The organism is Arhodomonas sp. AD133 (genome assembly GCF_051195215.1).
Classification (GTDB): Bacteria; Pseudomonadota; Gammaproteobacteria; order Nitrococcales; family Nitrococcaceae; genus Arhodomonas.
Map to the genome: position 1 here is coordinate 1 of NZ_JBNAZM010000027.1, position 56189 is coordinate 56189.

Consider the following 56189-nt stretch of genomic DNA (forward strand, 5'->3'; position numbering starts at 1 on the left):
TGTAACATCTCCATCGGCAAACAATTGCCGATCACGTCAAAGCTTCCTTCCTGCCGCGCAGCGGCTTTGTGCAACAGGTATTAGGCGGACGACGTCCGCGTTTAAACACGGACATCGTCCGCCTAATACGCGCTCCTCCATCTAGCACCAACGTCGCCTATAGCTAATGTGTAAGGCTGTTGGGTAGCGCACTTGCCTTCCTCGAAACACTGCCGCGACCGTCAGGCGATGGCTGCTCTGCACACTATTTCTGCCAACTGTTGCACAATTTTGAATGCAAAGTCGAGGGCCAGGATATCCGGCCGTCGCAACGGTTGAACGCCGTGTGACCTGCGACTCTGGAGAACGATCCGATTCGGATTGAAGTATTGGTAATGGACTGTGTTGTGTAAGCGGATTCGTGCAGCACTTCAGCACTGACGGGCCGGATGCCCGTCTTGGCGGCGGGGGCGGCCTTTTCGTATGGTATGGCGGTTGGGTCCGTCACCTGAGCATTTGAATACCCAGATGCGGTAATGGCTCGTGCCTCGCTACTACTGTCGCCGTTCATCCTTCGGCTACCGTCACGCTCTCGGCCTTCGCCAGGGCCGACGACGCAAGGTCGGCTGCCCCCTGCAGCCGACAGCCCAGGGCCGACGACGCAAGGTCGGCTGCCCCCTGCAGCCGACAGCAAGGCCGAACCTACCGTGCTCAGTTAGTCACGGTACTGGAGTTGCCCCTTTCTCGTGGACATCTGACCCTTTGAGTTGGACTTCCCCGGGTGTCGTGGACACTCCGACGCTATGATTTCGTGCTATACGGGGCCATGAACCGCCGAGACTGGCGTCAGGTGACTGCGGACGATGTTCGCACCGATCTTCGTGAGCTTCGCTATCAGCTAATCCCGGTTCTTTCTGCCGATGCGATGGGTGGCGCGGCTGCTACGGACGACTGCGTGCGGCGGTTGGCGGGCGAGTGCCGGGACGCGTTGTCCATGGTGTTGCCGTTGGCTGACGCTGAGCGGGAGTTCCTGGATAGGCTTCTGGATCACGGCGAGATGCGCGGTGATTTGCTGGGCCTGGATGAACAACTGCTACAACTCGTTCAGCGCCGTCCGGCTTTGCTCTGGAAGGCGCATCATGCCCGCGGCAGGGTTTCCTGATGGAACGGTATTTGCCAGAGCACACGTAGGTGGTACGGAAGGGCATGCCTGCCCGGAGAGAGATGTTCGATAGCAGGCCTGCCAGGGCGAGACGGGATGCCAGCGGCGCACTGTGCCCGCCCTCGAGGAGGGCGCAGTCACAAAAAAGTCACAGCGCAACGAAAAAGGGGCCAGGCCGACGGGCCTAACCCCTTGATGCGATTGGTGGGCGGTGCTGGGTTTGAACCAGCGACCCCTGCCGTGTGAAGGCAGTGCTCTCCCGCTGAGCTAACCGCCCAACGCGATGCGAAGGTTACCGCCGGGCTCGTTCGTTGTCAATCGGGACGGGGTTGGGCGCGGCGGTCTGCGGCGTGGCTTCCGGGTCCAGGCGGGCCAGTGCCTCGAAGTGGGTCAGGAACACTTCCCCGGTGAGGTGAGCGAGGAAGTCCGTACGCTCGAGGGCGTCCATCACGGGGCCTTTCACTTCGGAGAGGTGGAGGCGGACGCCGGCGTCGGAGAGCCGGCGGTTGAGCGCTTCGAGCCCTTCCAGGGCGCTTGCGTCGATCTGGTTGATCGCCGAGCAGAGCAGCACCACGTCGGTGACGCCGGGAGCGGTGACGACGCGGTCGTAGATGTAGTCTTCGAGGAAACGGATGTTCGCGAAATACAGCGATTCGTCCACGCGCACACTGAGCACCGATGCGCTGGTGATGACCTCGTGGCGTTCCACGTTGCGGAAGTGTTCGGTGCCCGGCACCCGGCCGAGTACGGCCACGTGCGGCCGGGCGGTGCGCCACAGGAACAGCGCGATGGACACGCCGATTCCGGCGAGAACGCCCGTTTCCACGCCGATGGCCAGGACCACGACGATGGTGGTGGCCATGGCGGCGAAATCGCACCTGGAATAGCGCCAGACGCGGCGCAGCGCGCCGATATCCACCAGCGAGAGCACGGCGACGATGATCGTGGCCGCCAGGGTCGCCTTGGGCAGGTAGTGGAAGGCCGGGGTGAGCAGCAGGGTGGTCAGGGCGATGCCGATGGCCGTGAACACGCCGGCGAGCGGTGTTCGGGCACCGGCGTCGAAGTTCACCACCGAGCGTGAGAACCCGCCGGTGACCGGATAGCCGCCGGAGAAGGCGGCGGCGATGTTGGCCGCCCCCAGTCCGAGCAGTTCCTTGTTCGGGTCAACGCGCTGCCGGCGCTTGGCGGCCAGGGTCTGGGCCACCGACACCGACTCCACGAACCCAATCAGGCTGATGATGGCGGCCGCGGGGGCGAGCTCCAGCCACAGGGCAGGGGAGAACGGCGGCAGGCTCACCGTGGGCAGGCCACCGGGAACGGCCCCGACGATGCGCACACCCGCGTCGTTCAACCCGAACCCCGCCACCGCGAGCGTGGTGACCACAACGGCAACCACCGGTCCCGCCTTGGTGATGACCTCGACCGCGAACGGCGGCAGACCGGTGCGCGCCAGCAGGGGACGGAGCCGGGAGCGCACCCAGAACAGGAAGGCGATGGCGGCCACGCCGAGCATGACCGTTTCCGGGTTGATGGCATCCAGCTGCCGCGCGAGGCTGCCGAGCAACGCCGGCAGGTTGTGCCCCTGAAGGTCGATGCCGAGCACGTGCTTGAGCTGACTCGCGGCGATCAGGATGCCCGAGGCGGTGATGAATCCCGAAACCACCGGGTGGCTGAGCAGGTTGGCGATCCAGCCCAGCCGCAGCGCCCCCATGGCGAACAGCAGCGCGCCCGACAGCGCGGCGAGTACGAGGGCGGCGCCGATGTACTCGGCACTGCCGGGCTCGGCGACACGGCTGACCGCCGTTGCCGTGAGCAGGGACACCACGGCCACGGGTCCGACGGCGAGGGTGCGGCTGGAGCCGAACAGGGCGTAGGCGACCAGCGGCAGAATGCTCGCGTAGAGGCCGACCTCGGGCGGCAGGCCGGCCAGCATGGCGTAGGCGAGGCTCTGCGGGATGAGCATGATGGTGACGATCACCGCCGCGACCAGGTCCGCGGCGGCCTGGTCGCGGCGATAGCCCGGCAGCCATGCTGCCGCCGGAAGGGCTCGCACGAGTTGCTTGAAGCTCACCGAAACGGTACCCCTCAACGGCGTTGGCCGGTGTAGTCGCAGGCGGCTTTCGCCTCGTGGGCGGCCGGCTCATAGGGTAGCAGGGATGGCCTGGCGAGCCATTCGCGACCCTGGAGCATCAGGTCGAAGTAGATGCGGGGCATCATGCGCTCCTTGAGCCACCACATGGAGCGACGGGGCACTCTCGGGTCGAGGGGAAAGGTGGGCAGCAGCTTGCCGCCGTAGCCGAATTCGGCGAGCACGACGCGGCCGCGCTCGACGGTGAGCGGGCAGGAGCCGTAACCGTCATAGACGGCGCGCAGGCCGTGGCCGTCGAGCGTGGCGAGTGTGTTCTCCGCGACCACCGGCGCCTGTTTGCGCACCGCCGCCGCGGTCTTGGCGTTGGGCGCGGAGCAGGCGTCGCCCAGCGCGAACACGTTGCCGTAGCGGGCGTGGCGCAGAGTCTCGGCGTCCACCTCGATCCAGCCGGCGTCGTTCGCGAGGGGGCTGTGCCGGACGAAATCGGGCGCCGCCTGCGGCGGGCAGACGTGGAGCATGTCGAAGGACTTCTCCACGGTCTTCTCGCGATCGTCCTGTTTGACGTCGAACCACGCCTTGCGTGCCGGGCCGTCGACGGCGACCAGGTTGCTGTTGAACGCGAGATCGACCCCGTATCTCTCCACGTAGCGCATCAACGGCGGTACGAACGCGGAGACGCCGAAGAGCACTGCGCCGGCGGTATCGAACTCGACGTCGACGTTGTCCAGCACGCCGCGACGTCGCCAGTGGTCGCACGCGAGATACATCGCTTTCTGCGGTGCGCCGGCGCACTTGATCGGCATCGGCGGCTGGGTGAACAGGGCCTTGCCGTGGGTCAGTCCCTGGACCAGCTCCCAGGTGTAAGCCGCCATGTCGAAGCGATAGTTGGAGGTGACGCCATTGCGGCCGAGGGTGTCGCTCAGCCCTTCGATGCGGTCCCACTCCAGCTTGATACCCGGCGCGGCGATGAGCACTCGGTAGCTGATGCGCTCTCCGTCTTCCAGGACGATCTGGTCGTGTTCGGGGTCGAATGTGGCCACCGCGGCGCGAATCCATTTCGCGCCTTCGGGGATTGCGTCGGCCATGGCACGCCGGGTGTGGCGGCGGTCGAATACACCACCGCCCACCAGGGTCCAGCCGGGCTGGTAGTAGTGGTCCTCCCGGGGTTCGATGATCGCGACCCGTAGATCCCGGCGCCGCGCCAGGAGGCTGGCGGCGGCGGCGCATCCGCCCGCGCCGCCACCGACGATGGCCACATCGTAGCGCTGTCGCGTATCGCGCCGGTGCGTGCGCTCGTCGTGTTCCGCCCTGGACCATCTGGCCTCGAGGCGCGGCAGCAGCGCGTCGAGCTCGTAACCCGCCTGACTGCATGCGGCGAGGATTGCCTGCGGCGCGAGGTGGTGCGCCTCGTGCAGCGCCCAGAGCGTGGTGGAGCGTGTGCCCGTGCGGCAGAAGGCGAGCACAGGGCCGCGCACGCCCGCCAGGATCTCGGCGAATGCGTCCACGTCCGCGTCGGTAATGCGCCCTGACTGCACCGGCAGATGATGGTAGGCGAGTCCGTGGCGTCGGGCGGCCGCTTCCAGGTCGGCGCTCGTTGGCTGATCCTCGGCTTCGCCGTCCGGACGGTTGTTGATGATCGTCCGGTAGCTGGCAGCGGCGAGCGTACCGATATCCCCGGGCTGGAGCTGGTCGGTGACGGCGTAGAAGGGCGTCAGTGCTTTGACGGTATTCATCGTGTTTCGCCTCGGTATCGCACGCGTCGCCGTTATACGGCGTTCAGCGGAATCTTGAGATAGCGGGTGCCGTTGTCTTCCGGGGGCGGGAGATCGCCGGCACGCATGTTCACCTGCACCGACGGCAGCAGCAGACGCGGCATGGCGAGCCCGGCGTCGCGCTTGGTACGCATCGCCACGAACGCGTCTTCATCGACGCCGTCGTGCACGTGGACGTTGTGCGCGCGTTCCTCGGCGACGGTGGTCTCCCAGCGGTATTCGTCGCGCCCCGGTGCCTTGTAGTCGTGGCACATGAACAGCCGTGTCTGCGGCGGCAGCGACAGCACCCGCTGGATCGAGCGGTAGAGCGTTCGCGCGTCGCCACCGGGGAAGTCCGCGCGGGCGGTGCCGAAGTCCGGCATGAACAGCGTGTCGCCGACGAATGCCGCGTCGCCGATGACGTAGGTGCAGCAGGCCGGGGTATGTCCCGGCGTGTGCAGCACACGCGCGGGGATACTGCCCACCTCGAAGGTATCGCCATCGTGGAACAGCCGGTGGAACTGGCTGCCATCGCGTGCGAATTCGGTGCCGGCGTTGAAGAGCTTGCCGAAGGTGTTCTGCACGGTGGCGATGTGCTCGCCGATGCCGAGTTGCCCGCCCAGGTGTTCGACCAGATAGGGCGCAGCGGAGAGGTGGTCGGCATGGACGTGTGTTTCCAGCACCCAGTGCACGGCCAGGTCGTTGGCGCGGACGTATTCGATGATCGCGTCCGCGCTGGCCGTGCTGGTACGTCCGGCATTTGGATCATAGTCGAGCACCGAGTCGACGATCGCGCATTGCCGCGTATGCGGGTCGCTGACGACGTAGCTGACGGTGAACGTGGCCGGGTCGAAGAAGGCCTGGACCTGGGGTTGCTGCATGGCGCTCTACCTCCAGCGGCGTTGTGGCATTGAAACATTTGGTTATATCTATATATGATAAATTCATAAAAGTCCAGTGCCCCGCGCCCCTGCTTCAGCCACATCCGGCAGGTAACGCAACGGTGGCACGCAGAGCTACGTGTCAGCGGGAGGTAGGCGGCTTGGTCAGATGGCAGGACAGACGGCTCGCACGGGAGATCGCGGCGACGCTTGGCTTCAAGCTGCTTTGCCTGGCGCTGCTGTGGTCATTGTTCTTCGGTGACGAGCACCGCACCGACGTCACCCCCGAGACCCTCGAACAGCGCCTGGTCGGCGCCGAGGTCGCGGACACACCGAATCGTTCCGTTATCGAGGAGTCCGGCGATGGAGCTTGACCCGGTTGTGCTATCGCGCATTCAGTTCGGCCTGACGGCCATGTATCACTTCCTGTTCGTCCCGCTGACACTCGGGCTGTCGTTCATCCTCGCCATCATGGAGAGCGTCTACGTAATGACGGGGCGCCGGATATGGCGGGAGATGACCCAGTTCTGGGGCAAGCTGTTCGCCATCAATTTCGCCATGGGCGTGGCCACGGGCATCACCATGGAGTTCCAGTTCGGAACGAACTGGGCCTACTACTCCCACTACGTTGGCGATATCTTCGGCGTCCCTCTCGCCATCGAGGGGCTGATGGCGTTTTTCCTGGAGTCCACGTTCGTGGGGCTGATGATCTTCGGCTGGGACCGTATCTCCCGTCTTCAGCACCTGGCGGTGACCTGGCTGGTGGCGCTCGGCTCGAATCTCTCCGCACTGTGGATCCTCATCGCCAACGGCTGGATGCAGAATCCGGTGGGGGCGCGTTTCAACTTCGAGACCATGCGCATGGAGGTGACCGACATCTTCGCGGTGATCTTCAATCCCGTCGCGCAGGCGAAGTTCGTTCATACCGTCAGTGCCGGGTATGTCACCGGCGCCATGTTCGTGCTCTCCATCAGCGCCTTTTACCTGCTGCGGCATCGTCATGGCGCCTTTGCCAGGCGCAGCTTCGCGGTCGCCGCGAGCTTCGGCCTGGCGTCGTCACTGTCGGTCGTGGTCCTGGGGGACGAGAGCGGCTACGTGACCACCGAGCACCAGCAGATGAAACTCGCCGCCATGGAGGCGATGTGGGAGACGCAGCCCGCCCCCGCCGATTTCACGCTGGTGGGATTGCCGGATGCCGAGGCCCGGGAGACGCACTATGCGGTGCACATCCCGTACGTGCTCGGCCTGATCGCGACGCGTTCCATCGACGAAGAGGTGCACGGGATCAACGAGCTCGTCGCCGGCGCGGAGCAGCGCGTGCGCTCGGGGCTGGTCGCCTACGAGGCATTGCAGCGTCTGCGTGAGGCGCCCGGCGACGCCACGGCCCGCGAGCGGTTCGAGGCCCACGGCGATGATCTGGGCCACGCGTTGCTGCTGAAGACGTTCATGGACGATCCCCTGCAGGCGGGTGAAAGGGATATCGCCCGGGCGGCGTCGCTGACCGTTCCGCCGGTCACCGCGTTGTTCTGGACCTTCCGGATCATGGTCGCGCTCGGGTTTTTCTTCATTGCGCTGTTCGCGTTCGCGTTCTACGTGTCCGCGACCCAGCGTTTCGAGCGCTACCGCTGGTTCCTGCGCACGGCCGTGTATGCGCTGCCGTTGCCGTGGCTCGCCGCGGAGCTCGGCTGGTATACGGCGGAAGGCGGCCGGCAGCCGTGGGCCATCGAGGGCATCCTTCCCACCGATATCGCTGCGTCCTCGGTGTCAGGGGGGATGGTGCTGGCGAGTCTGATCGGCTTCGTCGTCTTCTACTCGGTGCTGGCCGTGGTGGACGCCTACCTCATGGTGCGCTATGCGCGCATGGGCCCCGACCGCGCACTGCACAACACGCCCGCGGGCGCGGAGTCCGTCGCTGCAGATCTGGAACCCCAGGAGAGCTGACATGGATTACGAGCTGTTGAGACTCATCTGGTGGGCGTTCATGGCGGTGCTGGTCGTCGGCTTCGCCGTGATGGACGGCTTCGACCTGGGCGTGGCGGCGCAGCTGCCGTTCGTCGCCCGGACCGATACGCAGCGGCGCGTGGCCATCAACAGCATCGGGCCGGTGTGGGACGGCAATCAGGTCTGGCTCATTACTGCCGGTGGCGCGACGTTCGCGGCCTTTCCGCTGCTTTACGCCGCGGCGTTCTCGGGCTTTTACTTCGCAATGCTGCTGGTTCTGGTCGCGCTGATTCTCCGCCCGGTGGGCTTCGATTTCCGCAACAAGCTCAGCGACCGGCGTTGGCGTGCCACCTGGGACGCTGCGCTGTTCGTCTCCGGCGCGGTGCCCAGCGTCGTCTTCGGAGTGGCGGTGGGCAATCTGCTGCTCGGAGTCCCGTTCCACTTCGACGCCGATCTGCGCCTGTATTACGAGGGTGGGCTGATCGGACTGCTCAACCCGTTCGGTTTGTTCTGCGGCGTGCTCTCGCTGGCGATGCTGCTGATGCACGGGGCCGCATACCTGGCGCTCAAGACCGAAGGGCAGGTGGCGACTCGCGCCCGTTGGGTGCTGGTAGCCGCCGCGCTGACCGCGGTCGTGATGTTCGCGCTCGGCGGCGTATGGGTGGCCTGGGGCATGGACGGACATGTCATCACCAGTACCGTGGATACCGCCGGCCCGTCGAACCCCACCACCAAGACGGTCGTCACCCGTGCCGGCGCATGGCTGGAGAACTTCGCGCGTCATTCCTGGATGCTGGCGGCCCCGGCGGCGGGGTTCGCTGGAATGGTGCTGGCGGTGCTGCTCACTCTGCGGGGTCGGGCGGGAGCGGCGTTCATGGCATCGGCGCTCGGAGTGGCCGGCATCATCGTCACCGCCGGCCTGGCGCTGTTTCCCTTCCTCATGCCCTCCAGCACGCATCCGCGTTTCGGACTCACGCTCTGGGACGCCACCTCCAGCCGGGGAACGTTACTGACGATGACCGTCGTCACCGTGTTCTTTCTGCCCATCGTGGCCGCCTACACCAGTTGGGTGTACCGCGTCCTGCGCGGCCGGGTGACGCCGGCTTACGTCGAAGAGCACGGCAGCTCGCTTTATTGAGGAGCGTTCGCGATGTGGTATTTCACCTGGATTCTCGGCGTCCTGTTCGCCTGTGCGTTCGGCATCATCAACGCGATGTGGATCGAGCATCACCTCACCAACGGGGAAGGCGGCGGCGAGCCGAACGACGAGGGCGCGCCCGGGGGCGACTCGCAGCCGCCGCGGTAAGGTCGCTGTCGGGGTACCGGGGGGCACGGCCTGTCGGTGTTCAAGGTCTGTGTGTATACTGGCCGCCGCTTTGCGGAGGCCCTGAACGACCCCGTTCGTCGGCGTGAGTCGTAGGCGGCCTCCCGGGTGGCTCGCGCGGCATCGATCGGGGCGTTCCGGGCGTATTCCGGCTGGAAGCCGAAAGCGGTGGCCGCCTTCGGTGGTTCCTGCGCTCGTAGCGGTCGTGGTGCCGCCGCGCCGCCCATGGGCATTCATCGGGTGGCGGTGGCGCCGGCGGTATGCCGTCGGATCGCGGTGCTGCCCGCTGGTCACGCGAATGGCGCTGATAGGGACTCACAATGACCGTTAAGACGCGTTTCGCCCCCAGTCCGACCGGCTATCTCCACATCGGAGGGGCGCGCACGGCTCTGTTCTCCTGGCTCTATGCGCGCCGCCACGGCGGCCGCTTCGTGCTTCGCATCGAGGATACCGACCGGGAACGTTCCACCCCGGAGGCCATTAACGCCATCCTCGAGGGCATGGCATGGCTCGGCCTCGACTATGACGAGGGCCCCTTCTATCAGACCGAGCGTTTCGACCGGTACAAGGACGTCATCGAGCGCTTGCTCGACGAAGGCAAGGCGTACCGTTGTTATTGCTCCAAGGAGCGGCTGGAGACGCTGCGCGAGGAGCAGATGGCGCGCAAGGAGAAGCCGCGCTATGACGGCCGGTGTCGGCATCTCGACGCACCGCCGGCGGACGCGGCCGACGCACCGGTAGTGCGGTTCAGGACGCCGCTGGAAGGCGAGACCGTGATCGACGATCGCGTCAAGGGGCGGATCACGTTCAACAACCGCGAGCTCGACGATCTCATCATCGCCCGCGCCGACGGCTCGCCGACGTACAACTTCGTGGTCGTGGTGGACGACATGGATATGGGCATCAGCCATGTCATCCGCGGTGACGACCACGTGAACAACACCGCGCGCCAGGTGAACATTCTCAAGGCACTGGACGTCGAGCCGCCGGTATACGCGCACGTGCCCATGATCCTGGACGAGCAGGGCAAGAAGCTCTCCAAGCGCAGCGGTGCGGCGAGCGTGATGGATTTCCGCGACCAGGGCTATATGCCCGAGGCGGTCGTCAATTACCTGGCGCGGTTGGGCTGGTCGTACGGGGATCAGGAGATCTTCACGCCGGACGAGCTCATCGAGCGCTTCGACATCGACGATATCAATCAGTCGGCGTCGAGTCTCAATCTCTCCAAGCTCCAGTGGCTCAACCAGCACTACATGAAGACGCTGGAGCCGGCCCACGTGGGCCGATACCTGGCCTGGCACCTCGGTGAGCTCGGTGTCGACGCTGCCGCGGGTCCCCCTCTGGAAGCGCTGGTGCGCGCGCAGGCGGAGCGGACGAAGACATTGCGCGAAATGGCGGAGAACAGCCTGTTCTTCTTCCGCGAGCCGGCGGATTACGACGAAAAGGCCGCGCGCAAGAATCTCAAGGCCGCTGCGGCGCCTGTGCTGGCCCGGCTGCGGGAGGACCTGGGGGCGCTCGAGGCGTGGCATGCAGAGGCCATACACGGCGTTGTCACCGCGGTCGGGGAGGCGCTGGAGCTCAAGCTCGGCAAAGTCGCCCAGCCGCTTCGCGTGGCCGTCTCCGGTGGCCCGGTATCGCCGCCCATCGACCAGACCCTGGAGATGCTCGGCCGCGAGGCGACGCTGCGCCGCATCGAGGCTGCCGAGCGCTGGATCGCGGAGAACGCGCCGCCCTCCGAAGCTTGACAGCCCCGGGGCGGCGTGCCTAGACTGCGCGCTCGTCGAGACAACGGGGCCATAGCTCAGCTGGGAGAGCGCCTGCATGGCATGCAGGAGGTCGGCGGTTCGATCCCGCCTGGCTCCACCAAATACCGGAAAAGGGTGCCTGATCAGGCACCCTTTTTCGTTCTTGGCGCTTCGTGCGGATAGACGGTGCGTGTTGCCGCATTCACCTGCTCTAGACAGTCGCCAACATAGCGCTCTGGCAGAACGGCCACAGCGGCCTGGTTTCGTTTATGGTGGCGAATCTCGGCAAAGCCGGCAGTACGTACCTCCCACCGTATCGCATGTCACTGAGACAGAATCTCGAAGCGCTATCGTACCTTTCCGGGTTCTCCGGGCAGCCGCTCATATGCAGCGTTGCCGAGCACGCCTATGGCCGCTTCTGCCGCTGGCTGGGCCTCACTGCGAAGCGTTCGCGTATGACTGAGCCGTGAAACGGACGAGACTTTTCGCCAATGGTCGATCTCGTTGAGCAAACCAATCTGGGTGTTGGCCAGTAATGAGGTCACTATTTTCGTTCCCGATTCCACTACAACCGGTTGGCTTGCGGTTCCTCCCGTCGATAGGCAACGCCATGCCACCTCTGTAAATTGGCACTCCCCGGAAATTACTACGGTAGTGGGCCCGTTTCCGGCATCAACAGTAATAACCTGGGTGATTTCGTTTCCGGAAATGGTCATTTCGCCGGTAGCGTTGAACCCTTGGAGTTCTGTGTCGGCTATAGCTTGTGTTCTGTCTTGCAGGGAGATTCGGGTGAGCTCATATGTGCCGTTCAGGTTGTTCGCGTTCGTTTTGAAATTGGAAATGGAAAAATTCTGTATTCCTTGCTGCCATTCAATTGTGACTTCTGTGTTCTCGGCGGGAAAGTCCTCCAATACGATCGACGCATTCGCATCCCGCAAAAAATTCGTCCCCAACGTGACGACTTCGAAGTTCGCGTTGGCAAATTCCTCCCCGTCGGCGAATACTCGAACCGTGTGCATGCCGTCGCCAAGCAAGTTGTAGTTGATCAACAGCCCATAACCGTTGTCGCTGTCTCCACAAACCCCTGCAGTATCATCGCGTGATGTGCCGTAAGCCGCCTCAATCGGGGTGCCGCCGTCGAATCGGACCTCTATTCGCTCGGCATCACACTTCCAACCCGAGACAAGGCCGATACCACTTACGACGCTGCCAGCGGCCGGGTTGCCCAAAACGCCTTGAGCGAAGGTGGCTTGAGGGTATACGCAGAACAAGGTCGCAGCCACGACCAGAGAAGATATAGTGCGTATCATCTTGTTGCCCTCTGCTTTCTGGAGCGATTCTGACTTCGTCGCTTGTAAGAGCTCTAAACTGGTAGGGGAGCTGGTGTCGCTGGTGAAGACGGGCCGCTGAAGGTAATGGTAGGACACGGCTTCCGTGTGTAAAGGCGATTTGCGATGCCTACGCACGAACGCTGAGAGCATTGCTCGCGCATGCCTGCAGTTATGCGAAAAAATTGAAGTTGCAAGCCAACAAATTCTTCATGGGGGGCTTCCTTGTGAAGCCAATATGTGAAGGAGGGTTCAGTATTTTTTGAAGTGGCAATGAGGTGATCTTTATGCCTTTCTTTTATTATGTTGTGGGTGCTCGCCATTGGGCTGCTATGACCCAACGACGGTTGTTTGGGATTGTCTGGCTAGCCGAAATGCCATTTATGTGCGGGTGAGCAGGCGCTGACAGGTTCAAATCGAGACGCTTTAAGGGTGGCGCCCGAGAAGGTTGGTAATGAACCCGGAATGGAACTGTCGCGCGGCTGCGGCTACGTTGGCGGCGGCGTTTGAATCGTTGTAGACGCTGACCGCGAAGTGATCGCCACGTTTGGAGATCGTGAACGGTCCAGTCCGTAATCACGCGAACACTCGCTGCGCGTCAGGGAGCAGCCCGGTTGATGTCAGGTCTTGCGCAGCAACTCACGCTGTAGCGAGAGGACCAGGCGTTGCAGGCCGGAGCGGTCGGCGTCGGAGAAGTTGATGAAGCGGGCGCCGAAGCGCGTGCGCCGCCGGGTGCGGTCATAGCTGCAGTGGCGGACCTCCACTTCCGCCTCCAGCGCTTCGCTGTCCTTGAGCCCGACGTGGCACGTATACACCTTTCCGGTTTCCGGCTCCGTCCCGTGGAGAACGTACGCCCCGATGCCCCCGGCGGAGATATCGTAGAGCTCGAACTGGGTGCGGCGCTCTCCGGCTTCCAGCCACGATTCGGACTGCCGCATCGCGGGAACGGGCACGCGCACGAAGCGCCGGCGCTGGTGATAGATGATCTCTTCGGGGAATGGGGCGACGTAGTAATATATCCCGCCCTGGAGGCCGATCTCCTCGACGGTGACCGTAAAGCGGGTGTCCACGCCGAAGGTGCGGCTGACGATGCGAAGCTCCGTGCCCTGTTCCACGCGCCAGTGCCCGCGCTCCGGGCGGAGTTCGTCCAGCGTGATCAGACGCCGGTCCGCGTCCACGTAGAGCATGGCACTGCGATAGGGAACGCCACGGCCCGGCAGGTGAACGTCCAGTAATGTGCGGGATTCGTGGAGACGCCGCAGGATGCTGACGAGTTGCCCGGGGTTTCGGATGCAATCAGGCTCGTTTTCGTAGTCCATTGTTGGCGAGCTTCGTTGTTCTGTCGTCCGAGCCGTTGTCCGTGTAGGGCTCACGCGCGCGTGTGCATTCTCCCGCCGGAACCCGACTGCGCGCCACCGGGCTGATACGTCTCGGCGCTACGGTCCTGGCCGGTGAGCAGCGCGAGCTCGTCACGCAGCGCACCGAGCACCCGCGCGATCGCGATACCGTTGCGCTCGTTGAGGCGATGGAGGTCTTCGAGCGAGGCGCGCAGCGCTGCCCATTCCCGTGAGTCGTCGCCGGCCCCGCGGTCCCAGGGGCCGAGCGCTTCGAGTCGTCCGAGCAGGCCGAGCTTCTCCTCGGCCAAAGTCTCGAACGCCTCGGGAGCGCCGTGCGCCGCGATAAGCGCGCGCTCGCGCTCGAGCGCGTCAGCAAGGGCCCGGGTCAGCTCGCGGGCCTCGCGCAGACGTTCGCTGGCGGCAGCGCCGTCATTCATCGCCGAGCAGGCTCTCGAATTCGGCGAACCGATCGGCGATGCGGTTCGGGTCCAGCGGGTATTCACCCTTGGTGATGCGCTCGCGAAGCTCGTCCACGCGTGCCTGATCGACCTCCGGCGTCTTGTCGATCGCTTCGCGCACGGCGGTGAGCCGTTCCGACTGGCTCGAGGCGTCGGCGCCGCGTGCCGCCGTGTCATTGCGAGTCGGCTGCGATTCCCCACGCTCCGGCTCTCCGGACCTGTTCGCCTTGCTTCCCGCGACGGCGTTACCGTTGACGCGTGGGCCGTTGTCGATCGGATTGCTCATGTTCCCTGCTCCGTCGGTTGCTCTCGTGACCGCCCCGCCAGGCGGAACGGGTCGTTCCCTCGTCACCCTTGATCGGCCTATCGGCCAGCGATCGCGAAACTTTAGCAGATGTACTACCGCTGGTCAGAATTGGACCACCGCACGTCCCCGGCCCACGACCTCGGCCTGCAATTCGCGCCGTGACGAGAGGTTGCGTACCCGGATGCGCTCCCCCCGGGTGCCGTTCTCCAGTGCCCGAGCCTTCATGCTGACCCGCACCGTCTGGTTACGTGCCTCCAGCAGCAGCTCGTCGCCCCGGCGTATCAGGGTGGGACGGGTGAGATGGCGGGCGGTGACGACGGTGTCCGCCGCGAGCGCGCGATTGGTTTGAAGTCCCACGAGATCCTCGCGATCAGTGTAGTACTGTCCCCGCAGAGCGCCGCTCTCCCGGCGGGCCCGTTGCAGGTCGTCGGCCGCGATCGCCGAGCCCCGGGGCAGGGGCCGGCGCGTTACGATCACCTCGACGCTGCGTACCACTCGCGTCGGTACGTAGACTTTCCATGGTTCCGGGCCGGGGCAGCGCACGCGTACGACCAGCCGCTCGGCGTCCGCGCGCCCGTTAGGCAGCTCTGCGGTGAGCGGCTGGCCGCAGGCGGCCAGTCGCAGGCGCTGGTCGAGGCGGTCGACCTCCACGCGCTCGAGCCGGCCTCGGCCGGCATCCAGCTCCGATACGAAGCGCTCGACGCGGTCGCGGATGGCATCCAGTGACTGCCGCTTCTGCGCTGCCACCGATCCGCTCGCGATCACCAGCAGCAAACAACCGATTGCGATGCGGTACATGCGATCATGTCCTGCCGACGTGTTTGCCGGCGACTCTTGCAGAATCCGTTCCACATTGTGGTGGTAGCCGGCTGGTTTCCGACGGACGTTACCGCTCGGCGGGCACGGTTAAGCTTGGCGCGAATTTGCCGTTACCCTTGTAAGCGAGCGTCCGTTTCATCCGTCAGGCACGGGTGCCTGGCAAAGCGGATTCGCAGACACTGGTGACGAGCAGCGAGGAGGCTGGGCGTGGCCCTGCAGGCTCAAAAAGGAATCGACGTTGCGGACTACGAGGTCTTCCGCCGCTTTCTCGAAGAGAGCTGCGGAATCGTGCTGGGCGACAACAAGCAGTACCTCGTCGCCAGCCGCTTGAGTCCACTGATGCGCCATCATGGCATGGCGGATCTGGGGGATCTCGTGCGCCGGCTGCAATCCGCCGGCGGGCAACGGCTGCGTGCGGAAGTCATCGATGCGATGACGACCAACGAGACGCAGTGGTTTCGTGACATCTACCCCTTCAGGATTCTCTCCGACCAACTCTTCCCGGAGTTCGAACACCAGGGCAAACGCCAGGTCCGGATCTGGTCCGCGGCCTGCTCGTCCGGCCAGGAAGCTTACTCCGTGGCCATGACACTCGAGGCGTATCGTGCCCAGGGACGAAATCTTGACGCCCGCATTGTCGGGACGGACATATCCCCCCAGATGGTCGCCCGTGCGACGGCCGCGGAGTACGGCGCCAGCGAGATCCGCAGAGGGTTGAACGATGAGCAGCAGCGTCGGTTTTTCGACGCCGTCGATCGTGAAACGTGGCGCGTCCGTCCCGAGGTGGCGCGGCGGGCGAGCTTTCGCCAGCACAACCTGTTGGAGAGTTTCGCGTTGCTGGGGCGGTTCGACCTCATCCTCTGCCGCAACGTGCTGATCTACTTCTCGCTCGATTGCCGTGCCGACATCCTCCGGCGCATGGGTCAGGCCATGGAACCGGGTGGTTATCTCATGGTCGGTGCCTCGGAGTCCCTGCCCCGGGAGCTGACCGAGTTCGAGATGGTGCGCTGCCGCCCGGGTGTGGTCTACCGCAAGCGCTCGGGCTGATTGTGTGCTGGCACCGCCCGGCGACGGGCGGCACCCCCGGCCGCTCCTTCCTTCCTGCTGCGGTCCGGTCCCTCGCTGAGATGTTGATCGCCAGATCGTTGGCACGCTGATTGCAAAGCAGCTACCGGCATCGTTCAGTTATGAGGTGACCGGATATGAGCGTGTCACTGGACAAGGTCTTCGGTGTGCCGGCGGCGGCGTTGAAGCTGCAGTCGCAGCGGGTTCAGCTCATCGGCGAGAACATCGCCAACGCCGATACGCCCGAATACAAGGCGCGGGACATCGACTTCCGGGCGGCACTCGCTGGCGCCGGCAGCGACCGCGCGTCCCTGGCGACCACCAATGCGCGGCACATCCCCGCCGCCGGTGATGGTCGTGGTGGTGGTGAGCAACGCGTTCAGTATCGTGTGCCCGCCAACCCGTCGCTCGACGGCAATACGGTCGAGGTGCACCGCGAGCAGACGCGTTTTGCCGAGACGTCCGTCCAGTACCAGGCTGCCGTCAACCTTCTCGGATCCCGCATTCAAGGCATCATCGGTGCGCTCAAGGGAGAGTGATCATGGCGCTGTATAACGTATTCGACGTGGCGGGCTCGGCCATGAGCGCCCAGTCGCTTCGTCTCAATCTGACCGCCAGCAATCTGGCGAACGCGGAGACGACCGCCAGCAGTCCCGAGGAAGCCTATCGCGCCAGGCATCCGGTGTTCGCGGCGAAGCTGCAGCAGGCACAGGCCGGCCAGGCGGAGACCTCGAACGGCGTGGAGGTGGGGGTGCGAGGCGTCGTGGAGACCGACGCGCCGGTGCAGGCGCTGCATCAGCCGAACAGTCCGCTCGCCGACGAGAACGGCTATGTCTACCGCTCCAACGTCAATCCCGTCGAGGAGATGGTGAACATGATCTCGGCCTCGCGTTCTTACCAGAACAGCGTCGAGGTGATGTCGACATCGCGCGATCTGATGCTGCAGACGCTGCGGATCGGGCGCTAGGGCCCCAGGGCGCAGGAGGCAATGATGGTGAATATTACCGGCGCGACGGGCACCGGCGGTAGCGAGAACCGTAACGCGACACAGAGCGAGAAGGACCGCACCCAGCTCGGCCAGTCCGATTTCCTCGAGCTGATGACCACGCAGCTTCAGAACCAGGATCCGATGAAACCCATGGAGAACGGCGAGTTCATGGCGCAGATGGCGCAGTTCTCCTCGGCCTCGGGTATCCAGGAGCTGTCGCAGTCGTTCCAGGAGTTCCAGTCGTCGATGACCGGCAACCAGGCGCTGGAAGCCGCAAGCCTGGTGGGTCGCAAGGTGACCGTGGAGAGCAATACCGGTCATCTGCCGGAACAAGGCTCGCTGGAAGGATCCATTCAGCTCGACGGTAACGTCGGAAATCTGACGGTCGCCGTCATCGATGGCAGCGGGCAGCGGGTCGCCGAGGTGCCGCTCGGCGAGCGCAGTGCCGGGGACGTGGATTTCTCCTGGGACGGGCACGATGCCGAGGGCGAGCGCCTGCCAAGCGGCACCTACGAGCTGGTGGCCGAGACCGACACCGACGACGGTGTGGTGACGCATCCGATACGCATCGCCGGCGAGGTCACGAGCGTGGCTCTGGCGGGCAACGGCAAGCCGCCGCAGCTGACGGTGGACGGGCTCGGTGACATCTCGCTCACCGATGTACGCAAGGTTCAATGACAGGAGGGGGATGACATGTCCTTCGAAACCGCTCTCACCGGTCTCAAGGCCGCGGCCTCGGATCTCGACGTCACCGGCAACAACGTCGCCAACAGCCAGACTACCGGGTTCAAGGGCTCGCGGGCGGAGTTCGCCGATATATTCGCCTCGAGCAGCCTGGGTGTGTCCAAGAACGCCGTCGGCCAGGGTGTGCGTCTGGCGAACACCTCGCAGCAGTTCACCCAGGGGCAGTTCAACTTCACGGGCAACAGCCTGGATCTCGCCATCAACGGTAACGGCTTTTTCCGTGTGAGCGACGGCGGGGAGATGCAGTATACCCGCAACGGCGCGTTCAACCTGGACAAGAACGGCTACATCGTCGACGCCAATGGCCGGCGGCTGACCGGTAACCTGGCGGACGACGACGGCCAGATCACCGGCGAGCAGGGCGAGCTGCAGGTCAATATCGGCAACGTGGCGCCGCAGCCGAGCAGCGAGCTGAGTCTCTCGGCGAATCTCGATGCCGACGCCGAGACGCCGCCGGTGGGCACCTTCGCCCCGGACGATCCCGACAGCTACAACTTCTCGACCTCGACCACGGTCTACGATTCCCAGGGCGGGGCGCATCTGGGCACCTATTACTTCGTCAAGACCGGTGACAACACCTGGGACGTCCAGCTCTCCATCGAGGCCGACGGCGGGCCGGTCACCCAGAATGCCGCCAGCCTCACGTTCGCGAACGACGGCACCCTGGATACCGCCGGCAGCACGATCAACACGATCAACGCGACCCTGGGCGGCGGCGTGGAGGATCTCACCATAGAGCAGGACCTCTCCGCGCTCACGCAGTTCGGCTCGCCCTTCGAAGTCAAGCAATTGCGCCAGGACGGCTTCCCCGCCGGCCAGTTCACCGGCCTCGGCGTCGAATCCGATGGCCGCATCGTGGCGCGGTTCACCAACGGGCAGACCGAGGCGCTGGGGCAGGTGGCGCTCGCGCGCTTTCCGAGCCCCTCCAATCTTCAGCAGGTCGGTGATACGAGCTGGGTGGAGACGTTCCAGTCCGGCGTGCCGGTCTTCGCCGCACCGGGGAGTTCGGGCACGGGGTCCATCGAGCCCGGGGCGCTGGAGCAGTCCAACGTGGATCTCACCGAGCAGCTCGTGCAGATGATCACCGCGCAGCGCAACTACCAGGCCAACTCCCAGATGATCTCCACCCAGAACGAGGTCACCCAGGAGATTCTCAATATCCGTTAGCGGGACAGCCGTCGGAGGATAGATTCATGGACCGTCTGGCCTATCTCGCGATGACCGGGGCGAAGTACGCCCTGGAACAGCAGCGAACGACGAGTCACAACCTGGCGAACGCGAACACGCCCGGTTTCCGCGCCGATCTGGAGGCGCTCGTCAGCCGCGAGGTGGAGGGGCCGGTGCGTCCGAGCCGCGTCTACGGCGAGGAGGTGCGTACCGGCAGCGATTTCAGTCAGGGCGCGCTTACCACCACCGGGCGCGAGCTCGATGTCGCCGTCAGCGGCGAGGGCTGGCTCGCGGTGCAGGCGAGCGACGGCACCGAGGCCTACACCCGGCGTGGTGATCTCCGGATCACCGAGGGCGGGCTGCTGGAAACCGGTGACGGTCACCTGCTGATGGGCAATGGCGGTCCGGTGGCAGTGCCGCCCGCCGAGAAGATCGAGATCGGTGCCGACGGCACGGTGAGCGTCGTGCCCAAGGGCCAGGGTGCCAACGCCATGGTCACCGTCGATCGCATCAAGCTCGTCAATCCGCCACCGGAATCCCTGAGCAAGGGCGAGGACGGTCTTTTCCGGCTCGCCGACGGCGAGACGGCGCCCGCGGACGCGGGTGTGAAGGTCACTTCCGGGGCGCTGGAGTCGAGCAACGTCAGCGCCGTGGATTCGCTGGTGGAGATGATCGACCACGCCCGGCGCTTCGAGACGTACATCAAGATGATCGATACCGCGCGCCAGACCGACGAAGCCGGCCAGCGGTTGCTGCGAAGCGGTGGCTGATGTCGGCACACGAATTGCTTCGTAGCGGGTGGAACAGTAACCGCGAAGCCGGGTGGTCGCCGCCGCGACACCGGTGCACGCGCAGGAGGATACCGAGATGAATCCGGCACTCTGGGTCGCCAAGACCGGTATGGACGCGCAGCAGACGCGCATGTCCGTTGTTTCCAACAACCTGGCCAACGTCAATACCACGGCGTTCAAGCAGGACCGGGCCAAGTTCGAGGATCTGGTCTACCAGACCGTCCGCCAGGCCGGTGGTCAGACGTCGCAGGACACCCAGCTCCCCTCGGGCCTGATGGTGGGCACGGGTGTGCGCGTCGCCGCCTCCGAGAAGATGCACACCCAGGGCAATATCCAGCAGACCGGCAACGCCCTGGACGTGGCGATCAACGGCTCCGGTTTCTTCCAGGTTCTCCAGCCCGACGGCAACATCGCGTATACCCGCGATGGCTCGTTCCAGGTGGACAACCAGGGGCAGCTCGTCACCAAGAACGGCCTGGGCGTGGTTCCCAACATCAACATCCCGCAGAACGCCGAGAGCGTGACCATCGGCGCCGACGGCACCGTGTCGGTGAAGACCGCCGGTCAGCCCAATGCCGTGCAGGTGGGCACGCTGGAGCTCGCCGGGTTCGTCAATCCCGCGGGTCTCAAGCCCGTGGGGCAGAACCTGTACGTGGAAACCGGCGCCAGCGGTGCACCCCAGAACGGCACCGCAGGGCTCAACGGTCTGGGCACGCTTCAGCAGGGGGCGCTGGAGAGCTCCAACGTCAACATCGCCGAGGAGCTGGTGAACATGATCGAGACCCAGCGCGCGTTCGAGACCAATACGCGGGCGATCTCGACCACCGACAGCATGCTCCAGTACATGACCAACAACATCTGATTCCGCGCCGTTGCCAGAGGAAACCGCCATGGCAGTCAGCCGCCGTCCACACGCGCCAGGCGTAAGCCGAGTCCTGCGGCTGGCGGCAGCGGGCATGCTCGCGTTGTCCCTGGTGGGGTGCGCGACCACCCAGACGCAGCGTACGCCGCCGGAGCCGCTGCCGCAGCCGACGCTCTACCAGCCGGAGACGCGGGACAATGGGGCGATCTACCAGGCCGGGCGCGACGTCCGCCTGTTCGAGGACCGCACCGCGCGCCGTGTGGGCGACGTGGTCACCGTGGTGCTCGAGGAGGAAACCGACGCCAGCAAGAACGCCAACATGGACGTGGCCAAGAATTCGAGCTACAGCCTGCCGACGCCCACCATCGCCGGCCGTCAGCCCACGCTGGGCGGCGAGCCGTTCAGCTTCGATATCGACAGCGAGCAGGATTTCCAGGGCGGCGGCTCGGCCTCCCAGAGCAATGCGCTCTCCGGCACCCTCACGGCCACCGTGATCCGGGTCGAGCGCAACGGCAACCTGGTCATTCAGGGGCAGAAGCAGATCACGCTCAACCGCGGCGAGGAGTACGTGACCATCACGGGGCTCGTGCGGCCGGACGACGTGAATGCGAACAACATGGTCTCGTCCACGCGAATCGCGAACGCGCGCATCAGTTACACCGGCTCCGGCGAGCTCGCCGACAGCAACCGTATGGGCTGGCTGTCGCGGCTGTTCATGAGCGTGATCTGGCCATTGTGAGGGCTTAGGCAATGATCAAGCGTTTACTGGTATCGGCCTGGCTTGCCGCGGCGTTGCTGGCGACGCCGGCAGCGGCGGAGCGCGTCAAGGATCTGGCATCGGTCCAGGGGGTGCGCGACAACCAGCTCGTCGGCTATGGCCTGGTCGTAGGGCTCGACGGTTCGGGTGACCGTACCAGCCAGACACCGTTCACCGTACAGAGCGTGAAATCCATGCTCGCGAGTCAGGGCATTACCCTGCCGTCGAACCAGAACCTGCAGCTCGAGAATGTCGCTGCCGTGATGGTCAGCGCCGATCTGCCGCCGTTCTCCAAGCCCGGCCAGCGCATCGATGTCACGGTCTCGTCGGTGGGCAACGCCGAAAGCCTGCGCGGGGGCACGCTGCTGATGACGCCGTTGAAGGGCGCCGACGGCAACGTCTACGCCATGGCCCAGGGCAACCTGCTGGTCGGCGGCTTCAGTGCCGAGGGCAATGATGGCTCCAGCGTCACCGTGAACATCCCGAGCTCCGGGCGGGTGCCCAACGGTGCGACGGTGGAGCGGCCCGTGCCCGACAGCTTCGGCAACGGCAATACGGTCATGCTCAACCTCCACACCCCGGATTTCACCACTGCCAAACGCCTGGCGGCGAAGATCAACGACACCCTCGGCCACGGCACGGCCAAGGCGATGGACTCGGTATCCGTGCGGGTGCGCGCCCCCGAGAGCCGCGATGGTCGGGTGAGCTTCATTTCCTTTCTCGAAAACCTCCAGGTGGAGCCGGGAGACGCGCCGGCGCGCGTGATTGTGAATTCCCGCACCGGCACCGTGGTGATCGGCAACCAGGTGGAGGTGAGGCCGGCGGCGGTCAGTCACGGCAGCCTGACGGTCACCATCACCGAGGATCCGCAGGTCAGTCAGCCCGACCCCCTGTCCCAGGGGCAGACGGCGGTGACGCCCGATACGCAGGTGGAGGTCGCCGAGGAGAACAACCCCATGTTCCTCTTCGGCCCGGGGACCCAGCTCTCGGAGATCGTCAACGCGGTCAATCGCGTCGGCGCCGCCCCCAGTGATCTGGTGGCCATTCTCCAGGCGCTGCGCGAAGCCGGTGCCCTCCGTGCCGAGCTGGTGGTGATCTGATGATGGCTCGCTGTGAGCGTGGCACGGGACCGCGGGCGTCGACGCCGCCATCGGGTCCGGGCATGACCGGCGCGGTGGCAACCCGTCGGGCACGGCCTGCGGCCGTCCCGGGCCTCCACGGATCGGTGCGACGCGCAATGGCAGTAGGTCGGCTGCTGCGGGCGGCCGACAGGTGCGCGCCTGGCGTAGAGCACATGGCGCGAAGCGCGGTGTGCCACGGGGACGTCCGTGAAAGTCGGTGCACTGCGCTTTGCGCCATGCACCCTGCGCCGGCTACGCCGGGCAGGCGGGTTGATCGACCGGGTGGATCGCCTGCTCGAAGCAGCCGACAGTCAGGTTGGGGACAGTGGCCATGAACATCGACACGTCGGCACGACTCAACGCAATCAACGCCAGCGACCTTGGCGCGCTGCGCCGTGAGGCCCGGGGCCAGAGCGAGCAGGCCGTCAAGCAGGTCGCCCAGCAGTTCGAGTCGCTGTTCGTGCAGACGATGCTCAAGAGTATGCGCGCCGCGTCCATCGGTGATGGCGGTATGTTCTCCAACGGCGCGACGAAGCAGTATCGCCAGCTTTTCGACCAGCAGATGGCCATGCAGGTCTCCCAGGGTGAGGGGATGGGGCTCGCCGCCATGGTCGAGCGCCAGATTCTTGCCCAGCGTGGCCACAGCCCCGCGGACACCCCGGTTAACAAGTCCCTCGAGACCTATTGGCGCAACGCGCCGGAGAGCGTGGCATCGCCGGCGGCGCAGGGGGAGCGGATAGCATCGCAGCCGGTGTCGGCGAACCAGCCGCCGCGCAACGAGGAGCACGATACCGCGACCGGCCGGTGGCAGGATCCTCGCGCGTTCGTGGATGACATCATGCCGGCCGCCGAGCAGGCGGCAGCGGAGCTGGGGGTGTCGCCGCGTGCCCTGGTGGCCCAGGCGGCGCTGGAGACCGGATGGGGCGAGCGTGTCCTGCAATCCGGTGACGGCGGCTCCACCCACAACCTGTTCAATATCAAGGCCCACGGCTGGTCGGGGCAACGTGTCAGCGTGCCGACGCTCGAGTACCGCGATGGCGTCGCGGTGCGCGAGCGCGCCGAGTTCCGTGCCTACGATTCGGTGCAGGCGGCCTTCGACGATTACGCCGCCTTCCTCAAGGCCAACCCCCGTTACCAACGGGCACTGGAGGCCGGGCGTGACGAAGGGGCGTACGTGGACGCCCTCCAGGAGGCGGGCTATGCCACCGATCCCCGGTACGCCGACAAACTCCGTCGGATTCTTGACGGGCCGACCCTCAACGAAGCGACCACCGCCCTCAAGAACTCCGAAGATCGGTCGACAACCTAGAACAGCGGCCGGCAGGGAGTGACCGAGCCGGCGAGAGGGAAAGCGCCATGGGTGTATTCGAGAACAGCGTCTCCGGGCTGCTCGCCTTTCAGAAGGCGCTGTCGACGACGTCGCACAACATCTCGAACGTCAATACCGACGGGTACAGCCGTCAGCGTGCCGAGCTCGGCAGCCGTACACCGGTTGGTTACGGCAACGGCTTCGTCGGCAGTGGCGTCGAGGTGCAGACCATCAAGCGACTGTTCGACCAGACCCGCGAGAGCGCGGTTCAGAACAATATCGCCGAATTCGAGCGCCTGCAGACGCTGGCCGACAGCGCCGGGCGCATCGACGACATGGTGGCGGACGAGTCCGCGGGGCTGTCACCGGCCATTCAGGATTTCTTCGGTGCCGTGCATGACGTCTCCAATGACCCGTCATCGGCGACGGCGCGCGAGACCATGCTGACGCAGGCACGCAATCTCGCCAGCCGCTTCCGCGACATGGGCGCGCAGTTGCGCGAGCTCAACGACGACGTGAACACGCAGCTGCGCGGCAAGGTCGACGAGGTGAACTCGCTCGCCAAGGCAATCGCCGATCTCAATCAGGACATCGCCAAGGAGCAGGGGAGGATCGGGGAACCACCCAATGACCTCCTCGATCAGCGTGACGGGCTACTGCGCGATCTCTCGAAGCTGATCGACACCCGCACCGTGGCCAACCAGGACGGTACGATCAACGTTTCCGTCGGCACCGGGCAGTCGCTGGTATCCGGATTCAATCATGCCGAGCTCGGTATCACGCGCCCGGATGATGACCCCACCCGGCTGGGCGTGACCATTACCAACCGTGGAGGGGGCGCCACGGAGATCTCCCGCCAGGTGGACGGCGGCCAGATCGGCGGTCTGCTGGACTTCCGCGAGACCGTGCTCGATCCCGTCCGCGCGGATCTCGACCGCATGGCCACGGGCGTGGCGCAGGCGTTCAACGCCCAGCACCGCGATGGCCTGCAGTTCAGCGCCGGCCCCGATGACGGACGGCTCGGCGGCGATCTGTTCGACATTCCCGCGCCCCACACTCAGGGTGAGGGCGTGACGGTTGGCAACGGCTTCGCCGACTATGCCAATCGTGGCGATGCCGCGCTGAGCCCGGTGAGCCTGACCTACGACGCCTCCGCCGACGAGTGGACCGCCGAGAACCTGCGCAACGGCGAGACCACGACGTTCGCGAACAGTGGCCAGACCGTGGAGTTCGGCGGCCTGGACCTCGACCTGGGCCAGCTCTCCGGTATGAGCAATGGCGCCACGGTCACCGTGGACCCGGTCACGGACACCTCCACCGCCATGCGGGTCGCTATTGACCGGCCGAGCCAGATTGCCGTGGCCTCACCATTGCGTGCCTCCGAGGTGACGAACCCGCCCAACGCCGGCAGCGGTGGATTGCAGGACTTCCGCGTCACCTCCATCGATCAGCTGCCCGCGGCATTCGATACCGCGACCCTGTCGTACGACGGTTCCGAATACTCACTCAGCGGGCTGCCGGCCGGGCACTCGGTGGAATTCTTCGACGCCGACGGCAACTCCCTGGGTAACTCGGTGCCCTACACCGACAGTCCCACGGACATCACCATGAAGGTCACCGACGGCGCCGGCGATCATGTGTTCACCGCCGAAACCACGCTCACGGGGACGCCGGCGGCGGGGGATGCGTTCGAGATCGCCCGGAACAACGGTGCCAGCGGCGACAACGGCAATGCGCTGGCGATGGGCCAGCTCACCGAGGCCGGCGTCTTCGACGGCGGTTCGGAGACGATCCAGGAGTACTATTCCGGGCTCGTTGGTGAGGTCGGCACGCGAACGCTGCAGGCGCAAACCGCCCGGGATGCCCAGGAGTCGGTGCTGCAGCAGGCCAAGGCGTCGCGTGACGAGGTCTCCGGCGTCAATCTGGACGAGGAGGCGGCCAATCTCATGAGATTCCAGCAGGCCTATCAGGCCTCGGCGCAGGCGATTTCCATCGCACGCACGACATTCGACTCGTTGCTCTCGGCCACGCGGGGCTGATCCATGGTTCGTATATCCTCCAACCAGTATCACCAGACCGCGGTCAACGCGCTGCTCAACCAGCAGGCGAAGTTGTCCGAGGTTCAGGAGCAACTCGCCACCGGCCGCAAGATCCTCAACCCGTCCGACGATCCGTCCGGGTCGGCGCGGGTTCTGGAGCTCGCGCAGAGTATCGAGAGCAGCGAGCGTTACAACCGCAATATCGGATTCGCCGAATCACGCATGGGCCTGGAAGAGTCCGTGCTCGACGAGGCCAGCAGCAGCCTCCAGCGTATTCGCGAGCTCACCATCCAGGCCAGGAACGGCAGCAACACCGCCGAGGATCGCCAGAAGATCGCCTCCGAGGTGCGCGAGCAGTGGCAGCACCTGCGCCAGCTCGCCAACTCCACCGACGGCAATGGGGAGTACCTGTTTGCCGGGTCCCAGACCGAGACGCGACCGTTCGTGACCCGCAACGGTGAAGTCGCCTACGAGGGCGATCAGAACGTGCGCGAGGTGCAGGTGGGGCCGGGGCGGACCATGGCGACGACCCATTCCGGCTACGACGTCTTCATGGATCTGCCCACCAGCTACCGCGCCGATGCCGACGCGGGCAACACCGGCAACGCGAGCGTCGCCGTGTATGTCGACCAGGCCAGCGCGAATGACGTGTCCGGCTACAATGTGACCTTCACCACGCCCCCCGGTGGCGGCGACATGGAATACACCGTCACCGACGCCGCGACCCCGCCGAACACGGTGGCCAGCGGCGTTTACGAACCCGGCGAGCCCATCGAGCTCTCCGGCGACGGCGTCACCATCGTGCCTCATGGCGATCCCGCCGACGGCGACAGCTTCACCATCGCCAGCGGTGACAACCGGTCGGTATTCGCGACCGTCGACCGGCTCGCGAGCGCGCTGGAAGGAGCCAGTGACTCCGAGGCGGCTCGCAACCGGTTCCAGGCTGTCGGCGATCGCGCCCTCGCCGAGATCGACGCCGCCATGGAGAACATGCAGCGCGTACGCGCGGAGATCGGCGGGCGCATGAATGGTCTCGACAGCGAGCGCAACGCCAACGAGGCGGCCGCGCTCGAAATGAAAACGACCCGCAGCGACATACGCGACCTGGATTACGCCAGCGCCGTCTCGGAGCTCTCCCGGCGAATGGCCGGCATGCAGGCCGCCCAGCAGAGCTATTCCAAGATCCAGGGCATGACCCTGTTCAATTACCTGTAGGCCGGATAAACACCAAGACACAACAAGGAACCGGACACACGAAGGAACGCCGACAAGGATGCCTTTGCGGCCTTCGTGCCGTATTCGCGGTCTTCGCGTTCCCCCCGCGATTCACGCCGGTAGGCCGGCGAGCGCCGCAGGCGCTGGCCGACGTTGTCCGTCGGAGGCGATCATTTACCGTACGAGCGGATTCCGTTGGCTGCCAAGAGCAGCCAACCTACGCGTGGCTCGTTTCCGTGTTCGGGGCTCGAGCCGGGTAGGTCGGCTGCACTTGGCAGCCGACATTTCTGCGACGGGTATGTCGGCCAGCGCTGTGCGCTCGCCGACAATCACGCTATTCCCTGCCAATCGATTCTGGAATTGCTGGTGGCGATTCACCCCAATCCGGAGGATGAATGCCGGTCCGCACGTACCGGTGGAAGCTTGACCAGGGCCAATCCCTCGGCGCGATGACATAACCGTGCTTCACCGGGTTGTAGTGGATGTACTCAAGGTGATTGCGCAGATCATCGTGATCGCGAATCAAATGCTCCCAGAAGCGTGGTTGCCATATGCGCTGGCCGGCGGTGCGTGCGGATACACGGCGTTTGATGAGCCGCCAGCGCTCGGAGAAATCTGCGTCTCCCGGTGGCAGAGTCCAGATGCAGTGGAGGTGGTCCGGCAGGAGAACGATTGCATCCGTTCGAAACGGACGGTGCCGTGCGGTCACGCGCATCGCGTCACCGAGAAGCCGGCGCAGTCTTTCGTTCCTGAATAGAGGCTGCCGGTTCGACGTCACGACGGTGAAGAAGTAACTCGCGCCAGGCATGCGGGCGCGTCGGTATTCCATGACCTCGTCCTCCCTGACGGGGCTTGCATCGTATCCGGGTCAATACCCGGGATCAGGAATGTAACAAAGTCCTGTTGCCGGATTCTCGGATGTTGGCTGCCAAGAGCAGCCAACCTACGCGTGGCTGTCGCGTAGCTAACCGGGGAAGACCGCCGTAGGTCGGCTGCACTTGGCAGCCGACATTTCTGCGACGGGTATGTCGGCACAGCGCTGTGCGCTCGCCGACCTGCGGCGACTGTTCGGGGATGTTCATGCACGGCGCGCTAGACCGACAACGGAGTATCTACGCGTTGGCCGTGGCGGTCGACGCATAGCCCGCCCGATATCGTGCTACTCGAACGCGAGGCTTTCCCCGAGGGTGTTGATCAGCGGTTTCAGGTGCTTCTTGTAGTGGCGCCAGCGTTGGACCGATTTGGTGTAAATCGGCTGGCGCACCTGATCGTAGCTGGCGGTTATGGTCTTGACACCGGAGCGGGTGTGGTCGAGACAGGCGTCGTCCCACTCCAGGTCGCAGAATTCCACCAGCCGGCGGACCTCCGGCTCCGGATCGGTGGTCAGCCGTTCGTATTGCAGCTCGAAGATCGGCTGCGGCAGCACCTCCCGCCAGTGACTCATCAGCCGCCGGTAGAGGCGGTAGTAGTGGCCGAGATCGTTGAGGTCGTAGGTGAACTGCAGCCCCGAAGCGGCGAAATTCTGGAAATAGCACGACAGGCAGGTGTCGAGCGGATTGCGGTTGCAGTGAACGATGCGCGCATTGGGGAACAACACGGCGATGAGACCGAGGAATGTGAAGTTCTGCGGCATCTTGTCGGTCACCCGGGGGGTGTCGTCCGGCGCGAGCTCGGCGATGAAATCCAGGTAGCGCCGTGCGGCCTTGCCTGCCGTATCAGCGGTCAGCTCGGGGACACACTCCGGGTAACTGCTCGCGCTTCCCACGAGCTGTGACAGATCGCCCGCAATGCTTTGCAATTCCCGCAGCTCGCCTGCGGCGACCACGTCCGGGTGGCTTGCGACGATCTGCTCGGTCAGGCTGGTACCCGATCGTGGCATGCCGACGATGAAGATCGGGCGTCGGGATTCGCTGCCGATACCCTCGAGCTTCTCGAACAGGGCCGGCGTGAAGGTGCGCATCAGGGCATCGAACTGTTTCTCGGCCTGGGCCCGGTCGTAGGTCCGGGGCTTGATCTCGTTGCCCTTTCGGAAGAACTCGAAGGCGCGATCGTGCTCGCCGAGCTCGTCGTAGAGCTGCCCCGCGGCGAAGTACAGCCCGTAATGGGAGCGGCTCGCCAGCTGGCGGGACATGGCACGGTCGACGATCTCGGCTGCCTGCTTCTGCTCGCCCATGCGCCGGGCGAGCGTGAGGTACGCGCCGAGCGTTCCGGAAGCGACCACCGTGCGCTCCTCGATCAACGGCTTGACCAGGGCGAACGCCTCGCTCTTCTGGCCGCAGCGTTCCAGCAGTCGCGCCTTGACGCTGATCAGGTTCTCGTCGTCCGGACACATCGCCAGTGCTTTGTCGATGCTCGTCAGCGCGTCGTCCCATTCGCCCCTGCTGCCGAGTATCTCTGCCATGAGCGCGAGTGCCGAGGTATCTTCCGGGGCGAGCTTGATCGCGTTGCGTGCTTGCCGGTAGGCCTCGTCGTTGGCGCCGGAGTGGGCCAGGCATTCGGCGAGCAAGCGGTAGTACTGCGGATCGCCCGGTGCGTGGCGCACGAGGCGCCGTGCCCAGGCGAGCGCCTCCTGGGGGCGTGCCAGTGCGACGAGGCTGCCGGCGAGGATATACAGGCCACGGATATTGCGGTTGTCCAGGTTCACCGCGGCGCGGGCGATGTTCTCGGCGGAGTCATGCCGGCCGAGCTCGAGCAGCGCTTCGGCGAGATGGGAGAACGCGTTGGCGTCCTTGGGCGCCTCGACGACTGCCTGGTCGAGGCGTTCGGCCGCCTTGGCGTAGTCCTTCCTCGTCTTGTGGATGATCCCCAGATTGAGATGCGCGGAGGCACAGTGCTCGTCGGCGGCGATCGCCCGCTGGAAGGCCTCGGCGGCATCGTCCAGCGCCCCGGTGCCGTAGTGGGCGGTGCCCAGATTGCACAGGAAAGTGGATTCCTCCGGTGCCGTGTCGACTGCGGCGTCGAACAGCTGTACGGCGACATCGAACTGACCGATGCGCATGGCGAGCAGGCCGAGGCCGTTGTACGCGTCGGCGTTTTCCGGATCCCGCGCCAGCGCCGCCCGGTAGTGGGCATCCGCCTCCTGCAGGTTGCCGGCGCGCTGATGCAGGTCGGCGGTTTCGATCAGCTCGGCGACTTCGGGGTCGGTCTGCTCGCTCATGTGCCCATGCCTCTTGGTGAGTCCGTCTTGCCCGCGCGTGCGTCGCATTGGCGTCGAGGCCATTGTCGTCAACGCGACGGTACCCCGGTCGATCATGCAATGCGGGACGCTCCGCGTCATCCCGTTCAAGGGATGCAGTATCCGTGCCGGCGATGGGTGTTGAAATTTCGCAGAAAACGGCTAAAGGGTGATCGCGTTGTGCCGATACCTCTTGTGAAGGCGGTCAACATCCCGGCCGGATGCGGACCGCTGAGGCGGGAAGCCCAGCGATCGGGCATCAGCATCAAGGAGTTGCACACATGGCACAGGTCATCAATACCAATATCGCGTCGCTGAACTCGCAGCGGCACCTCAACAACACTCAGGACACGATGCGTACGGCCATGGAGCGTCTCTCCTCGGGCCTGCGGATCAACAGTGCCAAGGATGACGCGGCGGGGCTGGCGATCTCCAATCGCATGACCGCCCAGATCGACGGCATGGATCAGGCGGCGCGCAACGCCAACGACGGCATTTCGCTGGCGCAGACCGGCGAGGGCGCGCTGCAGCAGATCACCAACAACCTCCAGCGCATGCGCGAGCTCGGGGTGCAGTCCCGTAACGCGACCAACACCTCCCAGGACCGTGAGTCGCTGAACGCCGAGTTCCAGCAGCTCCTCCAGGAAAACGATCGTCTCGCGCAGACGACGGCCTTCAACGGCCGCAACATCCTCGACGGCAGCCTCGGCACGGAGGAGTTCCAGGTCGGCGCGAACGTCGGTGAGACCATCTCCGTGGACGTGAGCTCGAGCATGCGCACGAATGCCATCGGCAACCACGCCTCGGTGGATTACGCGCTCAATGACTACGCCGCTTCCACCGCCGCGCCCTCGAACAGCAACGACTTCTTCCTCGACAACTCCGGCGATCTCGCAATCAATGGCGTGAACGTGGCGTCGGTGTCCTCGGCGCTCAGCTCCAGCGAGATGACGGCCGGCCGGGGGGCCAACTCCGCCTACGGGATCGCCGAGGCGATCAACCTGGGCACCGACGATCACGGCGTGACCGCGACGGCGCAGGCGGCGGAGACGACCCTGTCGTTCAGCCAGCTGAGCTTCGGCGGTGCCAACACGGCCGAGACGTACACCCTCGAGATCAACGGCAAGACCATCACGCAGCAGACCGAGGGCAGCGTTGACGTGAGCAGTGCCGAGGCGCTTGCCACGCAGATCAACAACTCCTCCAACGAGACCGGCGTGAGTGCCCGGGTCGACGGCTCCGGCAAGATGGTGCTCAGTGCCGAAGACGGCCGGAACATCGAAATCAAGGAGTCGGTGAACGCCACCGCGAGTGTGGACGGGTTCTTCGGCAACACCGGCATCAGCGCCACTGGCGGCGAGTACACCGTCTACAAGGGCAGCGTGCGCCTCGATTCGGACACGCAGATCGCCGTGGCCAGCAGCGACACCGAGAGCCAGGGGTTCAGCACGATCGCCGACGGCTCGACCGACACCACCGGCACCAAGGCACTGTCGTCGTCCGACATCCTCACGGCCACGAACTCGGATGCGGCGATTCACCGCATCGACTCGGCGCTCTCGGACGTCGACTCGCTCCGAGGTACCTTCGGCGCCATCCAGAGTCGTTTCGAGTCGACAGTCTCGAGTCTCCAGACCAGCTCGGAGAACCTCTCGGCGGCGCGCAGCCGGATCCAGGACGCCGACTTCGCCGCGGAGACCGCCAAGATGTCCAAGGCGCAGGTGCTCCAGCAGGCCGGTACGTCCATGCTGGCGCAGGCGAACCAGCAGCCGCAGTCGGTGCTTGCCCTGTTGCAGTAAGCTAGCCCTCGCGCCCCCGGAGTCGCTCCGGGGGCGCTCGTTCCAAGGTGGGGGTAGGAGGGTTCGAACATGGAACTGGTTCCATACGCTTCACAGTGGCTGCCGACGGCCGCTCCGGATCGAAACGATGAGTCATCGCGGCCCGCCGGTCAGGTGGTCCGGTCGACGAGTCGAGTCGAGGGTGTCACGTCGCGGGCCGATGGCAGCGACCTAGGTGTTGGCAAGGACGTCGAGGACCTCGACGCGATCCTGTCGCGTCTGCAGGATTACGCCGAACGCCACGCCCATGACCTGAAATTCACCGTCGATGACGCGACCGGACAAAGCCTGATCAAGGTCATTGACCCGAAAACCGACGAGGTCGTCCGCCAGATCCCGCCGGAGGAAGCGGTTGCTCTGGCGCGGTTCCTGCAGGAACAAGGCGATGAAGGCGGTGGAGCGTTGCTGCGTGCGCAGGCTTGAGGTTGTCGCGCGCCCGCGGCGCGAACCACGCCGGCACGCAGCACGATAGAGAGGGAGCGCATCATGTCGACGATCACGAGTCTCGGAATCGGCTCAGGGCTGGACATCAACAAAACGGTGTCCGACCTCGTCTCCGCCGAGCGTGAGCCGGTGGCACAGCGCTTGAACGAGAAGCAGCAGGAATACGAGACCCGGTTTTCCGCCTACGGCGCCCTGAAGTCGGCAGTCTCGGTTTTCCGGGACAGTCTGGATGCGCTGGGTAACGAGAACACCTACGTTCAGCGCAGTGCCGAGTCCAGCAACTCGGACATCTTCACCGCGAATGCCACGGAATCCGCGCTCGACGGTTCGTACTCCATCGAGGTGCTCGCCCGCGCCCAGGCGCACAAGCTCACCAGCGCCGCGGACAAGAACTGGAGTGAGGGCTCGACCATTGGCACCGGGACACTGACTGTCAGCAGCGGTGGCTCGTCGTTCGACGTGGAGATCGACAGCAACAACAACACCCTCGCCGGCATACGTGACGCCATCAATGGCGCGGAATCCAACTCCGGGGTCACCGCGAGCATCATCAACGTCGACAACAGCAATGGCGATACCGAGGCACGGCTGGTGCTCACCGCCGATGACCCGGGGGCCGACAACGCCGTGACGGTCGCGGTGAGCGGCGATGGTGACGGCAACGACAGCGACGGCGCGGGGCTTTCGGCACTGCGGTACGACGCCACGGCGAACAACCTCACGGAGTCGCAGGCGGCCACCGACGCCGAGATCAAGGTCGACGGGCAGACTGCCACCCGGTCGAGCAACAGCATCGATGACGTCATCGCGGGGGTGTCCATCGATCTGGAGAAGGCCGAGCCGGGCACCGTCGAAACGCTGACGGTCGAGCGCAATGACGGCGATGTGCGCACGGCCATCGACGATCTGGTCAACGGCTACAACACGCTCATGAAGACGGTTGGCAACCTGACCAAGTACAACAAGGAAACCGAGGAAGCCGCCGTGCTTCTCGGCGATGCAGCAACCCGCGGGCTGGAGTTGCAGCTTCGCCAGGGCCTCACGGATGCGGTCTCGGAGCTCGACGGCGACATCCGGAGCCTTGCCGACATCGGCGTGTCGGTGGGCGCCGACCGCCAGCTCAGCGTCGACAGCGAGCGTCTCGACACGGTGCTCAGCGAGAACCTGGACGAGGTCAAGGCGCTGTTCACCGGTGACGATGGCGTTGCCAGCCGCCTCGAGGGCATTACCGATGCTTACATGGACGAGGGCGGCGTCATCGACAGTCGTCAGGAAGGCCTCCAGGACCGTCTCGAGGGCATCGCCGAGCAGCGTGAGACGCTGGACCGGCGGATGTCCAATCTCGAGCAGCGCTACCTGAACCAGTTCATCGCCATGGACCAGATCGTCGCGCAGATGAACGCGACTCAGGACCGGTTGACCCAGGGGCTGGCCAGCCTGCCGGGGCTGGTGCAGGAGAGCGACGGCTAGCCCGGTAAATGCCGGCAAGCCCTCGCTCCAGCGCCTGGCACACGACGAGTTGCACGCGCTGCGTGAACGGGCGGAACCGGGTAGGTTGGCTGCCCCCGGCAGCCAACGACACAGACGCCAGTGCACACAACGCTGTGGTTTTCGAAGGAGATAGCGGCAGATGAGCTACGGAATCAACGCCTATCAGCAGGTTGGCCGCAGTAGCGCGAACTATGCCGACCCATGGCAACTCACGGAAATGCTCTTCAGCGGGGCGCTGGAACGCATCGCGCAGGCCAAGGGGGCCATGGAACGCGGTGACACGGCTGCCAAAGGCGAGCGGATCGGCAAGGCGATCGGTATCCTGGACGGTCTGCGTGGCGGACTCGATCACCAGGCCGGTGGTGACCTGGCTGCCAACCTGGACGCCCTGTACGATTACATGCAGCGCCGTTTGGTCAGCGCCAATGCGCGCAACGACGCGGCCGCGCTGGACGAAGTGATTGCCCTGTTACGCGAGATCAAGGAAGGCTGGGACGCGATTCCGGCGGAGGCGCGCAATGCCCATCAACAACGGGCCCCTCGGGCCGACGGCACCGCCGGCTGAATCTGCCGACCCGCTGTCGGTCGCCGACCGTGAGCGCACCGCCCGCCGGTTGCTGGAGCTCACACAGGAAATGCTGAAGCTCGGCGAGGGGGGTGACTGGGTCGCTTTCGCCGAGCGCGAGGTCGAGCGTCAGCGCCTGTCCCAGGAGCTGTTTGCCACCCCGGTGCCGCGGGACGCGGCGCCTGTCGTGGCGGACTGCGTACGCCGCGTGCTCGATCTTGACCAGGAGCTCATCACCCTCGCCGAATCCCACCGCGAAGAGGCCGCCAGGGCCTTGCAGGATGTGCAACGCGGGCGTCAGGCAACCGACGCTTATCGACGTTTTTCCCGTTGATCGGACGACCCGTGCCGGTTCGTTGACGCTCATGCCCCACCGTGCTGAACTGACCACCAGGGTGAGAACTGGTGCGCACCAGACGAAAAACCAGCGACGCAGAACGCCATTCGACACCCTGAGGAAGCAATAACAAGGCCGTCGGGTGAGCGGTCTATACGGAATGACGGGGGGTCACAGTTCATGGCACGGGTATTGGTGCTCGATCCGCAGATCGAGCGCGGCGCCGGAGTGCGGGCCATCGTCGGGTTTCTCGAGCACGAGGCGCGACATGTGACGGGCACGGATGGGCTGGAGGCGGTCTTCGACGAGTTCAAGCCGCAGTTGTGCCTGGTCGCCGCCGATACACCGGCAGGCGAAGCGTTGCAGTCGGCATTGTGGGATATAGCGCCCACATTGCCTGCCTATCTGCTCGGTGTGTCGCCTCAAAGCCCGGCGGCACGGGGAGCCAACGTTCTCGGCACGCTGAGTCTTCCCCCAAAGCGACGAGAGTTTCAGGGCGCTCTCCAGCGTGCGCTGGGTGGCCAGGGCCGTGCGGACGAAAGCGCGTCAGCGGCGCCACGGTTGGTAGGCGAGAGCCGCGCCATGCAGGCCGTGGGTCGTTTGATCGGCCAGGTCGCCATGAGCGACGCGAGCGTGCTGCTGCTCGGGGAGTCCGGCACCGGCAAGGAAGTCGTCGCCCAGCAGATCCACGCACAGTCGGCGCGCCGCGACAAACCCTTCGTCCCCGTCAACTGTGGCGCGATCCCCCCGGATTTGCTCGAAAGCGAGCTCTTCGGCCACGAGAAGGGGGCTTTCACCGGTGCCATCTCCGCCCGACAGGGGCGCTTCGAGCTTGCTCAGGGCGGTACGCTGTTTCTCGACGAGATCGGGGATATGAGCCTGCACATGCAGGTGAAGCTTCTGCGCGTGCTCCAGGAGCGGACCTTCGAGCGCGTTGGCTCCAACCGCAGCATCCAGGCGGACGTTCGCATCGTCGCTGCGACGCACCGCGATCTCGAGGCGCGGATCGCCGACGGCGAGTTCCGCGAGGATCTCTTCTACCGCTTGAACGTCTTTCCCATCGAGTTGCCGCCGCTGCGACGTCGTGCCGCTGATATCCCCGTGCTGGTCGACGAGATCGTGCGCCGCATCGAGACCGAGGGTCGCGGTTCGGTGACGATCACCGCCCGTGCCCTTGCGGTGCTGGGCCAGTACCATTGGCCCGGCAACGTGCGTGAGCTCGCCAATCTCGTCGAACGTCTCGCCATTCTCCACCCGTGGGGGGAAGTGTGCGTCGAGGATCTGCCGGAGCGTTTCCGCGAGGGCGCCGACGACACCGCGGCGCCGTTGATCGCGGAGCCGCAGGCGCAGGAGGTGGCGGATGCCGCGCCCGTCCCGACGGCGGCCGCGGTGCCGGCCATCGACCTGGACGACGGGGTCGACCTGCGCGAGCTGCTGGGGGAATTGGAGCAGCGACTCATTCGGGACGCTCTGGAAGCCACCGACGGTGTGGTGGCGCGGGCGGCCAAGCTGCTCAACCTGCGCCGGACGACGCTGGTGGAGAAGCTGCGTAAATACGGTATCGAGCGCGAGGAGCTCGCCTCGGGCGCGACCTGAGGCGGCGCGCCCGGGCGCCGGTGCCCGCAGCCCGGCCTTTGCGATCGCCTGCCGTGACCCTTCGGACACCGCGCGTCCGGTACGTGACACGGCGTTTCGCCACCCGCGAGCATGGGGTTGGCCCGAAACCTGCAAGGTTCCGTCCGGAACGCGACGGAGGGGCGCCAATGAGCAACGTGAACGTTCAACAGGCACTCGCGGAGATGCGCACGCTCGCCGCCCAGGCGAAGGCGGGTCCGCAGGCGGCGGAGCCGACCGGCAAAGCCGAGGGCGCGGATTTCCAGGGGCTGCTGCGCAACGCACTGGAGACGGTAAACGGCTTGCAGCAGGACAGCAGTCAGAAGACCGACGCCTTTCTCAAAGGAGACGACGTGTCTTTGACGCAGGTGATGGTCGCCGGTCAGAAATCGCGCGTCGCCTTCGAGGCGGTGAAGCAGACGCGAAGCCACCTGCTCGAAGCCTATCGCGAGATTTCGCGGATGCAGGTCTGATAGGTCATGGCGCAAGCGAGTCAGGCGCTCACGCGGCAACAACAGGGGACCGCCGCGACGGATGTGCGCGAGCCGCCCAAGGACGGCCAGGGCCGTCTGGGGCAGCTCGCCAGCGAGTATCTCGGTGAGCGGACTTTTCGCCAGCTCGCCTTGATTCTCGGCCTCGCGGCGGCGATCGCCCTGGGCGTGGGTCTGGTCATGTGGATGCAGGAGCCGCTGTACCGGCCGCTGTTCTCCGATCTGCCCGCAGAGGATGCCAGCGCGGTCATGGACGCCCTCCAGGCGGCCAACATCCCGTTCGAGCTCGAGCAGAACACCGGTGCCATCCTGGTGCCCGCCGACCGCCTCTATCGCGCGCGCATGACGCTTGCCTCCCAGGGCCTGCCGCAGACCGGGGACGTCGGCTTCGAGAGTCTGCGCGAGGATCCCAGCTTCGGTACCAGCCGGTTTCTGCAGACAGCGCGTTTCCATCGCGCGCTGGAGACCGAGCTCGGTCGGACGATTTCCAGTCTCCGCGCCGTGCGCGAGGCCCGGGTACACCTCGCCTTGCCGGAGCGCTCGGCGTTTGTCGGTGAGCAGCGCCAGCCGAGCGGCTCGGTGACCGTGGGCCTGTTCGCCGGGCGTTCGCTGACTGATGGCCAGGTACAGGCGATCGTGAACATGGTTGCCAGCGCCGTGCCCGAGCTTCCGGCTGAACGCGTGACCGTGGTGGACCAACAGGGCCGGCTTTTGAGCAGCGAGGGCGAGTCCGGTGGCAGCGATGTCTCCGGGGAAAAGCTCAACTATCAGCGCCAGCTCGAGCGCAGCTACGTGGAGCGCATCCGCAGTCTGCTCGCGCCCATCGTCGGTGCCGAACGGGTGCGTGCACAGGTGGACGCACGCGTGGACTTCACCGTGAGCGAGCGTACCGAGGAGCGCTACGACCCCGATGCCCGCGCCATCCGCAGCGAACAGCTCAGCAGCGAGCGCAGCCTGCGTGGCGAGGAGGCCATGGGCATTCCGGGGGCACTATCGAATCAACCGCCGGGGGGCGGCGAGCTCGGCGATTCGCAGCAGGGGCAGGACGCCGAGGCGCAGGGCGAGCAGGCGCAGGGTGAGCAGAACGCGGACGAGAATGCGCAAGCGTTGGTGGACACCAGCGAGAGCGCGACCCGCAACTACGAGGTCAACCGCACCGTCGAGCACGTCCAGGATCAGGTCGGCGAGGTTCAGCGCCTGTCCGTCGCCGTGCTGGTGGACGAGCCCACGACCACCAATGACGAGGGCGATACCGTGCGCGAGCCCTTCAGTACCGACGAGCTCGCCGAGATCCGGTCACTGGTGGAACGCGCCGTGGGCTTCGATGCCGACCGGGGCGACAGCATCGATGTGGTCAGCACGCGCTTTCGCGAAAGCCCGGCGCCCGCCGTCGAGGGGCCGCCGCTGTGGGAGCAGCCTTGGGCCTGGGAAGTGGGGCGTCTGCTGCTCGCCGCCCTGCTGGGTCTGGTGCTGATTCTCGCCGTGCTGCGGCCGCTGGTGCAGGGCCTGACCGGACGGGACCGGCGGGGGCGTGACCGAACCGGCGGCGAAGAAGCGGGCGAAGGCGACGATCACACCCAGGAACTGCCGGGGCCGGAGCATGCTCAGCTAATGGCCGAGCGTGCCCAGCATCAGATCGAAGAGGGCGGCAACGAGTATGACCAGAAGGTTCAGACGGCGCGCGAGGTCGTCAGCCGCGAGCCGGCCCTGGCGGCGAACGTGATCAAGGGCTGGCTGGGCGACAACGAGTGACGGGGCGGTGAGCGATGAACGGTGCGGAGCGGGCGGCAATCTTTCTCATGACGCTGGGCGAAGACGAGGCCGCGGCGATCATGCAGCACCTTGGGCCGAGGGAAGTGCAGCAGCTCGGCGTGGCGATGTCCAATTTGAGCAACATCTCCAAGGAGCAGGTCAACAGCGTGCTCGACGGCTTCGTCTCCACCGTCGAAGAGCAGACTGCGCTGGGCATCGGCAACACCGATTACATCCGCTCGGTGATGGTCAAGGCCCTGGGCGAGGACAAGGCCGGCGGCATTATCGATCGCATCCTCATGGGCGGCAACACGCGCGGTCTCGAGCAGCTCAAATGGCTCGACCCCAAGACCATCGCCGAAATGATCCGGCTGGAGCACCCCCAGATCATGGCCATCGTGCTCGCCTATCTGGACTCCGACCAGGCCGCGCAGGTGCTCGCCGAGCTGCCCGAACGAATCCGCCATGACATCGTCATGCGGGTGGCGACGCTGGAGAGCATCCAGCCGGCGGCATTGCAGGAGCTCGACGAGATCATGGAGCGCCAGTTCTCCGGTAAGCAGCGGATCAAGTCCTCGTCCATCGGCGGGGCGCAGTCCGCCGCCAACATCATGAACTACCTGGAGTCGTCCGCCGAGAGCTCGATCATGGAACATATCCAGGAGAGCGATTCGGAGCTCGGCGACCGCATCCAGGATCTGATGTTCGTCTTCGACGATCTGGGCGACGTCGACGACCGCGGTATCCAGCTGCTTCTGCGCGAGATCAACACCGATACCCTCGTGCTCGCCCTCAAGGGGGCCGACGACCGGGTCAAGGACAAGATCCTGCGGAACCTCTCCCGGCGCGCCTCGGAGATGCTCAAGGATGATCTCGACGCCAAAGGCCCGGTGCGGGTCAGCGAAGTGGAAGCGTCGCAGAAGGAGATCCTCGCCGTGGCCCGGCGTATGGCCGATGACGGTCAGATCATGCTCGGAGGAGGGGAGTCCCTGGTATGAGCGAACGCACCCGTGTCATCCCGGGCGAGGAGGCGGCCACCGGCATCGAGAGCCCGTGGCGCCTGCCCAGCATGGATGTCGACCCCGGGCCCGCGGCCGAGGAGGAGGAGGCCCCGGCACCGCAGATGCCCAGCGTCGAGGAGATCGAGCGGATTCAGGCGGAAGCCCGCGCCGAGGCCGCCGAGCAGGGCCGGCGCGAGGGCTATGACGCCGGTTTCGCCGAGGGCCGTGAGGCGGGCCTCGCGCAGGGTGCCGCCGAGGTCCAGGAGCGGGGGCGCCGGTTGAAGGGGTTGATCGATTCCATCGCTGCCCCCGCCGCCGAGCTCGACGACGCGGTCGAGGAAGAGCTGGCGTCGATGGCTCTGGCTGTCGCCCGCCAGGTGATCCGGCGGGAGCTCGTCAGTCAGCCCGGCGAGATCATCGCCGTGGTGCGCGAGGCCGTCGCCCTGTTACCGCTGACCAGCCGCGAGATCCGCCTGCGTGTGCATCCCGACGACGCCGCGCTGCTTCACGAGCAGGGCATCGAAGGCGACTGGCGCCTGGAAGAGGATCCGGCCGTCAGCCGCGGCGGTTGCCTGGTGGATACCGACACCTCGCACGTGGACGCGAGCCTGGAGCACCGCATCGCGAGGGTGGCCGCGGATCTGCTCGGCGATCAGCGCGCCGGCGACGATGATGCGGATGCTGTCGACGACACGGATGGCGGGGCCGCAGAGGAGCCGTCATGAGCGGGGCGGCACGCGTCGACTGGGTACAGCGGCTCGCACGGCGGCGCGAACGTCTGCACCGCCCCGAGCTGATCGTGGAAGGCCGGTTGCGGCGCATGGTCGGGTTGACCCTCGAGGCGGACGGGTGCGAGGCGCCGGTGGGTTCGCGCTGCGAGATCCGCGGTCACGGCGATCACTGTGTCGAGGCGGAAGTGGTGGGCTTCGCCAACGGCCGGCTCTACCTCATGCCCACGGGTTCGCTCCACGGTGTTACCCCCAATGCCCGCGTGCTGCCCCGGGAGCAGGCGCTGGCCGCGAACGTGGGGCCCGACCTGCTCGGCAGGGTGCTCGACGGCGGCGGTGTCCCCCTGGACGATGGGCCGCCGCCGGAGGCGCCGCACCGGATGCCCCTGGCCGGGCGGGTGATCAACCCCCTCGCGCGTGCGCCGATTCGCCAGCCGCTGGATGTCGGAATTCGGGCCATCAACGCCCTGCTCACCGTGGGGCAGGGCCAGCGTATGGGCCTTTTCGCGGGGAGCGGCGTGGGCAAGAGCGTGCTCCTGGGCATGATGACCCGCTACACCAACGCGGATGTGGTGGTGGTGGGGCTGATCGGTGAGCGTGGCCGTGAGGTCAAGGAGTTCATCGAGGACATTCTCGGCCCCGAGGGGCTGGCGCGTGCCGTGGTAGTGGCCGCCCCCGCGGATACTTCGCCGCTGATGCGCATGCATGGCGCCATGCTCGCCACCAGCATCGCCGAGTACTTCCGCGATCAGGGCCAGCGCGTGCTGCTTCTGATGGATTCGCTTACCCGCTATGCCCAGGCCCAGCGGGAGATCGGCCTGGCCATCGGTGAGCCGCCGGCCACCAAGGGCTATCCGCCGTCGGTATTCGCCAGGCTCCCGCAGCTCGTCGAGCGTGCCGGTAACGGCCGCGCCGGGCAGGGCTCGATCACCGCGTTCTATACCGTGCTCACCGAGGGCGACGACCAGCAGGATCCGGTGGCGGATTCCGCGCGCGCCATTCTCGACGGCCATATCGTGCTCTCGCGCGCGCTCGCCGAAAGCGGGCACTACCCGGCGATCGATATCGAGGCCTCGGCGAGCCGTGCGATGCTCAACATCGTGGATCGCCCGCAGATGGAGGCGAGCCATCGGCTGCGGCGGCTGTTCAGCACGTACCGGCGCAATGAGGATCTCATCAACGTGGGGGCCTACCAGCAGGGCAGCGACCCGCAGGTAGACGAAGCCATCGCCTATCACGAACCGATCATGCGCTTTCTGCGCCAGGACGTGCGTGAGGCGGTGAGCTTTGGCGACGCCATCGCCGAGCTGCATGATCTGATCGGCGCAGAGGCGGGCAGTGAGCTGGCCTAGACATCGTGATGCAGGGAGAAACCGTGTCGAGACGTTCCGAGCGCATGCAGCCGATCCAGCGGCTCGCGGGCGATCGCTCCCGCGAGGCGGCCCGCGTGCTCGCGCAGCGGCGCGAGGCCCTGGAGCAGGAAACCGAGCGCCTCGCTCAGTTGAGGGGGTTTCGGCGCGAGTACGAGCAGCGCCTGGCGCTGTCCGGGCAGAACGGCATCGACGCTTACCGGCTGCGCGACTACAACGCGTTTCTCGCCCGCATCGATACCGCGATCACGCAGCAGCAGCAGAGCATCGACGGCCTTCAGGCAGAGGTCGAGCGGCTTCGCGACGACTGGTTGCGGGCGTGGGGCAACGCGCGGGCGCTGGAGCAGCTGGTCGCCCGCTACCGTGATCAGGAACGCCGGCGCGCGGAGGCACGCGAGCAGCGCGATAGTGACGAGCTCGCCCAGCGTTTGGGCGGCAATGGGGACGTGGAGGGTCAATGATGCAGCCGATCAAATCCGTCGCCGGGGTGCTGTCGTCCGACGGCGCACCGGTCAAGGGGGCGAGGGGGGGCGACGGCGAGTCGTTTCTCGGACGCCTGAGCGCCAGCCTCGAAGAGCTCACCGGCCGCGAGGTCGACAGCGATCAGATCGCCGCCTGGCTCGCCGGTGAAAGCCCCGAAGGATTTCCCGGTGGGGAGGAGCTGGCGAAGCTCCTGCAACAGCTTCTGCCCGGGTCGGGAGACGCCGACGCGTCGGCGTTGCTGCCGGAGACAGTGGCGGAGTCCGATGGTGATGGCACCAATGGCGAGGTGGACGTCGCCGCCCTCATCGGTGCGTTGGTCGCTTCCGAGGGGGGTGGCCGGGCCGGGGGTGCCGGCGGGCTGCAGCAGGCCAAGGCGCTGTCCGCCAGCCTCCACGAGCGCAACCCGGCGGCCGTGCGCGAGCTCGTGGACGGACTGCGGCCCGCCGCCGAGCGCGGTGACGGTCAGGGATTCCGTGAGCTCGTGGCCACCGTGGCCGCCCTCGACGACGGCACCGCGACGGTCTCCCGACCGACGACGCAGAGTGCTGCGACCGCGTCGCTGCGTGTCGCCACCCCGGTGGGGCAGCCGGGCTTCACCCAGGCGGTGGGCGAGCAGGTCACGTGGATGGTGCGAAACGAGGTACAGTCCGCACGGGTGCAGCTCGATCCGCCGGATCTCGGGCCGCTGGAGATAACCGTCTCGCTGCGTGACGACCGCGCCAGCGTGGCGATACACGCACAGCATTCGGCCACCCGTGAGGCGTTGCTCGCCGACAGCACTCGCTTGCGCGCCATGCTCGAGGACAATGGCTTCACCGGGGTCGACGTCTCGGTGCGCGAGGACCGCCCGGACGGCAGCGGCGCCGGCGAAAGCTTCACCGGCGGCGGTGATGGCCGGGGTGGCGGTCATGACGGCGAGGCGGGAGGCGCCGGCGACGGCGCCGCGCCGGCGGACGGCACCACGGGCGTGCGGTTGGGGCGGGGACTCGTCGACCATTACGTCTGAGGCCGGTCAACGCCGCCCGAACGTGCCGCTACCGGCCGCGGCCGGTGCATCGGTGGGGTCAAGTTTGCGCCCCGGGGGCCGATGGCCGGGGTGACGAGCTTTGCCAACAGGATGCGTATATAGCGATGAGGGACTTTGAATCAATGGGTGCGGCTCTTGGTCCGGTTGTGACCGGCGCAGCACCGCGGCGGCGCCAGCGGGGAATGTCCGTGCTGGTGCTCGTGCTTATCGTCGTGCTGGGCATGCTGGTGCTCGGTGGCGGGACCGTCGCCGCACTCTATTTCACCGGCGTCATCGGCGGTGGCGACCCGGCGTCTGCGGAACAGCCGGAGGAACCCGAGCCGGAGCCGCCGCAGTACCTGCCGCTCGAGCCGCCGCTGGTGGTCAATATCGACAACAGCGGGCGTACCAGCTATCTGCAGGTGGGTGTGGAGCTCATGGCGCGGGACAAGAGCGTGATCGAGGCGGTGCAGTCACACATGCCGGTGGTGCGGAACAATCTGTTGCTGCTCTTCGGTAACCAGTCCCAGGAGGAGATCACAACCCGTGAAGGCAAGCAGGCGCTGCGCATGAAGGCGCTTGCCGAGGTGAACACCGTGCTTGCGGAGCAGTCGGTGGAAGGCGAGATCGAGGCGGTGTATTTCACCTCCTTTGTGGTGCAGTAACGGGCCGTCACACCATGAGCGATCAGGACATCCTCAGCCAGGACGAGATCGACGCGCTGCTGCACGGCATCGACGGCAGTGACGTGGGCGCCGAGGCGGAGGAGGAGGCGCCGCCCGGCGAGGCGCGGACGTTCGACTTCCAGAGCCAGGAACGCATCGTGCGTGGGCGCATGCCCACGCTGGAGATGATCAACGAGCGTTTCGCGCGACTGTTCCGTATCGGGCTGTTCAACATGTTGCGCAAGGCGCCCGAGGTCTCCGTGGGCGGGCTGGAGATGATGAAGTTCTCCGAGTACGTCCACACCCTGTTCGTGCCGACGAGCCTCAACCTGGTCAAGGTGCCCCCCCTGCGGGGCAGCGCGCTGTGCATCCTGGACCCGAAGCTGGTGTTCATCCTGGTGGACAACTTCTTCGGCGGGGACGGACGCTATTTCACCAAGATCGAGGGCCGGGAGTTCACGCCCACCGAGACACGCGTCATCCGCATGGTGCTCGACCAGGCGTTCTCGGACCTCTACGAGGCGTGGTCACCGGTGCTGCCGGTGGAGTTCGAGTATGTCTCCTCCGAGGTCAATCCGCAGTTCGCCAATATCGTCTCGCCCTCCGAGGTCGTGGTGGTCTCGAAGTTCCAGGTGGAGCTCGACGGCGGCGGCGGGGAGTTTCACGTGACCCTGCCCTACACCATGATCGAGCCCATTCGGGACGTGCTCGATGCCGGTGTGCAGAGTGACCGTAACGAGGTGGACGAGCGCTGGATCCGCTCCCTGCGCGACGAGATGAAAGGCGCGGAGGTGGAGCTGTCCTCGACGCTCACGGAGGTGACCATCGGCCTGCGCGATCTCATGCACATGAAGGCCGGTGATGTCATCCCGGTGGAGCTTCCGGAGACGGTGACACTGCGTGCCGAGGGCGATGTGCCCGTGATGCGCGGGCGGCTCGGCCAGTCCAATGGCCAGTACGCCATCCAGATCACCGAGCAGCTCCGTGCGCCGGAGCGCGAGAGCCTGATCAAGCTGAGGAATAACTGACATGAGTGACGAGGACCGCGAGGACGATCAGCAGGCGCTTGGCGACGACTGGGAGGCCGCTCTTGCCGAGCAGCAGGGCGATGACGGCGTCGACGACGAGCCATCGCCGTCCGACAGCGCGCCGGCGGATGCGGATACCGATACCGATACCGATACCGCGCAGCGCGCCTCGTTGGATGATCTCGAGCCCAGCGGCGAAGGGCCGGAGGACGAGGACGTCAACCTGGATGTGATCCTGGACATCCCGGTGACTCTGTCCATGGAGATCGGGCGTACCAAGATCAGCATTCGTAACCTCCTGCAACTCAACCAGGGATCGGTGGTGGAGCTGGACCGGCTGGCCGGCGAGCCCATGGATGTCATGGTCAACGGCACGTTGGTGGCCCACGGCGAGGTGGTCGTGGTCAACGAGCGCTTTGGCATCCGCCTCACCGATGTCGTCAGCCCCAGCGAGCGGGTGCGCAAGCTCAAATGACACGCCATGCCGTTGCCATGGCCGGCCTCGTGCTGCCCGGCGTGAGCTGGGCGGCGGAGTCCGGCGGGGTGGATACCGGAGCGCTGGTGCGGCTCACCCTGGGGCTCGCCGCCGTGCTCGCCGTGATCGTCGCGCTCGCCTGGGCCATGCGACGTATGGGGCGCTTCACCGGGGGCGCGGCCGGTCGTCTGCAGGTGCTCGGCGCCGTTTCGGTGGGCCAGCGTGAGCGGGTGGTACTGCTGCAGGCCGGCGACCGCCAGCTCCTGCTCGGTGTCTCGCCCGGGGCGGTCCGCACGCTGCACGTTTTCGACGAGCCCATCGCGCCGGCGCCCGGCGAGGCCGGCGAGACGGCGGGATTCGCCGCACGCCTGCGTGGTGTCATGGGCGAGGCGGAGCGCTCGTGATGCGGCGTTGGCTGCCCTTGCTGGCGGCACTGGTGGTGGCGCTGGCGCCGCTCGCCGTCGCCGCGCAGACCGACGGCGTGCCGGCGGTGACCATCGAGCAGACGGAGAAGGGCGAGAGCTGGAGCGTGAGCCTGCAGATCCTCGCGCTCATGACCGTGCTCACGCTGCTGCCGGCGATTCTGCTGATGATGACCGCGTTCACGCGCATCATCGTGGTCCTCGCCATCCTGCGTCAGGCGATCGGCACTACCAGCACGCCGTCGAACCAGGTGCTCGTCGGGCTCGCGCTCTTTCTGACGCTGTTCGTGATGCAGCCCGTGTTCAACGAAATGAATCAGCAGGCGCTTCAGCCCTACCTGGCCGAAGAGGTCGGCGCGGTCACCGCCCTCGAACGGGCCGTGGAGCCGTTGCGGGGGTTCATGATGGAGCAGACACGGGAAGCCGATCTGGGCATGTTCCTGGAGCTATCGGGTACCGGCCGCGTGGAGGGCCCGGAGGCGGTGCCGCTCACCGTGCTGGTACCGGCGTTCGTCACCAGTGAGCTCAAGACGGCGTTCCAGATCGGCTTCATCCTGTTCCTGCCGTTTCTGGTGATCGATCTGGTGGTGGCGAGCACGCTCATGTCCATGGGCATGCTCATGCTCTCACCGATGATCATCTCCCTGCCGTTCAAGATCATGCTGTTCGTGCTGGTGGATGGCTGGTCCATGGTGATGGGCACGCTTGCCGGCAGCTTCGGCAGCGGGTGAGGCGGCGCGCCACTGCGCCAGGACACCAGGAATTGATCAACTGACTCCGGGGGGATCATGGAACCGGAAATGGCGATTCAGCTTGGCAAGGAAGCGCTCACCGTGGCGATCCTCATTGCCGCGCCCATTCTCCTGTCCGCGTTGGCGGCCGGCCTCGTCATCGGCATGTTCCAGGCGGCCACGCAGATCAACGAGCAGACGCTGTCGTTCGTGCCGAAGCTCGGTGTGCTCGCGCTGACGCTGTTCATCGCCTCGCCCTGGATGCTTGGCGTGTTGCTGGACTTCACCGAAGGCCTGTTCCGGAACATTCCGGCCTTCGTGCGATAGCGCACGGTGGCAGGCGGGGCTACCCTTATCGGTGACCGTTGGGTTCGGCGATGGTCCGTCAACGCCTGAGCCGGGAGCGATTCGGTGAGATATGCGGGCTAGCGACGCTTACGACCTGCGAGCCTGTCTGCGTAGCGCGGGCATGCGTGCCACCCGGCCGCGGCTGGCGCTGGCGGCGTTGATCTTCGAGGCCGGCCATCGCCACCTCACCGCCGAGGGGTTGCATCGCGAAGCGGCCCATACGGGCACGCGCCTGCCGCTCGCCACCGTCTACAACACCCTTCACCGGCTCACGGAGGCGGGGCTATTGCAGAGGATCGTCGTGGACGCACGCCGCAGCTACTTCGATACCAACACCACCCCCCATTATCACTTCTTCGACGAAGACCATGGCCGTCTGGTGGACATTCCCGCCGAAGCGGTCGAGTTGAGCCGCCTGCCCGAAGCACCGGCCGGCACCGAGGTCGAGAGCGTCGACGTCATCATTCGCGTTCGCCGCACCGGGTGAGTTGCCGCCGGTCGGGGCCGCTTTCTTGGAATCATTCCAAGAAACTTGACGATGCGCCGTGTGGTGCTAATAAGAACAATACGACCACTACCGGCCTGCGTGGCCCGGGGCGGTCGGTCACTACCCGCAAGGCTCCCGCTTCAGGAGGTGGGTCATGGCTGCACTGCACGGCTCCAAGACGCATCAGAACCTTCGTGACGCTTTCGCTGGCGAATCCATGGCGAATCGCCGGTACCTCTACTTCGCGCAGAAGGCGGACGTGGAGGGCTATAACGACATCTCCACGGTGTTCCGTTCCACCGCCGAAGGCGAGACCGGGCACGCTCACGGCCACCTCGAGTTTCTCGAGGAAGTGGGGGACCCGGCCACCGACGAACCCATTGGCAACACCGAAGCCAACCTGAAATCCGCAATCGCCGGTGAGACCTACGAGTACACGGACATGTACCCGGGCATGGCCCGCGACGCCCGCGATGAAGGCTTCGAAGAGATTGCCGACTGGTTCGAGACGCTCGCCAAGGCGGAACGATCCCACGCCGGCCGCTTCAAGAAGGCGCTCGATGGCATGGAGGCGCTCTAGCGCTGGTTGACCGCTTCCGGGCACGCAGTCCGCTGAGTACCCCCCCCGGCGATCGCGGGCGGGTGGCCGTTCCCCGGCTCATCACGTCGGCTGCGGCGTGAGTCGGGGGCGGGCGGCGGTGCCCCGTCGTTTGTCGTCGCGAGCAGGAGCGAGCCATGAGCGAAGGCGGTCTCGGCGCGCCCACGCGCCACCCCATCGACTGGAAGAACCCGGATTACTACGACCCGGAGAAGCTCGCCGCCGAGGAGCGGCGGGTATTCGACATCTGTCACGGTTGTCGCCGGTGCTTCAACCTCTGCGATGCTTTCCCGCGGCTGTTCGATCTCATCGACGATTCGGAGACAGGGGAGCTCGACAGCGTCCCCGACAGTGCGTTTCAGCAGGTTGCAGACGCCTGCACGCTCTGCGACATGTGCTTCATGACCAAGTGCCCGTACGTGCCGCCGCACGAGTTCGACGTGGACTTTCCGCATCTCATGCTGCGTCACCGTGCCGTCGAGGAGCACCAGGGCCGGCACGGCTTTGCCGACCACGCACTCACTCGCACCGACCGCAACGGCCGCCTCGCCGGGCAGCTCGCACCGCTGGCCAACTGGGCGAACCGGCGGGGCAACCCGATCACCCGACCGGCGCTCGAGCGCATCGTGCACGTGCACCGGGACGCGGAGCTACCGCCGTTCCACCACCGGACGTTCGTCAAACGCGCACACGCTGTGCCGGCGGTCAACGGCGAGGCGCCGGGCCACGGCCGCAAGGCGGTGCTCTACGCCACCTGCTTCGCGAACTACAACAATCCCGACATCGGCGAGGCGACCCGTGTCGTGCTGGCGCACAACGGTGTCGAAACCGAGGTGGTCTACCCGGGGTGTTGCGGGATGCCGAAGCTGGAGCAGGGCGATCTCGAAGGCGTTGCCGAGGCAGCCGGGCGCACCGCCGATTCGCTCCTGCCCTGGGTGGACGCGGGCTACCGTGTCATTGCGCTGGTGCCGTCATGCGCGCTCATGCTCAAGTTCGAGTGGCCGTTGATCGTCGACGATCCGGCCATTCAACGACTCGCCGAGAACACCACGGACGTCGCGGAATACGTGGTGGATATCGCCCGTAACGAAGGGCTCGCCGACGGGCTGCGGCCCCTCGACGGCGGCGTCTCGCTGCACCTGGCCTGCCATGCCCGGGCGCAGAACATGGGGCCGAAGGCGGCGGACATGCTGCGCCTGATCCCGGATATCGATCTCGACATCCACGAGCGCTGCTCCGGGCACGGCGGGGCCTGGGGCGTCAAGAAGGAGAATTTCGAAGTCGCGATCAAGGTCGGGCGGCCGGTGGCCAGGCGCATAGCCTCGAGCGGCAAGCAACATCTCGCCTCGGAGTGCCCGCTCGCCGGCGCCCATATCGTCCAGGGGCTGGAGCGGCAGGCTGACGAGGGGGCCGCGCCGGCGCACGGCGGCTCGGTGCATCCCATTCAGTTGCTCGCCCGTGCTTACGGGCTCGTCGACTGAGACGACGAGGAGGAGACACCATGGCCAGGCAGATCACCCGCGCGGACATTATGAGCATGGAGGACTACGGCGCCATTCGCCGCGAGAAGGCGAGCGAGATCGCCGCCCTCAAGCGTCACCGCCGCATGGCGGTGGGCCCCCACGCCACGCTCTACTTCGAGAGCTACGACACCATGTGGCGGCAAATTCACGAGATGCTGTTCATCGAGCGTGGCGGCGAGGCGCAGATCGACGACGAGCTCTCCGCCTATAATCCGCTCATCCCCAACGGGCGCGAACTGGTCGCGACGCTCATGTTCGAGATCAGCGATCCGGAGTACCGTCGGCGCTTCCTGGCAAAGCTCGGCGGTGTGGAGGAGACGGTATCGATACGCGTGGGCGATGACCGTATACAGGCCCAGGCCGAAACGGACGTCGATCGCTCCACTGCCGACGGCAAGGCGTCGACGGTGCATTTCCTGCACTTTCCGTTCACGCAGCTGCAGATCGAGCGCTTCAACGACCCGGACACCGAGGTGGTCGTCGCGATCGACCACCCCCAGTACGCCCACATGGCCCGCATGCCCGATGAAGTGCGTGCCGCGCTCACCGGCGATTTCGAATGAACGGACGTAGGCCGGGCTACGGGCGCGCAGGCGCATCGGAGACCGGCATGGTGATCGGCGCGGCGAAGCCGCACGTTCGTGAAAATTCCAGCGACTAGCGTTTCGAGTGGCTGGCCGGCGCCCGCCGCGCCGTTCCCGCTGGCCACCACTTTTTGCCTGTCATTTTGAACTCGCCACGTACGAACGCCCACGGCACGAAACCTGCTACCCTCCCGCCCACGACGAGCAGATGCGCCGGGTTCCGGGGCCATGATCATCGACGCCGCACAACTCGCCACCTGGCTGGGGCAATTCCTCTGGCCCTTCGTGCGTGTCGGCGCCATGCTCCTCGCCGCCCCGGTGTTCGCCAACACGGCGATACCCACCCGGATTCGCGTGCTCTTCAGCGTGGCGCTCACGGTGGCGGTGATGCCGGCGGTCGAGAGCGTGCCGGCGCTCGATCCGCTGTCGCCGGCAGCCGTGGTTCTTGCCGCGCAGCAGGTGATCATCGGTGTGGCCATGGGGCTGGTGCTGGCCATGGCATTCCAGGCGGTGGTGATCGCCGGTGAGAGCATCTCGCTGACCATGGGGCTGGGTTTCGCGACCATGGTGGATCCGCAGACCGGTGTTCCCGTGCCGGTGCTCTCGCAGTTCCTGCTCGTGGTGATGACGCTGCTCTTCCTGGCGTTCGGCGGCCACCTGGTGCTCATCCAGCTTCTCGCCGAGAGTTTCCGGTTGCTGCCGCTCACCGCCGGCGGTCTGGAAGCCGCCGACTACCGGACCGTGGTGGCGTTCGCGAGCACGATGTTCGCGGGCGCCGTCGTGCTCGCGCTACCGGCGCTGGCGTTTTTGCTGATGGTGAATATGATCATTGGCGTCATGACCCGCGTCGCCCCGCAGATGAACATCTTCTCCGTGGGCTTCCCGATTACCATGCTCACCGGGTACGTGATCCTGCTCACCCTGGTCGTTCCCTCGCTGCCGGAGCGTATGTCCGCCCTCTGGCGCCAAGCGTTCGACGTGATGCGCCAAATACTCGGCGGTTGAGCAAGAAGCAAGTGCAAAGCTGAAAGTATCAAGCGGGAAGCGGGCGCAGCCGTGCCGGGAGGAAGCTGCCGTGCTCTGCTCGCGGACGCTTTTGGCTTTCAACTTTGAACTTGCTGCTAGCTCCGCGCCTGGCACGAAATCTGCTGCGCTCCCAGTGCCTCGTTGACACATCAGGACTTCTTCGATGGCCGAAGAAAACGAGAACGGGCAGGAGAAAACCGAAGAACCGACCCAGAAACGCCTGCGGGAAGCGCGGGACAAGGGGCAGGTTCCGCGGTCGCGGGAGTTGACGACGACTTTGGTCATGATCGCCGCGGCGGTGGGGTTGCTCACGCTCGGGAGTTACATGGCCAAGGGGCTGGGCGAGTTGCTGCGCGGGACGCTGGCGCTGGAGCGTGAGGCAGCCTTCGACCCTGCGGCGCCGGTGAGAATGTTTCAGGAGGCGATCGTACAGGGGCTGCTCGTGGTCATCCCATTCGCAGGATCCATGTGGCTGGTCAACGTGGTCGCGCCGGTGGCGCTCGGTGGCTGGTCGTTCAGCGCCAAGGCTCTCGCCCCCAAGCCGGAAAAGCTCAATCCGCTCAAGGGACTGAAACGGCTCTTCGGGGTGAGTGGGCTGATGGAGCTCGCCAAGGCGCTCGCCAAGATCGTGGTGGTCGGTGTCGTGGGCGCGCTCATGGTGAGGCTGCAGCTGGACGACTTCGTGGCGCTCACCGGGCTGCCGCTGCAGTCGGGTGCGGCGCGCGCGGCGGACCTCTTTTTCGGGACCTTCCTGGTGCTCGCCGTCTCGCTGATCGTCATCGCCGCAGTGGATATTCCCTACCAGCTCTGGGACCACACGAAGAAGCTGCGCATGACCCGCCAGGAGGTGAAGGACGAGCTCAAGGACACCGAAGGCAAGCCGGAGGTGAAAGGCCGCATCCGTCAGCTTCAGCAGGAGCTCGCCCAGGGCCGGATGATGGAGGCGGTACCGGAGGCGGACGTGGTGATCACCAACCCGACGCATTTCGCCGTGGCGCTGCGCTATGAGCAAAAGGGCATGCGCGCGCCGAAGCTTGTGGCCAAGGGCACTGACCTGGTGGCCCGGCGTATCCGCGAGGTGGCCAGCGAGCACCGGGTGACCGTGTTCGAATCGCCGCCGTTGGCACGGGCCTTGTACCACAGCACCGAGCTCGATCGGGAGATACCGGCCGGGTTGTATCTGGCGGTCGCTCAGGTGCTTGCCTACGTTTTCCGGCGCCGTAACGGCGCGGCGGCGGGTCAGGCCCCGCAGCCGGAGGTGCCGGAGGAGTTCATGGACCTGGCGCGAAAGGGGTTCGCCGATGAGGCTGAGGAGTAAGGAATCGGCATGGCAGCGGTAATCGCAAAAGGCTGGCGGCACATCGGGGTTCGAGGGCTGGGAACGCCGGCGCTGCTCATCGCGCTGCTGGCGATGATGGTGGTGCCGTTGCCGCCATTCGTCCTGGACATGCTGTTTACCTTCAACATCGTGTTGAGCCTGGTGATCCTGCTGGTCACGGTCTACAGCCTGCGGCCGTTGGAATTCGCCGCCTTCCCGACGGTGCTGCTGGTGGCGACACTGCTGCGGTTGGCGCTGAACGTGGCTTCGACCCGGGTGGTGCTCATCAACGGGCACAATGGTCCCGGGGCGGCAGGCAGCGTCATCGAGTCATTCGGCGAGTTCGTCATCGGCGGCGACTACGCCATCGGCCTGGTGGTCTTCGCGATTCTGGTGATCATCAACTTCGTGGTGGTGACCAAAGGCGCCGGGCGTGTTTCGGAGGTGAGCGCGCGTTTCACCCTGGACGCATTGCCGGGCAAGCAGATGGCCATCGACGCCGACCTCAACGCCGGTATCATCGACCAGCGCGAGGCCAAGCAGCGGCGTGAGGATGTCGCCCAGGAGGCGGATTTCTACGGTTCCATGGATGGTGCCAGCAAGTTCGTCCGCGGTGACGCCATCGCGGGCATTCTGATCCTGTTCATCAACATCGTCGGTGGACTGTCCGTGGGGGTGCTGCAGCACGGCATGCCCTTCGGCGAGGCGATGCACACCTACACGCTGCTGACCATCGGCGACGGTCTGGTGGCGCAGATTCCGTCGCTGGTGCTCTCCACGGCGACGGCCATTCTCGTGACCCGCGTATCCTCCTCCCAGGACATGGCCGGGGCGGTGCTGACACAGCTTCTGAGCAATCACCGCGTGCTCTACATCAGCGGCGGTATCGTGACCTTCCTCGGGCTGATTCCCGGCATGCCCAACTTCACGTTCCTGCTGCTCGGCGGGATCTGTCTGGGTGTGGCCTGGTGGCGGTATCGCGAGGGCGAACGCGCCGCCGGCCCCGAGGAGCCCGTCGCCGAGGAGGCGGCCGAGCCGAGCCCGGAGCAGCGCGAGCTCACCTGGGAGGACGTGCCGCCGGTGGACACCATCGGCCTGGAGGTGGGCTACGGGCTCATTCCGCTGGTCGACCGCAATCAGGGCGGGCAGCTTCTCACCCGCATCAAGGGCGTGCGCAAGAAGGTCTCCCAGGATCTCGGCTTTCTCGTGCAGTCGGTGCACATTCGCGACAACCTGGATCTCGGTCCCAACGCGTACCGGATCAGCGTGCTCGGGGTGCCCATCGCGGAGGCGGAGATGCAGCCCGGCCGCGAGCTCGCAATCAACCCCGGCGGCGTCTCCGGCACGCTCGAAGGAACCCCGACCCGGGATCCGGCGTTCGGCCTGGAGGCGGTGTGGATCGACGGCAATCAGCGCGACTATGCCCAGAGCCTGGGCTACACGGTGGTGGACACGAGCACCGTGATCGCCACCCACCTGAGCCAGATCATCCACGACAACGCGCACCAGTTGCTCGGCCACGACGAGGCGCAGAAGCTCCTCGACATGCTCGCCCAGCAACAGCCCAAGCTGGTGGAAGAGCTCGTCCCCAACACCCTGTCGCTCTCGGTGGTGGCGAAGGTGCTGCAGAACCTGCTCGCCGAACGTGTGCCGGTGCGGGACATGCGCACCATCGTCGAGACGCTGGCCGAGCATGGGCCGCGGATGCAGGACCCCACACAGCTCACCCAGATCGTGCGCGAAGCGCTGGGACGGATGATCGTGCAGAGCATCGGCGGCATGAGTGCGGAGCTGCCGGTGATCACCCTGGAGCCTCAACTGGAACAGTTGTTGCTAGATACCATCCAGGGGGCGTCCGAGGGCGCCGCGGGTTTCGAGCCCGGCCTTGCCGAGCGGCTGCAGCGCTCACTCACGGAGAGCGCGCAGCGTCAGGAGCTCGCCGGCCAGCCCGCGGTGCTGCTGACCTCGCCGCAATTGCGCGGTTGGCTGTACCGGCTAACCCGTCACGGCACACCGGGGCTGCATGTGCTCTCGTATAACGAGATCCCGGATGACCGCCAGGTGCGGATCGTGGCCACGGTGGGGCAGCAGCAGGTCGCTCAGTAACAACGGTGCCTCGCGCACTATTGGCTACCAGGGATGCGGAGTGACGGCATGAAGATAAAGCGGGTGTTCGCCGAAGACATGCGCCAGGCCATGCGCCAGGTCCGGGACGTGCACGGGCCGGATGCCGTGATCCTCTCCAGTCGCCGTGTCGAGGGCGGGGTGGAGGTGATCTCGGCGGTGGACTACGACGAGAAGGCCGTTCGCGAGGCCGTGGCGGAGGCCGAGCGGGGCGTGTCCCCGACGCCTGCCAGTTTCAGCGACACGCTCGCACGGGCCGAGCGTGAATCCACGGCGCCGGCCGCGCGTACAGACCGCCCGCGCCTGTCCGTCACCGTCGGTGACGACGACGAGCCGCCACCGGCCGACGGGAATCCGACGGCCGACGACGTTTCCCCGGCGCCGCTCGATCTCGAGTACGAACGCGCCGATGCCCCCGCGTCGACACCGGACCCGGCTGCCGGGGAGCAGGCACCGCGGCGTGCCAGTGCCGATCGCATCCAGTGGACGCCGGAGCCGGCCATGCAGGCAATGCGGGAGGAGCTCAGCAACCTGCGCACGCTCTTCGAGAATCAGCTCACGCTCATGGAGTGGCAGCAGATGGGCCGCGCCAAGCCCGTGCGCGCGGCGCTGCTGCGCCGGCTGCACGCGATGGGGCTGGCGGCGGACGTCTGCCGCGGTCTCGCCGACGCAGTGGGGGCCGAGGAGGACCTGGAGCAGGCGTGGGGACAGGCCATGAAGCTGGTGCGCCGTCACCTGCCCACCGCCGACGACGAGATCGTCGACCAGGGCGGCGTGGTGGCCGTGGTAGGGCCCACCGGCGTGGGCAAGACCACCACCGTCGCCAAGCTCGCCGCGCGTGCGGCGTTGCGCCATGGCCGTCACCAGGTGGCGCTGGTGACCACTGACAACTTCCGGGTGGGTGGCCAGGAGCAGCTGCGCAGCTTCGCGCGCATTCTCGGTGTGCCGGTGCATGCCGCGGCCGACGGCGAGGAGCTCACCGCGCTGCTCGCCGACCTCGCCGACCGGCGTCTGGTGCTCGTGGACACCGCCGGCATGAGCCAGCGCGATATGCGGCTTGCCGAGCAGTTCCGCACTCTCGCCGCCGGCGAGCGGCAGGTGCGGCCCTATCTGGTGCTCTCGGCGAACACGCAGCTTTCGGCGTTGATCGAGACGTTACGCGCTTTTCGCGCTGTTGCGCCGGTGGGTTGTATCCTGAGTAAGACGGACGAGGCCACGAGCCTGGGCGGCGCGATCACTGCCGTGATGCGCAGCCGCCTGCCGGTGGCCTACGTGGCTCACGGCCAGCGTGTGCCCGAGGATCTGCGCCCGGCCCGTGCCGAGGCGCTGCTGGAAGAGGCCGAGGCGCTGGCCGAGCGTTACAAGGCGGCCACCGAAGACGACGAA

The 56189-nt window shown here is 66.0% G+C and carries 55 protein-coding genes and 2 tRNA genes (1 of these 57 running past the window's edge); 46 read left to right on the plus strand and 11 right to left on the minus strand.

The annotated features are described in order from the left end of the window. The first annotated feature begins 805 nt into the window (after positions 1–805). Entirely contained in the window at positions 806–1141 is a 336-nt protein-coding gene (locus ACPEES_RS14485; RefSeq protein WP_435104233.1) for a hypothetical protein, read from the plus strand. 202 nt (positions 1142–1343) lie between these two features. Here ACPEES_RS14485 and ACPEES_RS14490 read toward each other — a convergent pair. From ACPEES_RS14490 to ACPEES_RS14505, 4 genes are all read right to left on the minus strand, one after another. Continuing rightward, positions 1344–1418: transfer RNA gene (locus tag ACPEES_RS14490), tRNA-Val, on the minus strand. A gap of 15 nt (positions 1419–1433) precedes the next feature. Then, positions 1434–3212, minus strand: a complete 1779-nt coding sequence (locus tag ACPEES_RS14495) for a SulP family inorganic anion transporter (RefSeq protein ID WP_435104234.1) — start codon at positions 3210–3212, stop codon at positions 1434–1436. Between the two features lie 14 nt (positions 3213–3226). After that, positions 3227–4963 carry a TIGR01244 family sulfur transferase gene (locus ACPEES_RS14500; RefSeq protein WP_435104235.1) on the minus strand — a complete coding sequence of 579 codons (1737 nt, stop codon included), beginning with the start codon at positions 4961–4963 and terminating at the stop codon, positions 3227–3229. A 32-nt stretch (positions 4964–4995) separates the two neighbouring features. Further along, positions 4996–5862, minus strand: coding sequence for an MBL fold metallo-hydrolase (locus ACPEES_RS14505; RefSeq protein ID WP_435104236.1), 867 nt, complete (start codon positions 5860–5862; stop codon positions 4996–4998). A 161-nt stretch (positions 5863–6023) separates the two neighbouring features. On the opposite strand from ACPEES_RS14505, the gene cydP reads away from it, so the two are divergent. The 6 genes from cydP (at position 6024) to ACPEES_RS14535 (ending at position 10993) form a co-directional block, all read left to right on the plus strand. Next, positions 6024–6236 carry a cytochrome oxidase putative small subunit CydP gene (gene cydP, locus ACPEES_RS14510; RefSeq protein WP_435104237.1) on the plus strand — a complete coding sequence of 71 codons (213 nt, stop codon included), beginning with the start codon at positions 6024–6026 and terminating at the stop codon, positions 6234–6236. Further along, positions 6226–7803, plus strand: coding sequence for a cytochrome ubiquinol oxidase subunit I (locus ACPEES_RS14515; protein WP_435104238.1), 1578 nt, complete (start codon positions 6226–6228; stop codon positions 7801–7803). The genes cydP and ACPEES_RS14515 overlap by 11 nt, the downstream gene beginning before the upstream one ends. Before the next feature lies 1 nt (position 7804). Next, on the plus strand, positions 7805–8941 hold the full coding sequence (gene cydB / locus ACPEES_RS14520; protein ID WP_435104239.1) for a cytochrome d ubiquinol oxidase subunit II: 1137 nt from the start codon (positions 7805–7807) through the stop codon (positions 8939–8941). Positions 8942–8953: 12 nt separating this feature from the next. Continuing rightward, positions 8954–9109, plus strand: coding sequence for a cytochrome bd-I oxidase subunit CydX (gene cydX, locus ACPEES_RS14525; RefSeq protein WP_435104240.1), 156 nt, complete (start codon positions 8954–8956; stop codon positions 9107–9109). 338 nt (positions 9110–9447) lie between these two features. Further along, positions 9448–10872, plus strand: a complete 1425-nt coding sequence (gltX, locus tag ACPEES_RS14530) for a glutamate--tRNA ligase (protein ID WP_435104241.1) — start codon at positions 9448–9450, stop codon at positions 10870–10872. Between the two features lie 45 nt (positions 10873–10917). Further along, positions 10918–10993, plus strand: a tRNA-Ala gene (locus ACPEES_RS14535). Between the two features lie 226 nt (positions 10994–11219). On the opposite strand, the gene ACPEES_RS14540 is transcribed toward ACPEES_RS14535, so the two are convergent. From ACPEES_RS14540 to flgA, 5 genes are all read right to left on the minus strand, one after another. Then, the gene (locus ACPEES_RS14540; protein WP_435104242.1) at positions 11220–12299 is read right to left on the minus strand and encodes a hypothetical protein; all 1080 of its coding nucleotides are present in this window, start codon (positions 12297–12299) and stop codon (positions 11220–11222) included. Positions 12300–12820: 521 nt separating this feature from the next. Further along, positions 12821–13519, minus strand: coding sequence for a flagellar brake protein (locus ACPEES_RS14545; protein ID WP_435104243.1), 699 nt, complete (start codon positions 13517–13519; stop codon positions 12821–12823). Between the two features lie 50 nt (positions 13520–13569). Continuing rightward, positions 13570–13974, minus strand: a complete 405-nt coding sequence (locus ACPEES_RS14550) for a hypothetical protein (protein WP_435104244.1) — start codon at positions 13972–13974, stop codon at positions 13570–13572. Further along, positions 13967–14281, minus strand: coding sequence for a flagellar biosynthesis anti-sigma factor FlgM (flgM, locus tag ACPEES_RS14555; protein ID WP_435104245.1), 315 nt, complete (start codon positions 14279–14281; stop codon positions 13967–13969). The genes ACPEES_RS14550 and flgM overlap by 8 nt, the downstream gene beginning before the upstream one ends. A 123-nt stretch (positions 14282–14404) precedes the next feature. Next, on the minus strand, positions 14405–15100 hold the full coding sequence (flgA, locus tag ACPEES_RS14560; RefSeq protein ID WP_435104246.1) for a flagellar basal body P-ring formation chaperone FlgA: 696 nt from the start codon (positions 15098–15100) through the stop codon (positions 14405–14407). Between the two features lie 228 nt (positions 15101–15328). Here flgA and ACPEES_RS14565 point away from each other — a divergent pair, with 228 nt between their 5' ends. The 12 genes from ACPEES_RS14565 (at position 15329) to flgL (ending at position 27179) form a co-directional block, all read left to right on the plus strand. Then, the gene (locus ACPEES_RS14565; RefSeq protein ID WP_435104247.1) at positions 15329–16168 is read left to right on the plus strand and encodes a CheR family methyltransferase; all 840 of its coding nucleotides are present in this window, start codon (positions 15329–15331) and stop codon (positions 16166–16168) included. Positions 16169–16323: 155 nt separating this feature from the next. Continuing rightward, positions 16324–16725 carry a flagellar basal body rod protein FlgB gene (flgB, locus tag ACPEES_RS14570; RefSeq protein ID WP_435104249.1) on the plus strand — a complete coding sequence of 134 codons (402 nt, stop codon included), beginning with the start codon at positions 16324–16326 and terminating at the stop codon, positions 16723–16725. A 2-nt stretch (positions 16726–16727) separates the two neighbouring features. Next, on the plus strand, positions 16728–17153 hold the full coding sequence (gene flgC, locus ACPEES_RS14575) for a flagellar basal body rod protein FlgC (RefSeq protein WP_435104250.1): 426 nt from the start codon (positions 16728–16730) through the stop codon (positions 17151–17153). Positions 17154–17174: 21 nt separating this feature from the next. After that, on the plus strand, positions 17175–17852 hold the full coding sequence (locus tag ACPEES_RS14580) for a flagellar hook assembly protein FlgD (protein ID WP_435104251.1): 678 nt from the start codon (positions 17175–17177) through the stop codon (positions 17850–17852). Positions 17853–17867: 15 nt separating this feature from the next. After that, a complete protein-coding gene (gene flgE / locus ACPEES_RS14585) occupies positions 17868–19085 on the plus strand; it encodes a flagellar hook protein FlgE (RefSeq protein ID WP_435104252.1) in 1218 nt (405 codons plus the stop codon). 26 nt (positions 19086–19111) lie between these two features. Then, positions 19112–19855: a flagellar basal-body rod protein FlgF gene (flgF, locus tag ACPEES_RS14590; protein ID WP_435104253.1), complete on the plus strand. Its 744-nt coding sequence runs from the start codon at positions 19112–19114 to the stop codon at positions 19853–19855. 97 nt (positions 19856–19952) lie between these two features. Next, positions 19953–20738 (plus strand): flagellar basal-body rod protein FlgG, encoded by a 786-nt coding sequence (gene flgG, locus ACPEES_RS14595; RefSeq protein WP_435104254.1) that lies wholly within the window; start codon positions 19953–19955, stop codon positions 20736–20738. 28 nt (positions 20739–20766) lie between these two features. Continuing rightward, positions 20767–21477, plus strand: a complete 711-nt coding sequence (locus ACPEES_RS14600) for a flagellar basal body L-ring protein FlgH (RefSeq protein WP_435104255.1) — start codon at positions 20767–20769, stop codon at positions 21475–21477. Between the two features lie 11 nt (positions 21478–21488). After that, positions 21489–22595, plus strand: coding sequence for a flagellar basal body P-ring protein FlgI (locus ACPEES_RS14605; RefSeq protein WP_435104256.1), 1107 nt, complete (start codon positions 21489–21491; stop codon positions 22593–22595). A gap of 352 nt (positions 22596–22947) precedes the next feature. Further along, on the plus strand, positions 22948–23925 hold the full coding sequence (gene flgJ, locus ACPEES_RS14610) for a flagellar assembly peptidoglycan hydrolase FlgJ (RefSeq protein ID WP_435104257.1): 978 nt from the start codon (positions 22948–22950) through the stop codon (positions 23923–23925). 47 nt (positions 23926–23972) lie between these two features. After that, on the plus strand, positions 23973–25964 hold the full coding sequence (gene flgK / locus ACPEES_RS14615) for a flagellar hook-associated protein FlgK (RefSeq protein WP_435104258.1): 1992 nt from the start codon (positions 23973–23975) through the stop codon (positions 25962–25964). 3 nt (positions 25965–25967) lie between these two features. Further along, positions 25968–27179: a flagellar hook-associated protein FlgL gene (gene flgL, locus ACPEES_RS14620; RefSeq protein ID WP_435104260.1), complete on the plus strand. Its 1212-nt coding sequence runs from the start codon at positions 25968–25970 to the stop codon at positions 27177–27179. A gap of 334 nt (positions 27180–27513) precedes the next feature. On the opposite strand, the gene ACPEES_RS14625 is transcribed toward flgL, so the two are convergent. Next, positions 27514–28008, minus strand: a complete 495-nt coding sequence (locus ACPEES_RS14625; protein WP_435104261.1) for an REP-associated tyrosine transposase — start codon at positions 28006–28008, stop codon at positions 27514–27516. Positions 28009–28338: 330 nt separating this feature from the next. Continuing rightward, positions 28339–30336: a tetratricopeptide repeat-containing sulfotransferase family protein gene (locus ACPEES_RS14630; protein ID WP_435104262.1), complete on the minus strand. Its 1998-nt coding sequence runs from the start codon at positions 30334–30336 to the stop codon at positions 28339–28341. A 299-nt stretch (positions 30337–30635) separates the two neighbouring features. Between ACPEES_RS14630 and ACPEES_RS14635 the strand changes: the two genes are divergently transcribed. The 27 genes from ACPEES_RS14635 to flhF form a co-directional block, all read left to right on the plus strand. Beyond that, complete coding sequence (locus tag ACPEES_RS14635; RefSeq protein ID WP_435104263.1) at positions 30636–32153, plus strand: flagellin; 1518 nt, start codon at positions 30636–30638, stop codon at positions 32151–32153. Between the two features lie 69 nt (positions 32154–32222). Next, positions 32223–32615, plus strand: coding sequence for a flagellar protein FlaG (locus ACPEES_RS14640; protein ID WP_435104264.1), 393 nt, complete (start codon positions 32223–32225; stop codon positions 32613–32615). Positions 32616–32678: 63 nt separating this feature from the next. Further along, positions 32679–34106, plus strand: coding sequence for a flagellar filament capping protein FliD (gene fliD, locus ACPEES_RS14645; RefSeq protein ID WP_435104265.1), 1428 nt, complete (start codon positions 32679–32681; stop codon positions 34104–34106). A gap of 160 nt (positions 34107–34266) precedes the next feature. Next, positions 34267–34692, plus strand: a complete 426-nt coding sequence (gene fliS, locus ACPEES_RS14650) for a flagellar export chaperone FliS (protein ID WP_435104266.1) — start codon at positions 34267–34269, stop codon at positions 34690–34692. After that, positions 34646–35026: a flagellar protein FliT gene (locus ACPEES_RS14655; RefSeq protein WP_435104267.1), complete on the plus strand. Its 381-nt coding sequence runs from the start codon at positions 34646–34648 to the stop codon at positions 35024–35026. The genes fliS and ACPEES_RS14655 overlap by 47 nt, the downstream gene beginning before the upstream one ends. 183 nt (positions 35027–35209) lie before the next feature. After that, positions 35210–36625 carry a sigma-54 dependent transcriptional regulator gene (locus tag ACPEES_RS14660; RefSeq protein WP_435104268.1) on the plus strand — a complete coding sequence of 472 codons (1416 nt, stop codon included), beginning with the start codon at positions 35210–35212 and terminating at the stop codon, positions 36623–36625. A gap of 167 nt (positions 36626–36792) precedes the next feature. Next, positions 36793–37116, plus strand: coding sequence for a flagellar hook-basal body complex protein FliE (gene fliE / locus ACPEES_RS14665; protein WP_435104269.1), 324 nt, complete (start codon positions 36793–36795; stop codon positions 37114–37116). 6 nt (positions 37117–37122) lie between these two features. Further along, complete coding sequence (fliF, locus tag ACPEES_RS14670; RefSeq protein WP_435104270.1) at positions 37123–38886, plus strand: flagellar basal-body MS-ring/collar protein FliF; 1764 nt, start codon at positions 37123–37125, stop codon at positions 38884–38886. A gap of 14 nt (positions 38887–38900) precedes the next feature. Then, on the plus strand, positions 38901–39884 hold the full coding sequence (fliG, locus tag ACPEES_RS14675; protein ID WP_435104271.1) for a flagellar motor switch protein FliG: 984 nt from the start codon (positions 38901–38903) through the stop codon (positions 39882–39884). Then, positions 39881–40612 carry a flagellar assembly protein FliH gene (locus ACPEES_RS14680; protein ID WP_435104272.1) on the plus strand — a complete coding sequence of 244 codons (732 nt, stop codon included), beginning with the start codon at positions 39881–39883 and terminating at the stop codon, positions 40610–40612. The genes fliG and ACPEES_RS14680 overlap by 4 nt, the downstream gene beginning before the upstream one ends. After that, positions 40609–41967: a flagellar protein export ATPase FliI gene (fliI, locus tag ACPEES_RS14685; protein WP_435104273.1), complete on the plus strand. Its 1359-nt coding sequence runs from the start codon at positions 40609–40611 to the stop codon at positions 41965–41967. The genes ACPEES_RS14680 and fliI overlap by 4 nt, the downstream gene beginning before the upstream one ends. Positions 41968–41990: 23 nt before the next feature. Further along, on the plus strand, positions 41991–42446 hold the full coding sequence (gene fliJ, locus ACPEES_RS14690; protein WP_435104274.1) for a flagellar export protein FliJ: 456 nt from the start codon (positions 41991–41993) through the stop codon (positions 42444–42446). Beyond that, positions 42443–43474: a flagellar hook-length control protein FliK gene (locus ACPEES_RS14695; protein WP_435104275.1), complete on the plus strand. Its 1032-nt coding sequence runs from the start codon at positions 42443–42445 to the stop codon at positions 43472–43474. Before fliJ ends, ACPEES_RS14695 begins: the two co-directional genes overlap by 4 nt. 143 nt (positions 43475–43617) lie before the next feature. Continuing rightward, positions 43618–44139, plus strand: a complete 522-nt coding sequence (locus ACPEES_RS14700) for a flagellar basal body-associated FliL family protein (protein ID WP_435104276.1) — start codon at positions 43618–43620, stop codon at positions 44137–44139. A gap of 14 nt (positions 44140–44153) precedes the next feature. Continuing rightward, positions 44154–45167 (plus strand): flagellar motor switch protein FliM, encoded by a 1014-nt coding sequence (gene fliM / locus ACPEES_RS14705; protein ID WP_435104277.1) that lies wholly within the window; start codon positions 44154–44156, stop codon positions 45165–45167. Between the two features lies 1 nt (position 45168). Then, positions 45169–45642: a flagellar motor switch protein FliN gene (fliN, locus tag ACPEES_RS14710; RefSeq protein WP_435104278.1), complete on the plus strand. Its 474-nt coding sequence runs from the start codon at positions 45169–45171 to the stop codon at positions 45640–45642. Further along, entirely contained in the window at positions 45639–46046 is a 408-nt protein-coding gene (gene fliO / locus ACPEES_RS14715) for a flagellar biosynthetic protein FliO (protein ID WP_435104279.1), read from the plus strand. The genes fliN and fliO overlap by 4 nt, the downstream gene beginning before the upstream one ends. Next, entirely contained in the window at positions 46046–46795 is a 750-nt protein-coding gene (fliP, locus tag ACPEES_RS14720; RefSeq protein WP_435104280.1) for a flagellar type III secretion system pore protein FliP, read from the plus strand. The genes fliO and fliP overlap by 1 nt, the downstream gene beginning before the upstream one ends. Before the next feature lie 57 nt (positions 46796–46852). Next, the gene (fliQ, locus tag ACPEES_RS14725) at positions 46853–47122 is read left to right on the plus strand and encodes a flagellar biosynthesis protein FliQ (protein WP_435104281.1); all 270 of its coding nucleotides are present in this window, start codon (positions 46853–46855) and stop codon (positions 47120–47122) included. A gap of 91 nt (positions 47123–47213) precedes the next feature. Then, positions 47214–47630 carry an iron response transcriptional regulator IrrA gene (gene irrA / locus ACPEES_RS14730; protein WP_435104282.1) on the plus strand — a complete coding sequence of 139 codons (417 nt, stop codon included), beginning with the start codon at positions 47214–47216 and terminating at the stop codon, positions 47628–47630. A 154-nt stretch (positions 47631–47784) separates the two neighbouring features. Beyond that, a complete protein-coding gene (locus ACPEES_RS14735) occupies positions 47785–48210 on the plus strand; it encodes a rubrerythrin family protein (RefSeq protein ID WP_435104283.1) in 426 nt (141 codons plus the stop codon). Positions 48211–48365: 155 nt separating this feature from the next. Then, positions 48366–49709 carry a heterodisulfide reductase-related iron-sulfur binding cluster gene (locus ACPEES_RS14740; RefSeq protein ID WP_435104284.1) on the plus strand — a complete coding sequence of 448 codons (1344 nt, stop codon included), beginning with the start codon at positions 48366–48368 and terminating at the stop codon, positions 49707–49709. 20 nt (positions 49710–49729) lie between these two features. Continuing rightward, a complete protein-coding gene (locus ACPEES_RS14745) occupies positions 49730–50314 on the plus strand; it encodes a DUF3501 family protein (RefSeq protein WP_435104285.1) in 585 nt (194 codons plus the stop codon). Between the two features lie 249 nt (positions 50315–50563). Then, positions 50564–51340, plus strand: coding sequence for a flagellar biosynthetic protein FliR (gene fliR, locus ACPEES_RS14750; protein WP_435104286.1), 777 nt, complete (start codon positions 50564–50566; stop codon positions 51338–51340). Between the two features lie 184 nt (positions 51341–51524). Continuing rightward, complete coding sequence (flhB, locus tag ACPEES_RS14755) at positions 51525–52679, plus strand: flagellar biosynthesis protein FlhB (protein ID WP_435104287.1); 1155 nt, start codon at positions 51525–51527, stop codon at positions 52677–52679. 9 nt (positions 52680–52688) lie between these two features. Continuing rightward, positions 52689–54785, plus strand: a complete 2097-nt coding sequence (flhA, locus tag ACPEES_RS14760; RefSeq protein ID WP_435104288.1) for a flagellar biosynthesis protein FlhA — start codon at positions 52689–52691, stop codon at positions 54783–54785. Between the two features lie 48 nt (positions 54786–54833). Continuing rightward, positions 54834–56189, plus strand: the 5' portion of a protein-coding gene (gene flhF, locus ACPEES_RS14765) for a flagellar biosynthesis protein FlhF (RefSeq protein ID WP_435104290.1). The gene runs 45 nt beyond the window's last position; only the first 1356 of its 1401 coding nucleotides appear in the window; it begins with the start codon at positions 54834–54836; its stop codon lies beyond the right edge, outside the window.

What these genes read in the sequence shown, in the direction of transcription:
- ACPEES_RS14485 (WP_435104233.1), top strand. Translation starts at nt 806, where the DNA reads ATGAACCGCCGAGACTGGCGTCAGGTGACTGCGGACGATGTTCGCACC.
- ACPEES_RS14500 (WP_435104235.1), bottom strand. Translation starts at nt 4,963, where the DNA reads ATGAATACCGTCAAAGCACTGACGCCCTTCTACGCCGTCACCGACCAG.
- ACPEES_RS14505 (WP_435104236.1), bottom strand. Translation starts at nt 5,862, where the DNA reads ATGCAGCAACCCCAGGTCCAGGCCTTCTTCGACCCGGCCACGTTCACC.
- ACPEES_RS14515 (WP_435104238.1), top strand. Translation starts at nt 6,226, where the DNA reads ATGGAGCTTGACCCGGTTGTGCTATCGCGCATTCAGTTCGGCCTGACG.
- cydB (WP_435104239.1), top strand. Translation starts at nt 7,805, where the DNA reads ATGGATTACGAGCTGTTGAGACTCATCTGGTGGGCGTTCATGGCGGTG.
- cydX (WP_435104240.1), top strand. Translation starts at nt 8,954, where the DNA reads ATGTGGTATTTCACCTGGATTCTCGGCGTCCTGTTCGCCTGTGCGTTC.
- gltX (WP_435104241.1), top strand. Translation starts at nt 9,448, where the DNA reads ATGACCGTTAAGACGCGTTTCGCCCCCAGTCCGACCGGCTATCTCCAC.
- ACPEES_RS14545 (WP_435104243.1), bottom strand. Translation starts at nt 13,519, where the DNA reads ATGGACTACGAAAACGAGCCTGATTGCATCCGAAACCCCGGGCAACTC.
- ACPEES_RS14550 (WP_435104244.1), bottom strand. Translation starts at nt 13,974, where the DNA reads ATGAATGACGGCGCTGCCGCCAGCGAACGTCTGCGCGAGGCCCGCGAG.
- flgM (WP_435104245.1), bottom strand. Translation starts at nt 14,281, where the DNA reads ATGAGCAATCCGATCGACAACGGCCCACGCGTCAACGGTAACGCCGTC.
- flgA (WP_435104246.1), bottom strand. Translation starts at nt 15,100, where the DNA reads ATGTACCGCATCGCAATCGGTTGTTTGCTGCTGGTGATCGCGAGCGGA.
- flgB (WP_435104249.1), top strand. Translation starts at nt 16,324, where the DNA reads ATGAGCGTGTCACTGGACAAGGTCTTCGGTGTGCCGGCGGCGGCGTTG.
- flgC (WP_435104250.1), top strand. Translation starts at nt 16,728, where the DNA reads ATGGCGCTGTATAACGTATTCGACGTGGCGGGCTCGGCCATGAGCGCC.
- ACPEES_RS14580 (WP_435104251.1), top strand. Translation starts at nt 17,175, where the DNA reads ATGATGGTGAATATTACCGGCGCGACGGGCACCGGCGGTAGCGAGAAC.
- flgE (WP_435104252.1), top strand. Translation starts at nt 17,868, where the DNA reads ATGTCCTTCGAAACCGCTCTCACCGGTCTCAAGGCCGCGGCCTCGGAT.
- flgF (WP_435104253.1), top strand. Translation starts at nt 19,112, where the DNA reads ATGGACCGTCTGGCCTATCTCGCGATGACCGGGGCGAAGTACGCCCTG.
- flgG (WP_435104254.1), top strand. Translation starts at nt 19,953, where the DNA reads ATGAATCCGGCACTCTGGGTCGCCAAGACCGGTATGGACGCGCAGCAG.
- ACPEES_RS14600 (WP_435104255.1), top strand. Translation starts at nt 20,767, where the DNA reads ATGGCAGTCAGCCGCCGTCCACACGCGCCAGGCGTAAGCCGAGTCCTG.
- ACPEES_RS14605 (WP_435104256.1), top strand. Translation starts at nt 21,489, where the DNA reads ATGATCAAGCGTTTACTGGTATCGGCCTGGCTTGCCGCGGCGTTGCTG.
- flgJ (WP_435104257.1), top strand. Translation starts at nt 22,948, where the DNA reads ATGAACATCGACACGTCGGCACGACTCAACGCAATCAACGCCAGCGAC.
- flgK (WP_435104258.1), top strand. Translation starts at nt 23,973, where the DNA reads ATGGGTGTATTCGAGAACAGCGTCTCCGGGCTGCTCGCCTTTCAGAAG.
- flgL (WP_435104260.1), top strand. Translation starts at nt 25,968, where the DNA reads ATGGTTCGTATATCCTCCAACCAGTATCACCAGACCGCGGTCAACGCG.
- ACPEES_RS14625 (WP_435104261.1), bottom strand. Translation starts at nt 28,008, where the DNA reads ATGGAATACCGACGCGCCCGCATGCCTGGCGCGAGTTACTTCTTCACC.
- ACPEES_RS14630 (WP_435104262.1), bottom strand. Translation starts at nt 30,336, where the DNA reads ATGAGCGAGCAGACCGACCCCGAAGTCGCCGAGCTGATCGAAACCGCC.
- ACPEES_RS14635 (WP_435104263.1), top strand. Translation starts at nt 30,636, where the DNA reads ATGGCACAGGTCATCAATACCAATATCGCGTCGCTGAACTCGCAGCGG.
- ACPEES_RS14640 (WP_435104264.1), top strand. Translation starts at nt 32,223, where the DNA reads ATGGAACTGGTTCCATACGCTTCACAGTGGCTGCCGACGGCCGCTCCG.
- fliD (WP_435104265.1), top strand. Translation starts at nt 32,679, where the DNA reads ATGTCGACGATCACGAGTCTCGGAATCGGCTCAGGGCTGGACATCAAC.
- fliS (WP_435104266.1), top strand. Translation starts at nt 34,267, where the DNA reads ATGAGCTACGGAATCAACGCCTATCAGCAGGTTGGCCGCAGTAGCGCG.
- ACPEES_RS14655 (WP_435104267.1), top strand. Translation starts at nt 34,646, where the DNA reads ATGCCCATCAACAACGGGCCCCTCGGGCCGACGGCACCGCCGGCTGAA.
- ACPEES_RS14660 (WP_435104268.1), top strand. Translation starts at nt 35,210, where the DNA reads ATGGCACGGGTATTGGTGCTCGATCCGCAGATCGAGCGCGGCGCCGGA.
- fliE (WP_435104269.1), top strand. Translation starts at nt 36,793, where the DNA reads ATGAGCAACGTGAACGTTCAACAGGCACTCGCGGAGATGCGCACGCTC.
- fliF (WP_435104270.1), top strand. Translation starts at nt 37,123, where the DNA reads ATGGCGCAAGCGAGTCAGGCGCTCACGCGGCAACAACAGGGGACCGCC.
- fliG (WP_435104271.1), top strand. Translation starts at nt 38,901, where the DNA reads ATGAACGGTGCGGAGCGGGCGGCAATCTTTCTCATGACGCTGGGCGAA.
- ACPEES_RS14680 (WP_435104272.1), top strand. Translation starts at nt 39,881, where the DNA reads ATGAGCGAACGCACCCGTGTCATCCCGGGCGAGGAGGCGGCCACCGGC.
- fliI (WP_435104273.1), top strand. Translation starts at nt 40,609, where the DNA reads ATGAGCGGGGCGGCACGCGTCGACTGGGTACAGCGGCTCGCACGGCGG.
- ACPEES_RS14695 (WP_435104275.1), top strand. Translation starts at nt 42,443, where the DNA reads ATGATGCAGCCGATCAAATCCGTCGCCGGGGTGCTGTCGTCCGACGGC.
- ACPEES_RS14700 (WP_435104276.1), top strand. Translation starts at nt 43,618, where the DNA reads ATGGGTGCGGCTCTTGGTCCGGTTGTGACCGGCGCAGCACCGCGGCGG.
- fliM (WP_435104277.1), top strand. Translation starts at nt 44,154, where the DNA reads ATGAGCGATCAGGACATCCTCAGCCAGGACGAGATCGACGCGCTGCTG.
- fliN (WP_435104278.1), top strand. Translation starts at nt 45,169, where the DNA reads ATGAGTGACGAGGACCGCGAGGACGATCAGCAGGCGCTTGGCGACGAC.
- fliO (WP_435104279.1), top strand. Translation starts at nt 45,639, where the DNA reads ATGACACGCCATGCCGTTGCCATGGCCGGCCTCGTGCTGCCCGGCGTG.
- fliP (WP_435104280.1), top strand. Translation starts at nt 46,046, where the DNA reads ATGCGGCGTTGGCTGCCCTTGCTGGCGGCACTGGTGGTGGCGCTGGCG.
- fliQ (WP_435104281.1), top strand. Translation starts at nt 46,853, where the DNA reads ATGGAACCGGAAATGGCGATTCAGCTTGGCAAGGAAGCGCTCACCGTG.
- irrA (WP_435104282.1), top strand. Translation starts at nt 47,214, where the DNA reads ATGCGGGCTAGCGACGCTTACGACCTGCGAGCCTGTCTGCGTAGCGCG.
- ACPEES_RS14735 (WP_435104283.1), top strand. Translation starts at nt 47,785, where the DNA reads ATGGCTGCACTGCACGGCTCCAAGACGCATCAGAACCTTCGTGACGCT.
- ACPEES_RS14740 (WP_435104284.1), top strand. Translation starts at nt 48,366, where the DNA reads ATGAGCGAAGGCGGTCTCGGCGCGCCCACGCGCCACCCCATCGACTGG.
- ACPEES_RS14745 (WP_435104285.1), top strand. Translation starts at nt 49,730, where the DNA reads ATGGCCAGGCAGATCACCCGCGCGGACATTATGAGCATGGAGGACTAC.
- fliR (WP_435104286.1), top strand. Translation starts at nt 50,564, where the DNA reads ATGATCATCGACGCCGCACAACTCGCCACCTGGCTGGGGCAATTCCTC.
- flhB (WP_435104287.1), top strand. Translation starts at nt 51,525, where the DNA reads ATGGCCGAAGAAAACGAGAACGGGCAGGAGAAAACCGAAGAACCGACC.
- flhA (WP_435104288.1), top strand. Translation starts at nt 52,689, where the DNA reads ATGGCAGCGGTAATCGCAAAAGGCTGGCGGCACATCGGGGTTCGAGGG.